Genomic DNA, 53807 nt, shown 5'->3' with positions numbered 1-53807 from the left:
CCACCCAAAAGACAAAGTCTTCCTTAAAAGGAGGACTTTTTTTGTTTTAAGAGTTTTTGTAGGTACGATTTAGGTTGAGAAGTTTACCCTGAGCGGAGTCCAACCGTTCCCGCGCGATTCTGTTACCTAGCATTATAATTAGAAGTCAGCTATTTAAATTTCTCGACTGCGCTCGAACGGACCTCCACGATTGTTTTTTAAACGCTCTATTTGATTAGTTACCAAGGTTTATAAAAAAATCCCCCTAGAAATTTAGGAGGATTTTGGTAATTGTGTATGAATCTTAAAATTACGACTTACTAGTGTCGTTTAGCTTAATTCTTTCTTCTCTATTTGCAAGTTCCCAAGCTGTTAAGAAGATAAGTTTGGTGCGTCTTTCTAACAAGTCGTATTCAATTTTGTCAGGAGTGTCAGATATTTTGTGATAATCTTCGTGAACTCCGTTAAAGTAAAATATTACTGGAATATTATTCTTAGCAAAGTTGTAGTGGTCGCTTCTGTAGTAAAAACGATTAGGATCGTTAGGTTCGTCATATTTATAGTCAAGTTCCATGTTGATATACTTCTCATTTACCTTTTCAGAAACATCTTGTAATTCTTGACTAAGTTTATTACTTCCTATTAGATAAAGATAATCAGGGTTGTCTTTTTTATCAGGGTCAATTCTTCCAATCATATCTATATTCAGATTGCTCACAGTGTTTTCTAATGGGAAAATTGGATTTTCTGAATAGTAGCGAGAGCCATAAAGTCCAATTTCTTCTCCGGTAACATGAAGGAAAACCACAGAGCGCTTAGGTCTGTACCCATCTTTTACCGCTTGTTGGAAAGCCTTAGCAATCATCATAATTGCTACAGTTCCACTTCCATCATCATCGGCACCATTAAATACATTTCCTTCTTTATCCATCCCTACGTGATCTAAGTGGGCTGAGATAACAATTACTTCTTCTGGTTTTTCTGAACCTTTTATATATGCTATAACATTTTCAGAAGCTTTTGCGTCGCCTCTTCCTTGAAAATAACTAGCAGGAACAACTTGGTAATAATTGTCTTTCTCAATAGGAGACTTTATTCCGTGTTTAACATAAAAATCGCGAATGTATTCCGAAGCCATTTTTTGCCCCTTAGAACCTGTCATTCTACCCTCCATTTCGTCGCTAGCATAAATATATAGGTGTTCTTTTAGTTCTTTAGCGGTTATTGTATTTGCGTATTTTAAGTTGTTTTCTGTAGAATCGGTTTTAGTTTGTTTCTGAGTAGCGTTACATGATAGAATTAACGAAGAAAAAACTGTCAGAAATAATAGTTTCATAGGTTGTTTTAATTTAATTTATTCGTGGGAAATAAGTTTGTAATGGTTTGGTGAAGTACCATCACCATTAGCTTTGTTATATTTAAAAGTGTGGACTTTTACTATTTCGTTTCCATCGCGATCTTGTGATTTGATTGTGATTTTCACCAAATAATTCACTCCAATTGTCCCGTCTTCAACGTCGGTTTCTGTGACTTCAATATTTTCATTATTGAATTTTGTTCCTTCAGGTAATTCTAGTTTTTCAATGGCATCTTTTTTTGCCAATTCACGAATAACAGCTTCTCTGTCACTTTCAGTAGCACAGGATACTATTATTAACGATAATAAGATAAATGCAAGTTTTTTCATCATTTTACATTTTAGGTTAATTGGTAAAGATAAAATAAGTTGTAAGTCTTAATGTAAAAGTTTTGTGAAAAAGACCATACAAAACTTTAGAAACGACTTATAGTAGTAGCATTTCTTATATTTGCAGAAATTTTGTAATTATGAAAGTAGAACAAATATATACAGGCTGCCTTTCACAAGGTGCATACTATATTGAAAGTCAGGGTGAAGTAGCAATTATCGACCCATTAAGAGAAACAAAGCCATATCTTGAGCGTGCTGAAAAAGACAACGCTAAAATCAAATATATTTTTGAAACCCATTTCCACGCCGATTTTGTTAGTGGGCATATAACGCTTTCGCAGCAAACAGGAGCGCCAATTGTATATGGCCCATTAGCCAATCCTACTTTTGAAGCAATTGTAGCAAAAGATAATGAGGTATTTAAATTAGGTGATGTAACCATAACTGCAATCCATACTCCAGGACACACTATGGAAAGCACAACGTATTTGCTGAAAGACGAAAATGGAAAAGATCACGCTATTTTTAGTGGAGATACTTTATTTTTAGGTGATGTAGGACGTCCTGATCTTGCACAGAAAGCCAATGAAGTTACTCAAGAAGACTTAGCCGGAATATTGTTTGATAGTCTTCGAAACAAAATTATGCCTTTAGCCGATGATGTTATTGTTTACCCTGCTCACGGGGCTGGTTCTGCGTGCGGGAAAAATATGATGAAAGAAACGGTTGACACTTTAGGAAATCAAAAACAAATGAACTACGCTTTACGTGCAGATATGACGCGTAAAGAGTTTATAAAAGAAGTTACCGACGGTTTAGCTCCGCCTCCTTTGTATTTCCCGATGAACGTTAAGATGAATCGCGAAGGATATTCAGACTTTAACGAAGTACTTGCTGAGGGAACGAAAGCATTAGATCCAGAAACTTTTGAAAGAGTTGCTAATGAAACAAATGCGATAGTATTGGACGTTCGTCATCAAAATGACTTTATTTCAGGTCATATTCCACGTTCTATATTTATAGGGTTAGATGGTGGATTTGCTCCTTGGGTGGGCGCTTTGCTTGCCGATGTAGAACAAAAAATACTGTTAGTAGTTGCTCCGGGTAGAGAAGAAGAAGCTGTTACACGATTATCTAGAGTTGGTTTCGATAAAACTTTAGGTTACTTAGAAGGTGGCGTAGCTGCTTGGGAAAAAGCAGGTAAGGAAATCGACACCTTAACGTCAGTTTCAGCGGAAACTTTAAAAGAAAAAATGCAATCTAATGTTCCTATTGTGGATGTTCGTAATGATGGTGAATATAATACGGCTCATATTCCACAAGCCCAACATGCCCCTCTTGGTTTCTTAAACGAATATTTAGATGGTTTGCCAGAAAATGAACCTTTTTACTTGCACTGTGCAGGCGGATATCGTTCAGTAATTGCAGCCTCTATTTTAAAAAGTCGAGGAATTCATAATGTAGTGGATGTTGCCGGAGGATTTAAAGCTATTAAAGAAGCTGGAATTCCAGTGGAAGCTTAATACAATACTATTAAGAATTAAATAGAAAACCCCTAATCGTTTTTGACTCGGGGTTTTCTATTTATTTAAGCATCATCCTAATGGTCGGCAATATCTTCAAGCGTTCTCACTTTCTTTAGTGTACCGTAAATTTCGGTAGCCTGTTTTTGAACTACTTCAGCAATTTTAGGTGGAAAATTTTCGTGCTTTAGTTTGTCTTCGTATTCATCCCAACTCGCTTTTTCACCTCTTATACATTCTTCTAAGATTGCTTCATCGTCGTGCCCTGTAAATGCACTTTTAACATCTATCCAAGTTCGGTGAAGATCTCCGGCAAAACTTCCCTTTTCCTTAGGTTCTTCATTTAAATTGATAATTTCATTAGTAAGCTCGGTTGCAAAACGACTTCTTTGAACGGCTTGCTGTTTTAAAAATGATTTTAATTGAGGCGTTTTTGCGTCAGTCATTGCTTTTGTAAACCCTTTTTCAGCATCGTAATTCTTTTCTAAAAGCTCTTGTAAATTGTTAACCAGGTTATCGTGGTTGTCTTCTCTTGCTTTTTCATTTGTAGTTTTCATAGTTTTCTTTTTTTGGTTGATATAAAGATACTTGAAGTATTTACTTGAGTATCTTACAGTTTTCTTAATTGAGAAGTGTTTAACAATTGTTGTTAAGATTTGTGCAATTCATATTTTAAGAATATTGTTTTCACGTTTAAATATGGATTCAAGTTAATTTTCTATCTTTCAATTAAAAACTATGGACTTAAAATCAAACGAGCCTTTTTGGTTAATAAAAAATGAATTCCCTCAGAGTTATCCATCACTTCGGGAATCTACTTCTTCAGAAGTTCTAATAGTTGGAGCAGGGATAACAGGAGCACTAGTTGCCTATAAACTTTTAGAAGAAGGTAAGAAAGTGGTCATGGTGGACAAACGTGATATTTGTAACGGAAGTACAGCTGCTAGTACTTCGATGTTGCAATATGAAATCGATGAACCGCTACATAAATTAATCGACCTTGTGGGTGTCACCATTGCGGTATCAAGCTATCAAAATTGTGAAAAATCTATTTCGGACCTCGAACTAATTGCAAAAAAAATTAAAAGTAAATGTGGGTTTACGAAAAAGAAGAGCGTCTATTTTACTTCCACTAAAAAGGATGTTACTTTTCTTAAAGAAGAGTTTGAAGCCCGTCAACAACACGGTTTTAAGGTGAAGTGGCTTTCCAAAGAAGATTTACGTGAAATAGAATTAAATGCTTATGCTGCCATCGAGTCAGAATCGGGCGCGGTGATGGATGTTTATCGATTTGCCCACGATTTGTTGAAGTATTGTACCAAAAAAGGGTTGCAAATTTATGATAAAACAGCGTTGAATAATGTGAAATTTAAAGATGAAAAGGTGATTGCTACTGTAAATCATGATTTTACTATTGAAGTAGATGACATAGTTCACTGTACAGGTTATGAAAGTGTAGAAACTGTAAAGGAGGAAATAGTTGAATTAAAAAGCACTTATGCTCTAGCGTCTGAAGCATTTAAAACCGTTCCAAAAGCATTTAAAGATAGAATTTATTGGAATACCGATGAACCCTATTTATACTTCAGAAGCACTGATGACGGACGAATAGTAATGGGTGGTGGTGACCGAGACTTTAAGAATGCAGCGAAACGGGATGCATTGCTTTCAAAAAAAGAAAAAGCCTTAACTAAAAGTTTTAAAAAGTGTTTTCCTGAAATTCCATTTATTGCAGATTATACTTGGGCAGGAACTTTTGGAGAAACAAAAGATGGTTTGCCTTATTTTGGAAAAACAGATTCTAATAAAAACGAACATTATGTATTAGGATTTGGTGGCAATGGAATAACATTTAGTGTAATGGGAATGGACGCTGTGATTAACTCTATCAACAAAACCCCGCATCCTTATTTAGAATATTACAAGTTCGATAGGTGATATTTGTTGATGCTAATAACTTTTTATTGTTATTCATTAAATTGTATTTTGTAGCCCCTAACCAAAGCGAGTATGAAATCACTTTTAACAATAGCAATTAAAGCAGCCTTAGTTGCAGGTGCTGAAATTTTAAAAATTTACGAAACCGATTTTAATGTTGAAACTAAAGATGACGCGTCTCCTTTAACTCAGGCAGATAAAAATGCAAATACTGCTATAATGAAGTATCTGTTTACTACTGATATTCCAATTATAAGCGAAGAAAACCGTCAGTTAGATTATGAAGAACGAAAAGACTGGAAACATTGTTGGATTGTAGATCCCCTAGATGGTACAAAAGAATTTATAAAACGAAATGGTGAATTCACTGTAAATATTGCATTAGTTGAAAATGGCGCTCCTATATTAGGTGTGATTTACGTTCCAGTTTCAAAAGAGCTTTATTATACTTCGGAAACAGGAAAGGAGTCAAGAAAAGTAATTATTTCTTCTGAAGAGGATTCGGTTAAAGAAATTTTTGCAAAAGCAGAAGCGATAAAACCTTCGGCTATAACTTCAGAAGTAAAAATAGTTGGAAGTCGATCGCATTTAAATAAGGAAACAGAAGACTTTATTTCTGAGGTAAAAAAGAAACATAAGGTTGAAATAGTTTCTAAGGGAAGTTCATTAAAATTTTGTTTGTTAGCTGAAGGTTTGGCGCATCTATATCCGCGATATGCCCCTACTATGGAATGGGATACAGCCGCAGGACATGCAATTTGCAAAGCAGTTGGTATAAGTGTTATTGACCAAACAACTGGCAACGAAATGATTTATAACAAGCCTAATTTATTGAACAACTATTTTGTTGCAGAAGTTTGATGAAGGATCCTTCTAGAAAACGACATATTGCAAAAGCCTTAACCTGGAGAATAGTGGGGTCTGTAGATACCGTGTTTCTATCATGGTTAATCACAGGAAACCCTATGACGGGGTTAAAAATAGGATTCGCCGAGGTAATAACGAAAATGGTACTGTATTACTTACACGAACGAGTTTGGTTTAGTATCAATCTTTCAAAAAGTGGATTGGTTCGCGAAAACAAAATGCGGCATTTAGCAAAAACTATTACTTGGCGAATGGTGGGAACAGCAGATACTATGGTTTTAGCTTGGCTGTTAACCGGTAACCCTTTAACTGGAGTTAAAATAGGTCTAGCTGAACTTTTAACAAAAATGATTTTATACTATATTCACGAACGAATTTGGTATAGAATTGATTATGGTTTGATTGATAGGGTGGAGATGTGAGACTTTAGACGTGAGATGTGAGACGTGAGATAATTATGAATTCAGAATGCAGAATTATGAATTATGAATCTTCTTTATATATAGATTAATGGCATTAGATAGGAAAAAGGGTAGAGGAGATTTTAGTTGTAAAAAAATACAGCTATTGGTTAAGTTGAAAAAAGAATAAACGAAATATCTGTTTTAATAATGAAAGAAAATATTATTCCACATAATTTTAGTGTTTCTCAAAATGAAAGGAGTGATTTAAAAGAGCAGAAGCCAATGTTGCTTTGGTTTACAGGGCTATCGGGGTCTGGAAAGTCTACCATTGCCGATGCTTTGGAGCGAGCTCTTTTTCAACGCAATATGCACACCTATCTTTTAGATGGTGATAACGTTAGAGGTGGGTTAAATAACAACTTGACATTTTCACCTGAAGATAGAACGGAAAATATCAGACGTATAGCCGAAGTAGCCAATTTAATGCTGGATGCGGGTTTGATAGTTTTGGCTTCATTTATTTCGCCTTATAGAGAGGATCGAGAAATGGTAAAACGGATTGTAGGGTATAAAAACTTTATAGAAGTATATGTAAATACTCCAATTGAGATATGTGAAAGCAGAGATGTTAAGGGTTTATACGCTAAAGCTCGAGCAGGAGAAATTAAAAACTTTACCGGTGTAGATGCACCTTATGAGCCCCCTATGGCAGCAGATATTGAAATAGATACTTCACAGATTTCGGTGGAAGATGCGGTTTCATTAATTTTGAATGAGATTGATGATAGAGCAAAGTAAAGGGGGGAAGAACAGAGAATAGAGAATATAGAAAAGAGAGCAGGGAACATAGAAAAGAGAGCAGGGAATATAGAAAATAGAGCAGAGAAAATAGAACAGAGAGTAAAGAGGTATGCCTCGGATAAATAAAATGTAAATGAGTAAATATTATTTAAATTATTTAGATGAATTAGAATCTGAAGCTATTTATATTCTTCGGGAGGTATATGCGCAGTTTCAGAATCCTGTAATACTGTTTTCTGGAGGAAAAGATTCTATTCTTGTAACCCATTTAGCAAAAAAAGCATTTTACCCTTGTAAGATACCTTTCCCTTTACTGCATATTGATACAGGACATAACTTCCCTGAAACCATTCAGTTTAGAGATAATTTAGTGAAGAATTTAGGAGTACAGTTGTTAGTAGGTTCTGTACAGGAATCTATTGATGCTGGGCGTGTTGCTGAAGAGAGAGGAAAGCACGCTACTCGTAATGCCTTGCAAATAACAACTTTATTGGATGCTATTGAAAGCAACAAAATAGATTGTGCTATTGGCGGCGGCAGACGCGATGAAGAAAAAGCTCGAGCAAAAGAACGCTTTTTTTCACACAGAGACGATTTTGGACAATGGGACCCAAAAAACCAACGCCCAGAGCTTTGGAATATTCTTAACGGAAAACATTTTGAAGGAGAGCATTTCCGTGCCTTCCCAATAAGCAATTGGACAGAAATGGATGTTTGGAATTACATCAAAAGAGAACAAATTGAAATTCCTTCTTTATATAAAGCCCATAATCGTGAAGTAGTATGGCGAAGTGATTCTTGGATTCCAGTTTCTGAATACTTAAAACTTGAGGAAAACGAAAAGATTCACACTAAGAAAGTTCGTTTTAGAACCCTTGGTGATATCACTATTACAGGTGGCATTGAATCGGATGCTGATACCTTAGATAAAATTGTTCTGGAGGTAGCAGCTATGAAACAAACTGAACGCGGCAATCGTACCGATGATAAAAGGAGCGATACAGCAATGGAGGACAGGAAAAGAGAGGGGTATTTTTAAATTAAGAATTAAGAATTCAGAATTATGGATTTACTTACTTAAAGTTTATGAGTTATGAGTTATGAGTTAAGAGTTAAGAGTTGTGAGTTCAGAGTTATGAGTTCAGAGTTGTGAGTTATGAGTTCGGACGAAATCGTGATACAGGAGGTTGAGTGGTAGTTTCAATTTCATGAGACAAAAGTTTAGCTTCTTTCAACTTGGTTTTTAAATCTTGCTTATGAGTAATGAAGGGTTTTGGGAGAAGAACACTATTAGATAATATTCAATATAATATAAACTGTGATAAGCATTTATAATGGAAATAGATAAGAATCAGTTATTGAGATTCACGACTGCGGGGAGTGTAGATGATGGGAAGAGTACTTTAATAGGAAGGCTACTGTACGATAGCAAAGCTATTTTTGAAGATCAGTTGGAATCGGTAGAAAATACAAGCCGTAAAAAAGGACACGAAGGAATTGATCTTGCGTTGTTTACAGATGGTTTACGCGATGAGCGTGAGCAGGGGATTACTATAGATGTTGCTTACAGATATTTTACAACTCCCAAGCGTAAGTTTATCATTGCCGATACTCCAGGGCACATACAATACACCCGAAATATGGTTACGGGAGCTTCTACAGCAAATGCTGCATTAATTTTAATTGATGCGCGACACGGGGTAATAGAACAAACTAAACGTCACGCATTTATAGCTTCCCTTCTACAAATTCCTCATATTATTGTTTGTATCAATAAAATGGATTTAGTGGACTATTCCGAGGAGGTTTATGAGAATATTGTTAGCCAGTTTGAAGGTTTTTCTTCGAAACTTATTGTTAAGGACATTCAATTTCTTCCTATAAGTGCATTAAATGGTGATAATGTAGTAAATCGTTCGACAAATATGGATTGGTATCAAGGCCCACCTTTATTACATGCCTTAGAAACTATGCATATTGGGAGTGATATCAATAAAATTGACGCTCGTTTTCCGGTGCAAACGGTTTTACGTCCGCAACGAGAAGGTTTTATAGATTATAGAGGATATGCAGGTAGAGTTGCTAGTGGAATTTTTAGAAAGGGAGATGAAGTAGTTGTTATGCCATCTGGGTTTAGTTCGAAAATTAAAAGCATCGATACTATGGAAGGCGCTATGGATGAGGTATTTGCACCTATGAGTGTTTCTATTACTCTAGAAGATGATATAGATATTAGTCGTGGTGATATGATTGTAAAGCAAAACAACCAACCTAAAGCCTTACAGGAATTTGACGCGATGCTGTGTTGGTTTAATACTTCTGCAGCCAAACCTAGGGCGAAATACACTATAGTTCATACCTCAAACGAACAAAAGGCAATGATAAAAGATGTGATTTATAAAATAGATGTCAACACCTATGCTCGTCAAGAGGAGGATAATACCTTGAATATGAATGATATTGCCCGAATTACCATTCGCACTACACGCCCTTTAATGGTAGACGAATACCGCGACAACCGAATTACAGGAAGTTTTATCTTAATAGAAGATTCCACACATGAGACGGTAGCAGCAGGGATGATTGTCTAAATATTTCCGGTAATTAACCCAAATATTAAATTAGAAACAATTTAGTGTTAATAAGATTAGCATTCAATAAAAATTATCTTACTTTTGCCACTTATTAATTTGAATTTTTATAAAATAAAATTGTAATACTTTTAAACTAATCAACATGAAGTTAGTGAATATCAAGTTTCTTTCAATTGCCGCATTCTTATTGATTGGCATAACAGCAACAGCACAAAAAGGTGATAGACAATACAACAATTGGTCTATAGAAGCCCAAACAGGATATCACGTTCCTTTAGCTCCAAATAAATTTGTAGAATTAGGAGATTATGACGGGGCGTTTAAGCAATTTCAAGCTGGTGTGCGTTATATGATAACTGAGAAATATGGCGTTAGAGCACATTATTCATTCTTAAACTTTGAAAACCCAGAAGTACAAGGTGGTGGGGTGAAATACAATAGAGTTGCCATTGAAGGGGTTGCTAATGTTTGGAAGGTAGCCAATGTTGAAGGTGAATTCAAAGAAAATATTGGTCTTTTATTTCACTTAGGTGCTGGTGTGACTTTTGCTAACCCGAGTACTGTTACCGGAACAGATCACATAGGAAATATTATTGTTGGTTTTACACCTCAATTTAGAATAACAGATAACATTGCCTTGTTTGCAGATTTTTCTTATATGGCTAATATAAAGCAGCATTACTCTTATGGAGGGGAGCTTTTCGACCTTGGTTATAAACACGAAACAGGTGGTTTAGTTAATTTAAGTGTAGGAGTAAGTGTAAGCTTTGGTAATAGAGAAGAGCACGCAGACTGGTATTATGACAATTAATTCTCTCATTAAATAATTTAACTGGCATTGGCCATTATTTAGTATGATTTAAAATGGTCTTTTTTGAAACTCAAAAAGGACCATTTTTTTATGGTATGGTTTGAATGTTTTTTAATTAGTTTCATACGTATTTGCCTTATTTTCAATGTTAAATTTTTAATATGAATATTTTATTTAACATATTTCTACCCCAACTATGGTAAAATTGCTTTACATAACTAATGGTATTCATGGTTCTGGGGGGTTGGAGCGTGTGTTGTCTATAAAGGCTTCATATTTGGCTGAACACTATAATTACGATATAACAATACTTTCTTTAAATGATTTAAAGGAACCTTTTTATCAATTCTCACCAAAAATAAAATTCGTTAGTATTGACGTATCAGGGAATCCATTGGCTTACTTTTTGAAATACAAACGAGGGATAAGAGACATTATTAAATCTTTTAAACCTGATATAATTTCTGTTTGCGACGATGGATTAAAGGGTTTTATATTACCGCAAATATTGAAAAGTAAACCTCCAATTATATATGAAAGGCACGCATCTGTCTCTCTAAACTTTAATACGGCAAATAAAGGTTTTTTTCAAAAGTTAAAAAATAAGTTTACATACTTTTTAATGCGTTGGGCTGCCACTAAATTTGATAAGTTTGTGGTGTTGACAAATGGAAATTTAAAGGAGTGGAAAGATGGAAATTTAGAAGTAATTCCTAATCCACTTTCATTTTATCCTAAAGAACTGCTTCAAAAAACCAAATTACCTAAAACAATACTTGCGGTTGGGAGTCATAGTTATAATAAAGGGTATGATTTATTACTTCAAAGTTGGAAAAAAGTGAATGAGCAATTTCCCGATTGGAAACTTATGATTTATGGTAAAAAAAACCCCGAATGTAAATTGGTGGAATTATCTAATCAATTGCGGATATCGTCTAGTGTAACTTTTAATGACCCAATACCCAATATAGAAGAGGCCTATGCTAAAGCAGCTATGTTGGTTCTTCCTTCGAGGTCGGAGGGGTTTGGTATGGTGTTGATTGAGGCGATGGCCTATGGATTGCCTTGTATTTCATACGACTGTCCTCATGGCCCAGGGGATATCATTACCAATGGCGAGGATGGATACTTAATTGAAAATGGAAATGTTGATGAATTTGCAAATAGGATTATTGGCCTAATTCAAAATCCTGAAAATTTATTGCAAATAGGGGTAAAGGCTCGTAGAAACGTAAAGCGTTACTTACCTGAGCATATTGTGGACCAGTGGGATAAACTTTTTAAAACGCTTTTAGTATGAAAATTGTTTATTTAATAGATCAGTTTCATAAACATGGAGGTATTGAAAAAATGCTTTCATTAAAGATAAATCATTTTATAGAAAATTACGAATACAATGTAACGCTTATTACTACTCAACATGTAGAAGGACAACCATTTGTTTATCGATTAAGTGAAAAATTAACACATATAAATTTAGGCGTGAATTATCTTAAAGGAAAAAGTTATTTTCACCCTTTAAATTTACTAAAAGCTTTAAAACACTTCTTCAAGTTGAAAAAACAAATCCGTGTTTTAGAACCGGATGTTGTTATATCTGCGGGGTTTTCTCCCGAACAATATTTTTTACCATTAATTGTAAAAAAAGCACCTATAATTAAAGAGTTTCACTTTTCTGGGGTCATCTTAAAACGGAAGCGAAATAAAATATTAAATACTCTAAATAACTTTCTCTTTAAACAATTCAATAAGTATGATGCTGTAGTTGTTTTAAATGAGGATGAAAAAAAGTATTATAACTTTAAAAATCTAGTGGTAATTCCCAACTTCATAAAGTTGAAGGAAGGTTTAACCACATTCCGTCGAGATAATACTATAATCGGCGCTGGTCGAATTTCGGGAGTTAAACAATTTAATCATCTTATAGAGGCATGGAGTTTAATTGCAGATAAATTTCCTGATTGGCAAGTAAAAATTTTTGGAGACGGCGATGTACAATTATCTAAAGAATTAACTGAACAGATTCGTAAAGATAATATTCCGCGTATAAAATTAATGGGGGCAACCACTCAACTTACAGCGGAAATGCAAAAAGCTTCTATATTTGCTATGACCTCGGCAAACGAATGTTTTCCCATGGTTTTGTTGGAAGCACAAAGCGTAGGTTTACCTATAATTAGTTACGATTGCCCCAATGGTCCTAGAAATATTATACAAAACAATCGTAATGGAATATTGATAAAGGATCAATGTATAAATGAATTTGCTGATAAGCTTACTCTACTGATAGAGAATCCCGAAGTTAGGAGGGATTTTGGGCATCGGGCTAAAAACAGTGTTTATAAATACTCAGCTAACGCAGTTATGGGTGAATGGAATAATTTAATTAAAAGTGTTATATGATTGAATTAATTCCTTTAGAAATTTATATACATACTTATTACTTATTAATGCTATTCGTGGTTGTTCTTACTTTTGTTAATACACAAAGTTTACCAATGCACAGTAAGAGTAATTTGAGTTTTATAAATAATATAGGATGGATTTATTTTGTATTTCTTTGGTTGTATATGGGACTGCGTCCCATAAGTGGTGCATACTTTGGTGACATGAAAACATATAGTAAAATTTTTTATAAATATGCGCTTGGTGCCCCAATTATGAGTAGTAAAGACATCGCATTTCATGTTTTTACAAAATTATCTTCTCAGATTATGTCTGTACATACCTACTTTTTAGTATGTGCAGGTTTATACATATTTCCTTTAGTTGTTGTATGTAGAAAATGGTTTGGAAATTATTGGTATTACGGTTTTCTATTTTTAGTGACAGCATTTTCATTTTGGGCGTATGGCACCAATGGAATTCGAAATGGAATTGCAGGGTCATTATTTCTTTTGGCAATCTCAAGAGAAAAAAGGATATCACAAATATTGCTTATACTTTTAGCTATATCTTTTCATAAATCAATTATTATACCTACCGCTGCCTTTGTTTTAGCTAATTTTTATAATAACCCTAAAAAAATGATTTATTTGTGGTTGCTGTGCATACCATTATCTTTGGTAGGAGGCGGATTTTTTGAAAGTTTTTTTGGCAATTTGGGGTTTGATGATGAACGTATGAGTTACCTTACAGAGGAAAACAAACATGGTGACAACTTTTCAAGTACAGGGTTTCGTTGGGATTTCTTATTGTATTCATTTACTGCTGTATTTGCGGGATGGTATTACATTGTTAAACGTAAATTTAAAGACAAAATTTATTTTTGGCTTTTTAACACCTACGTTTTAACAAATGCTTTTTGGGTTTTAGTGATCCGAGCAAACTTTTCCAATCGTTTTGCATATTTATCATGGTTTATGATGAGTTTAGTAATTATTTATCCGCTTTTAAAACAATATATTATCGCTAAACAACATAAAAAGTTAGGATTAATATTATTAGCTTATTTCTCATTCACTTTATTTATGAATCTCTTATTATTATTATGAAAACGCTCACAGTATTTACACCAACTTATAATAGAGCTCATTTGTTATCGAGGTTGTATAAAAGTTTATGCAATCAAACCAATAAAGACTTCGTATGGTTAGTTATAGACGATGGCTCTATAGATAATACATCCAAAATAGTTTCAGAATGGCTATTAGAAGGTAAGATAGAAATTGAATACCGTTACAAGGAAAATGGTGGAATGCATACAGGACATAATTTAGCTTATAAATTGATAAAGACAGAATTAAATGTGTGTATCGATTCTGACGACTATATGCCTGATAAGGCTGTTGAGAAAATATTGGATAAATGGAATGCTTGCAAAATTAAAAAAATAGCCGGAATTGTAGGTTTAGACGCTACGGAAGATGGAGAAATAATTGGTTCAAAATTACCAGAAATAGCTAAGGGAAATTTTATTGATATTTATGAAAAATATAAATGTAGTGGGGATAAAAAAGTGGTCTTAAAATCGGATATAGTAAAACAATTTCCTCCTTATCCCGAATATAAAAATGAGAAATTAGTGCCTTTAGGATGTTTATATAATTTAATAGGTTCCAAATACGATTTTATTTATGAGAATGAGGTTTATTGTATTGTGGAATATCAAGATGAAGGATCTTCACATTCGATTTTTAAACAATATAAGCAATCTCCAAGAGGTTTTGCTTATGCCAGAAAGTTAAATAATAAATTTTCAAAAAGTGTATCAATTCGCCTTAAGAATGCAATTCATATAGGGTCATCAGCAATATTTTCTAAAGATCTGAGAATATTATCTGAGAAGAATAGAACATTTTTAAATGTGATGGTCTTTCCTTTAAGTATTATATTAAATATTTACGTCCGTTATAAAATTAGCAATAAGTAAAATGAAAATATTACATTATATTAATAATTTAGGGTCTGGTGGTGCAGAGAAATTATTAACCGATATTCTTCCCTACTTCAAACAAGAAGGGAACGAGGTTTACCTAATTATCTCGAATGCGGAAAAAAATTTTGAGAAATATGAAAAAATCCTTTCAGATTCTGAAATTAAATTTATCAGCTTAGATAGATCATTTTACAATCCTTTTCAAATATTCAAATTAATAATATTTATAAAAAAGTACAAAATCGACATTGTACATGCTCATTTATTTCCAACACAGTATTGGTTGGCTATTGCATCATACTTTATTCCAAAATCGGTAATTTTAATAAAGACAGAACATAATGCAAATAATAAGAGAAGAAGCATTAGTTTTTTACGGTTTATAGAAAAACATATTTATTCGAGGTATACCAATATTATAGCAATCACAAATAAGGTTAAAGAAAATCTTGAAAATTGGATAGGTACAAATTTTCCAATTATTGTGGTAAAAAATGGCGTAAACTTAAGCCAAATTAAAGCTGAAATTGATAAAGGAACTACCTATCAATTAAATTATAATTTGTTCAATTTGTTAATGGTTGGAAGTTTAGATGGTTATCAAAAAGATCAAATTTCTTTAATCGACTCCCTAGCTAATTTACCAGATGAAGTACACTTATTTCTAGTTGGTACAGGGAAAGCTGAAGCTGATATTAAAAAGCATGTAATTGACTCAGGGTTTTCGAATAAGGTTACTTTTCTTGGGTTAAGGAAAGATGTTTATGCACTGATGAATTCAGTAGATTTAAATATACTTTCGAGTAACCACGAGGGGTTATCTGGAGTAACTTTAGAATCAATGGCATCCGGTAAACCATTCATTGGATCTGACGTAGCTGGAATTAAAGAAATAGTGCCATCCCCAATATTTCTATTTCCACCAAAAAATCCAAAAGCTTTAGCAAAAAAAATATTGGAAATTAAAAATGATGAAGTACTTAAAAATAAAATGGTAAAAAATTCTTTAGAGCATGTAAAATCATTTGATACTTCATTAATGGTTGAAAATTACTTAAAAATTTATAAGGATTCTTTTTCACTAAATAAAAACACCTAAACAAATTTTTATATTAGAATGCCATATCCCAAACTCATCCGCATCACAACTGTTCCAATTTCCCTTGAAAAACTTCTTGAAGGACAGTTGGAGTTTATGCAAGATTATTTTGAGGTTACAGCTATTTCAGCAGATAAAGAAAAACTCTATGCATTAGGTGAGAAAAACAACTACCATACCTATTATATAGAAATGACGCGAAAGATCACCCCTTGGCAAGATTTAAAAGCGGTGGTTAAACTGTATAAATACTTAAAAAAAGAATCGCCTGCAATTGTGCATACACATACTCCTAAAGCAGGTATCGTAGGAATGCTCGCAGCTTGGCTTGCAGGAGTGCCTAACAGATTGCATACCGTAGCTGGTCTTCCATTAATGGAAGCTGAAGGGGTAAAGCGTATAATCCTAAATTTAGTTGAGAAATTAACTTACCGCTTTGCTAGCAAGGTTTATCCAAACTCAAAAGGCTTATATGATTTTATTTTAAAGGAAAATTTTTCTAATCCCTCTAAACTTGCAATTATTGGAAATGGTAGTAGTAATGGAATAGATACAGAATATTTCAATCCGAACTTATATGCCGAAAAAGACAAAATTGATTTACGAAATCAGTTGGGGATTCCTCAGGAAAACTTTGTTTTCATATTTGTAGGACGATTGGTGAAGGATAAAGGGATTAATGAACTAGTGGAAGCGTTTACAAAACTTTTAACAAGACATGATAATCTCTCTCTTTTATTAGTTGGACCCTTAGAAAGTGATTTGGATCCGTTAAGTGCAGATACATTAAGCTTTGTTGAAAACACTCCTCAAATTATTTCAGTGGGATATCAAAATGACGTGCGTTCGTACTTTGCGATAGCTAATGCATTAACTTTCCCTAGTTACCGTGAAGGGTTTCCTAATGTAGTTATGCAGGCTGGAGCAATGGGGTTACCGAGTATCGTCTCAGATATCAATGGTTGTAATGAAATTGTAGATCAAAATGTTAATGGATTAATAGTACCTCCTAAAAGTGCAGAAGAACTATATTTGGCAATGCAACTTTTAATTTCAGATGCTGAATTATTTTCGAATTTAAAATCAGATGCCAGACGGAATATAGTTGTTAACTATAGTAGAAAAGAAATATGGGAAGCTTTGTTGAAAGAGTATAAAAACTGCTTAAACAATATATCTTAAATATTTTTATAGGCAATGAAAGCGATTGAAAATGATTCAATTAAAAATTACTAATTAATCGTCAATCCTTTTAAGTAATTTTACGCCATTAGACTTTAATAAATGTATAAGAATATATTAAAACCATTTTTCGATTTTTTAGCTGCCTTTATAGGATTGGTCGTTTTGTCTCCAATATTTATATTAGTAACTCTAGGTTTGACAATTGCAAATAATGGCAAGCCTTTCTTTTTTCAGCGCAGACCGGGTAAGAACGAGAGAATTTTTAAAATAATTAAGTTCAAAAGCATGAACGACAAAAAGGATTCTAAAGGCAATCTGTTGCCCGATTCCGAGCGCTTAACTAGAATTGGGAGCTTTGTAAGAAAAACTTCATTAGACGAAATTCCACAACTTATTAATGTGCTTAAGGGCGATATGAGTTTTATCGGGCCAAGACCGTTATTACCAGAGTACTTGCCTTTATATAATGAGACTCAACGCCATCGGCATGATGTAAAGCCTGGGATAACAGGTTGGGCGCAAGTAAATGGGAGAAACACTGTATCTTGGAAAAAAAAGTTCGAATATGATGTTTGGTATGTTAATAATCAAACTTTTTTACTTGATGTAAAAATATTTTTTATGACGATTAAGAAAGTATTTATAAAAGAAGGGATTAGTCAAGAAGGGCAAGTTACTGCCGAATCATTTAAAGGAAACTAGTATGATTCTATACGGGGCAAGTGGGCATTGTAAATCTGTTATCGATATAGCAGAATCAGTGAATCAAGAAATTCAAGTCATCTACGATGATAATCCTAAAACTGAAGCTATTTTTAATATACCTGTTAAAAAATTTTCAGATATAGACGTTGACACACAAAGTAATTGGGTGATTTCAATTGGGAATAATAACACTCGAAAAATACTTAGTTTAAATTTAAAAGTGTCATTTGGAAGGTTGTTTCATAAAACAGCAAGTATATCACAAAGGTCCTCTTTAGGTGTGGGTTCCGTTGTAATGGCGAATACAGTAATTAACGCTAATGTAACTATAGGGGAACACTGTATCATAAATAGTGGGGCTGTATTAGAACACGATTGTGTTTTAAAAAATTTCGTTCATATATCTCCAAATGCTAGTTTAGCGGGGGAAGTTGTAGTGGGGGAAGGAGCGCATATCGGTATAGGCGCTAGTGTTTTACAAGGAATAAAAATCGGAAAGTGGGCGGTAATTGGTGCAGGAGCTGTAGTTATTAGAGATGTACCTGACTTTGCAGTTGTTGTAGGCGCGCCTGCGAAAATTATCAAGTACACGGAGCACTATGAAAACTAAAAGACTTCTTGATTTAGTCTTTTCAATAATTGGTCTGCTAATTTTTGGGTTATTAATTTTACTTTTAATTATAATTGCTTCAATTGATACAAAAAGTCAAGGTATATTCTTGCAAAAGCGAATAGGTCAATTCGGAAAAACCTTTACAATTTTTAAAATACGAACCTTTTCAAAAAATGGAGATATCTCTACTTTTGGGGATTTTTTGCGAAAATATAAATTAGACGAACTTCCACAATTAATTAATATTTTACTGGGTCAAATGAGTTTTGTAGGTCCACGTCCCGATATTCCCGGTTATTATGATAAACTAGAAGGTGAGGCTAGAAAAATTCTAACCTTAAAACCTGGGCTATTTAGCTGGGCAGCCCTAAAGTATTACAGTGAAGAAAGTGTGTTAAAATCTCAAGACAATCCCCAATATTATAACGACAATATAATTTTTCCAGATAAAGTTTCGATGAACTTGGAGTATTACTATCAACGGTCAATGAAGGAGGATCTTAAAATTTTAAGGGCGTCTATAAAAAGAATAATTTCCAGTTTATTTTCTTTCTAGCATAGGAGGTAAGATGTAGGACGTAAGACGTAGGACGTAGGACGTAAGACATAGGAGGTAAGACATAGGATGTAAGACATAGGATGTAAGACATAAGACGTAAGACATAAGACGTAAGATGTAGGACGTAAGACATAGAACGTAAGAAGTAGGATGTTTGACATAGGAGGTAAGATGTAGGACGTAAGACGTAGGACACAAGACGCAAGACATAAGACATAGGACGTAGGACAGAAGACGTGAGACGAAAATTAGGGGTTTAGAATTGATTAAATGAAGTGCTCTTCAATTTGTTAGGATTTAATGTTGTAAGTATTTTATATTAATTAATTGCTTAAAACTATTCTATGAGTAGTGATGTGTTCTTGCTATATTTGGGTAAATAATTTATATCTTTGTAAACTCCCTGATTACTGTTTATTTAAACAAAAATGTAATCTAACAGAAACCTATTATGTGTGAGATGATTAACGGAAATTTTTCCACCTTCATAATAATTAGTTTTCAATTATTCTATAATTAATGAAAGATAAGATTTACCTCTCTTCACCCCACATGGGCGGTAGTGAATTGGACTTTGTAAAAGAAGCATTTCAGACAAACTGGATAGCACCTTTAGGGCCAAACGTTTCCCAATTTGAATCGTTATTGGAGCAGTATTTACAGGCGGGAAGCCATGTGGCAGCCCTTAGTTCTGGTACTTCAGCAATTCATTTAGCATTAATAATTTTAGGCGTAAGCACAGGGGACGAAGTTATATGTCAAAGTATGACCTTTTCAGCTTCAGCCAATCCAATCCTTTATCAAGGGGCAACTCCTGTATTTGTAGATAGTGAAGCGGAAACTTGGAATTTGTGTCCTGAATTATTGGAAACAGCAATAAAAGATCGTCTAGCGAAAGGAAAAAAGCCTAAAGCTATAGTGGCCGTTCATTTATATGGTATGCCATATAAAGTAACAGCCTTAAGAGCAATTGCTAATAAATATGATATTCCTATTGTTGAGGATAGTGCTGAAGCTCTAGGGAGTAGTTATAATGGGCAAAAATGCGGAACTTTTGGTGATATTTCTATTTTGTCATTTAATGGGAATAAAATAATAACCACTTCAGGTGGAGGAGCTTTAGTTTCAAAAAAACTTGCTCATAAAAACAAAGCTATATTTTTAGCAACACAAGCTAGGGATGACGCACCACATTATCAGCATTCTGAAATAGGATATAACTATAGGCTTAGCAATGTAAGCGCTGGAATAGGCTGCGGACAAATGGAGGTTCTCGATAAACACGTATCCTTACGACGGGATATGAATTTATTTTATCAAGATCTTTTTAAAGATGTAAAAGAAATAGAGGTTTTTAAAGAAACAAATGAAAAAGTTTACAGCAATCATTGGTTGAGTTGTATTACATTTACACATACCACAGCAAAATTAAATCCTGAAGCCCTACGCACGTTTTTATTAACTGAAAACATCGAGGCAAGACCTTTATGGAAACCAATGCATTTACAACCTGTATTTAAGGATGCACCTTCATATGTAAATGGGGTAGGGGAACGACTTTTTGAAACTGGTTTGTGTTTGCCTTCAGGAAGTAATTTAATTGATGCAGATAGATCAAGGATTACAGAGACGATTATTAACTATTTAAAAAATAGCGTATAATGAAAATGCCAGGAAAATTTACTTTTCTTGCCTTTAGACTTTACAGCAGGTTTAGAGACTTTATTTTAGGACAACGCTATTTACCGCGTTGGATAGTGGCATTAATAGACCTTTCTATTTGTGGCGTCTCCTTTTTGCTTACTTGGCTTATCTTAAGTGAATCCCCTGTATTTTTTAACCAATTCCTATCTATTCCTGAAAAAGCCTTATTGCTTATAGGTATACATTTTTTATGTTTTATTGTTTTTCGAACCTATTCTGGAATTATACGACATAGCACATTTGCCGATGTGTATCGTTTTGCGAAATCTACCTTGGCATTTCTATTTATTACTATGGCAGGGAACATGGTGTTTTATTATTTTAATGGCACCAAACTATTCCTTACAACTACTATATTGCTTTATGCCTTTTTTTCGTTAACTCTATTATTAGCCTTTAGAATAACTATAAAAGAAATGTATCGCTTTCTTCGCGCTGCAGCTACTGCGGGCCGTTTAAAAAAGCGCGTTATTGTATTGGGAATTGACGATAAAACAATTTCCCTATCCCATGCTATTTTATCCGATTCTGCTTCTATTTATCGACCAGTAGCTTTTTTAACTACTAAAGAAAAGCGTAAGCGTTTCAAAATATTAAATCTTCCTGTTTGTTATACCGATGATGATATTGAAACAAACTTAGAATCGACCAAATCTAAGCACAATGCAGATGGGGTGTTGTTCGTTGGAGATTTGCTTTCCGTTGAAGAACGAAACTCTATTGCCGAAGCGTGTTTTTCTGTAGGGCTTGAAGTTTATAATTTATCATTGCCAGAGCAATGGAGTGATATTTCAAAAAAACCATTAAAGATTGACCCTCTTAGAATCGAGGACCTTTTGGAGCGCAGTGTAATTGAAACAGATATAGAGCTAATATCAAAAGATCTTAAAGATAAAACGATTCTAATTACTGGAGGAGCAGGAAGTATAGGAAGTGAATTAGTTCGACAAATAGCTGAAATAAACCCTAGATTATTAGTTGTTTTAGACAATGGTGAAAGTCCTTTACACGGGATAGAAATATACTTAAAGAATAACTTTCCACATCTTAATTACAGCATCTTCCTTGCCGATGTAACTAAGAAAGGAAGAATGGAGGGTATTTTTAAAAAGTTTAAGTTTGATGTAGTGTATCACGCTGCAGCCTATAAACACGTGCCTATGATGGAGCGGCATCCTAGGGAGGCGATTAGAACAAATATAGTAGGAACGCGCACTTTAGCAGAACTATCTGTAAAGTACGAATGTGAACGTTTTGTAATGGTTTCTACAGATAAAGCAGTAAACCCGAGTAACGTGATGGGGGCGTCAAAACGGGCTGCTGAAATGTTTGTACAGTCCTTACAGCGTACTCCGGGGATAAAAACTAAATTTATCACTACGCGATTTGGAAATGTATTGGGCAGTAATGGCTCGGTAATTCCTTTTTTTAGAGAGCAAATTAAAAATGGTGGCCCAGTAACAGTAACGCATAAGGATATTATTCGTTATTTTATGACCATTAAAGAAGCTTGTCAGCTAGTTTTACAAGCGGGAACCATGGGAAAAGGAGGAGAGATATTTGTTTTTGATATGGGGAAACCTGTTAAAATATTAGATTTGGCCGAACGAATGATTAAGCTTAGTGGCTTTAAACCCTATAAAGATATTCCTATTGAGATAGTGGGATTGAGGCAAGGCGAGAAATTGTATGAGGAACTTTTAATAGACGGAGAAAATACACTTCCAACTTACCATCCAAAAATTATGGTTTGTAGTACAGTGCCTTATGATTATTCCGTTATTTGCAATGCTATTGATGAGTTAGAACTTATGGCGGATAGTGTGGGAAAAAAGAAGGATATCATTAAAAAGCTTAAAATATTAGTGCCAGAATTTGTAAGCCAAAATTCGGAATATTCAACTTTAGATAAACATATTGAATAAATTCTATTTGAATTACAATTTTAACGCTATCAATAAAAAATTATATTTGCAATAAATTATTATAAATGAAAAGAATCTCGATTAAGGTATTAGTTCCTATATTGTTGCTGTTTCTTATTGCTTCCTGTGCTTCTAGAAAAGAAATAGCGTATTTTCAAAACCTACCCGATGCGTTAGAACAACTTGATAGTGTGCAAAATAATTTTAAAATTAAACCCAATGATATTTTAAGTATTACGGTTACTGCCTATGACCCTTCAGCGGTAAAACCCTTTAATTTGGTATTAGAGTCGAGTGGGGGAGTACTGGCTCAAAATCAAGGCTATTTAACAGGGGCAGATGGTACTATTAATTTTCCCGTTTTGGGAAAAGTAAAAGCTGCAGGTCTTACAAGAGCAGAATTAAGTGAATATCTTACCAAGAGAATATCTGAGTACATTTTAGACCCTATTGTAACCATTAATATTTTAAACTTTAAAGTTAGTGTTTTAGGAGCTGTTAACAAACCAGGTACTTTTGCAGTTCAAGGAGAACGATTAACCTTGCCTGAAGCAATAAGTCTTGCCGGGGATTTACATATTCAAGGAAAAAGAGATAATGTTTTGGTATTGAGAGAGACAAATGGTAAAAAAGAATATGCCTATTTAGATTTAAGAGATGTAAAAATTATGGAAAGTGAATTTTATTACTTACAACAAAACGATCTAATTTATGTTGAGCCTAATAGTGCAGCTGTACAATCATATAATGATAATAATTATTTACGAACTATAATAAGTGTAGCTTCGTTATTAATTACCATAATTGTTGTTTTTATAAAGTAAAATATGCAAGAATTACCTCAAGATACAAATAAAGAATCAGATCAAGATAGTTCTATCCGAGATCATGTTGCCATTTACCTTAGAAAATGGCCTTGGTTCGTTGTTTCTGTATTAGTAGCATTTGTTATTGTTACTATATATCTGCGATATACACCATTAACTTATTCCACAACTACTACCATTTTGCTTAAAAATGAGAATAGCAAATCCTCCTCAGAGTTAGCTGCTTTTAACGATTTGGGATTAGTGGACAAACTCAATGTAGTTGACTTCGAAAACCTGAAGGTCGTTTTAAAATCTAAAAGTTTAAGTGAGAAAGTTGTAGATAAACTTAACCTTACCGTTTCTTACTTTGTAGAAGGAAATATTTTGGATACTGAGATATTCGATAATAAACCTTTTGATGTTAAAGTTATAAAGTCTAATAGTACCGATAAAGATTTTACAGGTACTTTTTACTTTAAACCTATTTCCACAACACAATTTACTGTTTTTAATAATGTAAGAGAAAAAATTGGGGACTATACTTTTGGAGATTCAATTGAATTGAAACGAGTGTCTTTATTCGTGACTCCAAACCTAAGAAGTGTATTAGAAAATACCGATTCTTTTGACAATTACCCTGAAATTCGTGTGAGATTTCAAAAACGGGAACAAGTGGCTAACGGCATTAGTGCAGCTATAAATGTTTCATCGATACTGGAAATGAGTAGTGTTCTGAAATTGTCTTTAATTTCAGCTATACCTGAAAAATCAAGGGCAATTTTAGATGAATTGGTGAAGCAATACAATCAAGATTCCATGGAAGATAAAAATCTCGTGGCTCAAAATACTGCAGATTTTATACAAGGGAGACTTGAAATTATTACTAATGAATTAGATAGCGTTGAAACGGGTAAGGTAGATTTTAAAGAAGAAAATAGGCTTACTAATATTGAAGCGGAAAGTCAAATATTTCTAGAAAGTGCAAGTCAAATTAATAGACAACAGATAGAGCTAGAAACTCAAATTGCATTAATTAACACTATGATGGATTATTTTAAAAATAGTTCAGAAAAGGATTTGCTACCCGCAAATTTGGGTGTTGGTGAGGAAAGTTTTGCAGGAGAAGTGGATAAATATAACCAATTAATATTAGAACGAAATCGGTTATTACAGAGCAGCACCACCAAAAATCCAATGGTCGTAGGTCTAGACCAACAAATTGAAGAACTTCGAGGAAATGTTTTAAAGAGCATGAAAAATGCTAAAAGCAATCTTCGAATTAGTTTGGGAGAGATTAATAAAGAAATGCGTAAAATTGGCTCCGAAATTTATCAAATTCCGGAAAAGGAAAAGGTTTTTAGAGGTATAAGTAGACAACAGGAAATTAAAGAAACACTCTATTTATATCTTTTACAAAAAAGAGAGGAAAATGCCATTTCCTTGGCGGTAACAGCCCCAAAAGTTAAAGTAGTCGATGCGCCATATAGTAGCATGGCCCCTGTAGCGCCTAACAAAAGGATCTTACACATGGGTGCATTGTTTTTAGGGATTTCTATTCCTTTTCTTATAATTTACTTAGGAAAATTATTTGATAATAAAATTAGAAATCGCTCCTTTATCGAAAGTAAATCTAGGCATATTCCAATAGTAGGAGAAATACCGGAATTAGGTAATAAGGAAGAAGATTTAGTTCAAGTTAACGATACTTCCATACTCGCTGAGTCTTTTAGAATAATGAGTACTAATTTAAAGTACTTAATGTTGAATAAAACAAATAAAGAAGATAAAGGAAATACCATTTTTGTAACCTCTACTATTAAAGGTGAAGGTAAAACCTTTGTTTCTTCAAATCTTGCGGTTACTTTAGCATATGGTGGAGCTAAAGTGGTATTAGTAGGGGCAGATATTCGAAACCCGCAAATTCAACGTTATATAGATGGGGATTACAATAAGTCAGGTGTCGTGGAGTATTTGGTTTATCCGGATACAACAGTCGATGACTATTTGCAACCTGCAGGAAAAAATAAAAACTTATCTTTATTAATGTCTGGAGTAATACCTCCAAACCCTGCTGAGTTATGGATGCAAGAAAGGGCAGGTGAATTATTTAATGAATTGGCCGCAAGATTTGATTATGTAGTGGTAGATACTGCTCCAGCAATGTTGGTTGCGGATACCATTTTAATTAATAAGTACGCAGACGTAACTCTTTATACCCTAAGAGCGGGGTATACCGAAAAAAACCTAATTAATTTTCCAATTGAGAATAAAAATAATGGTAAGCTCAATAATATTTCCTTTGTTTTAAATAACGTTTCTGAAGCTAATTTTGGTTATGGTAACAAATATGGATATACTTATGGTCAAACTAAGAAGACATTCTTCCAAAAGATGTTTGGGAATTAATCCAACACCATAATGTCAACTATAGAAATTTCCGAAATAGGCCTAGGCTTGTTTCGGATTTTTTATGGATAGATGTTTTTAAAAACAAGTTATAAGACTTAGGACGTAGGACTTAGGACGGTATGAAGTAAGACTTGCCTTGTGATAAAGAAATACTCAGTCTGAATTCTGAATTCTGCATTTTGCATTCTGAATTATTTAGTCTGCATTCTTAATTCATAATTGTTAAATCTGCACTCTTAACTCCTAACTCATAACTCTTAACTCCTAACTCTGAACTCATAATTAATAACTAGTAAGGAAACCTCATAATTCTGAATTCCGCATTCTGCATTCTGAATTCTTAATTCTGCACTCACAACAAGTAAATCCCAAATTCATAATTCTGTATTCTTAATTCCGAATTCTGCATTTTAAACTCCTAACTCTTAACTCCTAACTCCTAACTCTTAACTCATAACTCATAACTCATAATTCATAACTCCCATTCTACTTAATCCTCATTTTAGAGATAAAAATTTGTTATATTTTTCACAATAATTTAAAGAATTGATGTGATAATTTTGAAATGCTGATTATAGCAGTTAGCTTTGTTTTTGATATAACCATAAAATTTTTAAACCATGAAAAAGTTGTTATTAGTTTTTGCTGCTGCATTAGTTATGAGTTGCGGGGATAATAAAAAGGAAGAAAAAACTGAGATGAAAATCGGAACTCAAAAATCAGTAGAGAAAGAAGTTACTGAAGATATTAATGCAGATCCTAATTTAGCTGTTATTACTATAGAAGGGAACGACCAAATGAAATTTAACAAGAGTGAGATTCGCGTTAAAGCAGGTCAAAAAGTAAAACTTACCCTTAAGCACGTAGGTAAAATGTCTGAAGAGGTTATGGGACATAACTGGGCGTTACTTACTGCAGACGCCGATATGGCTACAGTGGGACAAGCTGCAGCCTTAGCAAAGGAAACTGACTATATCCCTGCAGATATGAAAGATAAGTTTATCGCCCATACCGAAATGATTGGTGGAGGAGAAACAACTACTATAGAGTTTGACGCTCCTGCTGCAGGTACCTATACCTTCCTATGTACCTTCCCAGGACATTACGCGCTCATGCAAGGGAAGTTTATCGTTGAATAAACTATTGTTTCTATAATTATTAAAAAAGCTGCATTTTAAATGTGGCTTTTTTTTTGGGACAGATTTGAGATTCTAGATTTTAGATGTGGGACGTAGGATATAGGACATAAGACGTAGGACAGTAGGCCATAGGACGTAAGACATAGGGCGTAAGAGCCAAGAATCTAGAATTTAGACTTTTCACAAATAATTACAATTAACACCCATCATCCTTCAACTGCTCTAAACTCTCAATTTATAACTTTTAAAACCTAACTCAGAACTCCAAATTCATAACTCACAACTCATAACTCCGTACTCTTAACTCTACACTCCTAACTAGCAAGGTAACCTCAAAATTCTGAATTCCGCACTCTGCATTCATAATTATTAAATCTGCATTCTTAATTCATAATTATTAACTCTACACTCCTAACTCCGCAATCATAACTCTGAACTCATAACTAATAAAGTAACTTCATAATACTGCATTCTGAATTCCGCATTCTGCATTCTGCAATCATAATTATTAACTCTACACTCATAACTCATAACTCCTAACTCCTAACTCATAACTCATAACTCATAACTAATAAATTACTCATCATCCCCATAAACCAAGTTTATAAAATCTTCCTCGTCGATATCACCAAAATATTCTTTTAGGTTCACATCTTTAAGGATTTCAGTGATGTTTTCTTTTTCGTAACGGGTTTCTTGTAATAGGTTTTCTAGGGTTTCTACGGGTTCTTTTCCAAAGAAATCGCCATAAACTTTAAATTCCTTAATTAGCCCTTTATCGACAAAAATTCGCAAATCTATTTCTCCGATAGCAAAGCGTTTGTTGCGCTGAATGTTGAATTTTGGAGATTTACCATAATTCCAATCCCAAGTGTCATATTTTTCTTCTTTCAATTGGTGTACAGCTTTCCATTCGTCTGCTGTGAGACGGTAGGTTTCAAAAGGCTCACTTTCTTCGTAAAGTCCTTCAAGAAGTAACGTTCTAAATGTTTCTATGGTGAGTGGTTCTCTTAAAAACTCTGAAATATTAGCAACGCGACTTCTAACAGACTTATGACCTTTAGACTGGATTTTACTCATTTTTACATTAAGGGCGTTTACAACTTCTCCTAAATCTGTATCAAAAAGTAGCGTACCGTGGCTCACCATTCTTTTCCCTGTAGAAAACTGGGCAGTGCCAGATATCTTTTTCTCGTCTATTAATATATCATTTCGCCCTTTCAATTCAGCATTAAGCCCTAAGTTATTTAAAACCTTAATTACAGGTGCTGTAAATTTTTTAAAGTTGTTTAAACTTTTTACGTCGTGATTGGTGATAAAACTAAAGTTAAGATTCCCAAAGTCGTGATAAACTGCGCCACCACCAGAAACTCTTCTCACAACATGAATATTATTCTGCTCAACATATTCGTGGTTAATCTCTTCTAGAGTATTTTGATTTCTACCTATTATAATAGAAGGCTCGTTTACATAAAACAATAAATAATCGTTCTCTACACTAAAATTTCGTAAAATATACTCTTCTAAAGCTAAGTTTAGATGTGGATTGGTTACATCCTCATTTTCTATAAAAATCATAGTTCTTTGTTTGCGTTTTAGATTTGTAAAGATAAGATTTATCGGTGGTTTATTATCTTAAGAGGTTTGAAAAATCAATATTCTACTTAAAGACAATGGGTGCTAAGAGGTAAAGTATTTTAAGTGTTTAACTACTTTCAATTCAAGTGAATTGTAATTTGTAATTTTGACTTTGAAAATTTGTTTCGGAATAATCAATAGAAATGTATTACTATAAGTTTAATTAAAACCTTATATTAGATGTATTTATCTTATATTTGCCAATAGCAAAACCGACTTTCTCCCCAATAATTCTTGTTAATTTATTAATAAGCAAATACCACTATGGATAAAGTTGTAATATATGGTGCTGGCCGACATGCAGAATTGACCGCCTATGAGATGAAACGAAATAATCTTCACGAAGTTGTTGCGTTCACTGTTAGGAATAAGTACTTAAATAAAACAGAGTTAAATGGACTTCCAATAGTTTCATACGAGGATATTTCACGGATTTACCCACCTAGTGAATTTAAAATGTTTATTGCTATTGGGCCGCAACAAATAAACCGTGCAAGGGAAGAAATTTTCCGAGATGCCAAGGAAAAGGGGTATCAATTTGTAAACTGTATTTGGCCAATACTAGACTTTCCGGAAGACCTTATTATTGGAGAAAACGTATATATAGGTCAGGATTGTGCGATTTCGAATTTTGTTGAAATTGATGATAATGTAACTCTAATAACTTCTAAGATTGGACACCATTGTAAAATAAAGGCTAATAGTTTTATTTCGGCAAGTATATTAGCGGGTAATGTGCAAGTTGAAAAAAATGTTTTTATCGGTTTAGGTTCTATAATAGGCCCCAATATTACCTTGGGAGAACATACAGTTGTTGGAATGGGATGTACAATTTCTAAAAGTACAGATCCAGAATCTGTTTACTTAAATAAGGCCACCGAAAGGCAGAGTTATAATTCCTCTAAATTAAAACTTCTGTAACCCTTAAGTCCGAAAAAGTCCTTTACTTAATAGTATTTGGGCAACCAAACTGAAATCTACCTATTTATTAAAATCTAAAAATATTATGAAACAAGTATGGATCCATATGGGTTACCCGAAATGTTTTTCCACTAGTCTTCAAAAAGCATTCTTTGAGAAGCATCCGGAAATTACATATGGAGGTATAGGTGTGGGAGACCATCTTAGCTTTGCTAATAGCGGATTAGAGTTTGTTTTTCAGAGCTTATTGCAGCATGCTAATAAACCGTATTTCGAGCGCAATTTTATAGAAGCTAAGAAGATAGTTGATGAATTTGTTAACAGTGCGAGCAATACGACTGTTTTTTCATTAGAAACCTTGGTTTTTCCATTTTCTTCTTTAGACTTTGAGACAATTACAGAGCGAATCAAATTATTATTTGAAGGCTATGACATTCATATTTTATTGGTGATTCGAGAGCAATTTGATTTTTTAAAATCATTATATGGGGAATTTCTTAGAATGGGTTATCCAGAGACTTTTTCCAATTTTATTCAGTGGGTTTGGGCCTACCGAGATCGAAATTTTTGGGAACTTCTAAACTACCCTCAAGTTTATGATTTTCTAAAACAAAGTTTTGGCGATGAAAACATTCATTTACAGTTTTTTGAAAATTGGAAAAGTAATCCTGAAATTGAAATTAATGCGAGCGTTTCACAGCTTTTGGGGATTTCAAATAAGAATTTACCAATTTGGAATGATAATCCATCTTTAAAGAAAGAAGAACAGGCAAATTTATTATATGTCAATCAGGAATTTCGCAGGGGGATGGGGGAACATGTGCTATTTCCCTATTTAAATCATCTTAATAGAACTAGTTTAGTACGCTTGGAATCTGGCTATAGCAATGAAGAAGTATATGAAAATATATTAACGAAACGTTTGGCTTTAAGTAAGATGAGCCGTATACCGCAACAACCATTTGAGGATTTTTATAAGCTCCGTGCTCCGTCAGACGATATTTTAAAAAGAATGAAACAGGAATGGAAAATAACCAATAAGCAATTAATGGATGAATTAGAAACTGTCCCTAAGACTTATCTCTCATAATATAAATTAAATGAAATTTAATTATTTGAATGGACTTCTTTAAAGATGCAGTTGTAATTAAATTGATTAAGGAAAAGATTCTAATAAAACTATAAGCAAAATATAAATGAAGAAAATTGGAATTATGCAACCCTATTTTTTACCTTATATAGGGTATTTTCAATTGATGGAAATGGTGGATGAATTTGTGATTTACGATAACATAGAGTTTTCTAAAGCCAGTTGGATTCGTCGAAATCGAATGCTTCAAAATGGAAAAGAAGCCTATTTTACATTGCCAATTAAGAAAGATTCCGATTTTTTAGATGTAGATCAGCGTTATTTAGCCAAAAATTTCGATAAAGAGGCAGGTAAATTATTGAGGCGTATAGAAGCTAATTATTTAAAAGCTCCTTATTTTAAGGATTTTTTTCCAGTAGTTCAGGAAATAATATTTTGTAAAGAACGCAATCTATTTGACTATATTCTTAATAGTGTATATTGTATAAAAGATTACTTAAAAATTGAAACCCCTATTAAAGTATTTTCAAAATTGGGGAAGGATGTCCACTTATTAAGGGCACAGGATAAGGTTATAGGAGTTTGTAAAGCATTACGTGCAACTCACTATATAAATTCCTTTGGTGGGAAGCACTTATACGACTCAGAAAGTTTTGAAAAAGAAAATTTGCAATTACTCTTTTTTAGAACTAGTCACATAGAATATTCGCAATTTGATAACGATTTTATACCCTTTCTATCAATCATGGATGTTTGTATGTTTAATAATGTTGCTCAGGTTCAAGAGTATCTCAGTCACTTTGAAATTATAAATTCACCATGAAATTAAAATATGCTATTAATAAGGCTACCATACATCAGATTAAGGATCACTTAATTAGAGTGGATGAAGATTTCGCTATTCCACTACGAACCTATGTAGATATAAATCATTATGCTAAAAAATTGGCGGATAGAGCGATCTGTGTTGAGATTTTTGCAGAAGAAAAACTCGTCGGACTTTTGGCGATTTATTATAATGTAGAAGAAAAATTTATTTTTGGTTCCAATTTCAGTATTGATAAAGAATATCGCGGGAAAGGATTAGAGCTATTTAAAGTGTTGTTGAACACTGTTAGTAGGTCTCAAAATCTAAATGATATGAGTGTAGAAATGCAACAAGTTAGTAATCAGTTTATAGGAGCCTTGTCAGAAGTGGCAAAGGCAGAAGAACCTATTATAAAATCTATCCACACAGAAGTGCATCATTCCAATAGAAGATTGATCTTGTATTACAAAAGATTAGGGTTTAAGGAAGTTGAAACTAGCAATGAATCAATCTATTTGATTAGAGAAATATGAACAATCCTTTAGCTTCCATATTGTGTATAACTTATAATCATGAGAAGTTCATTCGTTTATGTCTTGAAAGCTTGGTGAGTCAAGAATGTGATTTCGATTTTGAGATTTTGATTCACGACGATGCCTCTACCGATGGTACGCAAGCAATTATTAAGGAGTTTCAACAGAAATATCCAGATATTGTAAAACCAATTTTACAAACTGAAAATCAATGGTCAAAAAAAGCAAGTGGTATTAATTTGAGATTTAACTATCCAAGGGCTAAAGGTAAGTATATAGCACTTTGTGAGGGAGACGATTATTGGATTGGTAATGATAAACTTCAAAAGCAAGTAGCTTTTTTAGAAAACAATCCTGATTTTTCTATGGTCTGTAGTGCCTTTAATTTAATTAAGGAGGAAGAGGTTATACCGATTGTTAAAGAGGGGATAGTTTCTGCAGAAAAAGAAGTTGATAATGGGTTTTGTTTTGATCTAGGAGATCTAATGAAACACTGGTTTGTAAGACCGTCAACAGCTCTTATTAGAAACTTGACCGACAAAGCCAAAGTTTTAGAACAATATGAATCCCCTTTTGATATTCATCTCTTTTATCATATCCTAAAAGGAAATAAAGGGTATTATAGTAAAGAAATACTAGTTGTCTATAATAGACATCAAGGAGGAGTGTTTAGCGGCAGAACTCATCAAGAACTATTGTTAGTATATTACCATATTCTTAAGGAGATTTATAGAAAGGATCAAAATAAATTTATCAAAATTCAATTTTTAAAAGTTAGTTTTAGTATAATCAACCTCAGAATTTCTGGTTTGTTTTCTTCTCGAAAAATAAAGACACCTGAACTTAAAGATAAAATTGTGGGGACTAAAGAGGTATATGAGGAAATTAAAGATCTCATTAAAACAAAACAAGAAAGAAGAGAACTATATAAAACCTTAATTCCTTACCAAATAAAACTTTTAAAGAAAAGAACTCAAATTTTAATTCAACGTTTTAAAAGTTTGTAATTTAATTTAATATTAACGAAGAATAGTATTGTATGCCACCTCAGGAAATTAAATCTTTTTTGCAAAATTATAAACCAGAAGAATTTGCCCATGAAGTTAATCATACACCTTTGGTTTCTGTTTTAGTACAAACCTATCAGCACATTAAATACATCAAAGATTGTCTTGATGGAATTCTAATGCAAAAAACAAACTTTTATTTTGAGATCCTAATAGGTGAAGATGAATCTACCGATGGAACTAGAGAAGTTTGTATAGAATATGCACAAAAGTATCCTGAAAAAATTAAATTATTTCTACACAACTCTAAAAGCAACCCTAGTAAGATAGGCCTACATCCCTTTCAAATAAATGCGTTTTATAACTTATTTACCGCGCGTGGTAAATATATTGCTACTTGTGAAGGAGATGATTATTGGACAGATCCTTTAAAGCTTCAAAAGCAAGTTACGGCTTTAGAAAAAAATCAAGATTTAATTTTAGTTACTGGCGGTTATATTTCGAAGAGCCCTTTTGGTGAAGTAGAGCATTTGTACTCGCCAATCAACCCTTCAACCCAAATTCAAGATAATTCATATAGATTTAATTTTTCTGATTTAGTAAGAAAATGGCAAACTAAAACTCTCACTACTGTATTTAGAAATAAACCACAAATTTTTGAAAAATTATTACAATATAAATCTACACGAGATGTACATTTAATGTATCATTTATTAATGGAAGGTGATGGGATGTACATACAAGAAATCTTAGGAGTACAAAATAAACATTTAGGAGGCATTTTCGCGCCTAAATCTAGTACAGAACAGCTTTATATTCAATACGAAGTGTATAAAGAACTATATTTCGCGAATAAAAATGAAGTGCTTCGACAGAAATTTGTGGATACCCTGTTCAAATATCAAATTTTAAAATATGAAAAACCTGAAGCCCTAAAAGAATTTAGTCCTAAACCGATTATACGGGATGCGGTTAAGAGCCTTCGAAGAAAAAATGAATACGTGTTGTTTTTAAAGCTTTTAATACCACGCAAAATAAAACAACCTTTTAAAATAACAATGTAAAGGTTTATATTAACTAAAATCGACCTCATAAATACTTCAAATGAATAGTTTAAATTATTGAAATAGACCAAGAAAAAGTAGGTTTCGGTAAAGCTTTCGTTTAAATAAGTAATTATATGTGGAATTTTAATGTATTTACATCATATCTATGGGTAAAGTTCCTAGAATTTTTAAAGAATATTTCTCTGATTTTATCTTTTTCTATTCGAAATTGAAAAGTAAATTTTTGATTATTCTAACCTTGAGTATTTCTATTAGTTTACTAGATGCTTTAGGATTGTCAATGTTTTTACCCATCTTACAAGCACTCAATCAAGAAGGAGGAGTAGATATATCTGCAATGGGAAATTTAGCCTTTATTGTTGAAGGTATTAAAAACATTGGTATAGATCTTAGTATAGCTAAGATTATCTTGGTAATGTTAATCTTTTTTATTCTCAAGGGGGTTGTAAAATACTTTGGGAGTATTTATTTTATAAAAATTCAACAGGAGTTTATTAGGAACCTTAGAATACAACTGTTGAGAGGATTAAATCAGATTAGTTTTAAACAGTTCATGATATCCGATTCTGGTCGTATTCAAAATACCTTAAGCGGAGAGGTAGATCGAGTTTCAGAAGCATTTAGTACATATTTTGGAACTATTCGAAATGCTTTAATGGCACTTGTCTACCTTGGCTTTGCTTTTTTAATTAATCCAGGATTTGCTCTCTTGGTTATTTTGTTTGGAGTTATTTCTCATTTTTTATTCAAATTAGTTTATAGCCGTACTAGAAGTGCTTCTAGAGGACTAACGAATCAAAATCACCATTTTCAAGGGCAAGTAATTCAGTATGTTTCACATTTTAAATATTTAAGGTCAACAGGAATGATAGGTAGGTTTGCTCAAAAATTGGAGGATACTATTTATTCAATTGAGTCCTCAAGAAAACGTATTAGCGTATTGTCTAGTATTGGGAGTGCGGTGGTAGAGCCAATTGTAATAATTGTATTAGTGTTTTTAATGTGGGTACAGTTTTATTTTTTTGATGGTAATTTAAACACTACATTGGTGAGTTTGCTGTTCTTCTTTAGAGCACTAAACTCTTTAATAGGCTTACAAGCAATGTGGAATACTTTTTTAAAAGTGTCAGGGTCTATAGAAAATATTCAAGATTTTAATGATTCTATGAATAAAAATAGATTTAAAGATGGAACTCTTGCTTTTAGTGAATTTGGAGATAATATTTCGATTAAAGACCTTTACTTTGCTTACGAAACTAAACCAATTTTAAAAAATATAAATCTTCATATCTCAAAAAATGAAAGTGTTGCATTTGTTGGCGAAAGTGGTAGTGGAAAAACAACCCTTATTAGCATACTTACTGGGCTGTTACACCCAAGTAATGGTAGTCTTACCATCGATGGAACTCCATTAATTAATTTTCAATCCAATTCCTATCAAAAACGTATAGGTTATGTAAGTCAAGATCCAGTAATTTTTGATGATAATCTTTATAATAACGTCACTTTATGGGCACCTAAAACACCTGAAAACCTTCTTAGGTTTAAGAACAGTGTACAAAAAGCATCTTTAGAAGATTTTGTGACTGAATTGGATGATAGAGAGAATACTATATTAGGAAATAACGGAATCAATTTGAGCGGAGGTCAAAAACAAAGAGTTTCAATTGCGAGAGAACTTTACAAAGATATTGACTTATTAATTTTAGACGAAGCCACTTCAGCCTTAGACTCTGAAACTGAAAAGGCAATTCAAAAAAGCATAGAAGCACTTCAAGGAAAATATACTATTCTTATTGTAGCGCATAGATTATCAACAATAAAAAACGTTGATAAGATCGTCTTGATGGAGAAAGGGGAAATTATAGATATAGATAATTTTAATAATTTAATTAAAAAACAAGAACGGTTTGCCAGAATGGTAAACTTACAGGAGTTATAAATCAAAATTTGAACTAACTCTCATAGATTAATCCGAGTTTCTTTTATGAAAACCAATCTTGCTTCCGTTATCATTCCTACTTTTAATAGGTCCGAACTTATCTGTAGTACTTTAGATAGTGTTTGGGCTCAAACTTATAGGCCCATAGAAGTTGTGATAGTAGATGATGGTTCAACAGATAATACAAAGCAAATTATTAACGATTGGGTCATACAACACACAGATAAGGCCTTTAAGGTTGTATATATTTATCAAAAAAATTCGGGAGCACCAAGCGCTCGAAATAATGGAATTAAGAATGCATCAGGTAGATACTTACAATTTTTAGATTCTGATGATTATTTAATGCCTGAAAAACTAGAGTTACAAATACAAAAAATGCAAATAGAAAAAACAGGAATTTGCATATGTGATTATTTTCATACCAATGAACATGGAGAAAACACATTGTTTGTTTCCAATGATAGAAATATTGAGCAAATTATAACTCAACATCGCTTTTTATCTACATCTATAGGAGTAATAGATTTAAGTTTTTTTAAACCTGGGTTTTTAAAATGGAATCCTAAGATAAAGAAAGCACAAGACATAGATTTTTACCTCAAAATATTTTTAATTATAGATGACTTTTCATACGTAAACAAGGCTTTGTTTAAATGGATACGGCATACGGGACCAGGAATTTCCAATTCTACTTCCTTTACTCCTATAGAATATCTTATTAACTTAACTTCTATGTTAAAATTTCATTTCGTAAATAGACAATCTATTCAGGATTACAAAAAACCATATATTAACCGTTTATATAAAAAAGCTATTATTGCTATTTGTTCTAAAACAATTATTTATAAATTGTTTAAAAGTTATTAATATCTTTCAAAAGATTGAGAACTATTTAATTCATTTATACACTTAAAACAATTGGATGTAGGAGAAACTATTTATGTATGTAAAAATTCCAATAAGAGATTATTTCTTTAAACAAATTAATATTGAAAAAAAATACACTAAAAATATTATCGCTAAAGTTTAAAAGCAATTTGGCAAAAGCACTGATAAGAATTTTGCCGAAATTTCAAAATGTACTAATTACAGATAGTTTGAATGCTGAATCTAATGCAATTGCAATGGCGAATTATATTGCTGAAAATTATGATACGTCAGTTTTTTATGTAATAAAAAGATCGTTTAGAGAGTCAATTAAACCATTACTTAACTCTAAGATCAAGTTAATTGAAATTAATACTGTAAAATACCGATTAACATATTTAACAAGCAAATATGTTATTAGCACTCATGGATATTTAGATTCACCGAACAACCAAGTACACATAAACCTTTGGCATGGAGTAGGACATAAAAAGATTATGACAGCAAGAGGTGGTCGCAAGGGTATTAAAGCTGATATTACCGTTGCAACATCAGCTTTTACTCAAAAAATGTTTTCAGAATTTTTTAAAGTACCATTAGATAGCGTTACGGTTTCAGGATATCCTAGAAATGATATTATGATTAAAGCCGAAACAAATAGAGGTAATATTATTAAACAAATAAAACCTGATTTAAGATCTTATGATAAAATTATTCTTTGGATGCCTACTTATAGAAGAATGCCTCCTGGGATAAATTTGAACTTAGGTGTAAACGGACTAAAATTAGACAATCTATACAACTGTAAAGGTTTCGATTCGGTTAAATTTAATATTATATTAAAGCAACACAATGCAATTTGTCTAATAAAACCACATTATTTATATGATGCATTAGATAAAAGCGAATTAAATGGTCTGAACAATATATTAGTGATTAATGACCAGTGGGTTTTAAAGCAAAAAATGACTTTATACGACTTACTATGTTGTATTGATATATTAATTACAGATTTTTCTTCGGTAATGACGGACTTTTCTTTATTGGATAAACCAATTATATGCTTTTGTACAGATTTGAAACAAGTTATTGATAATGAAGAGTTGTATTTTGAAGATATTGAAAATTGGTTACCTTCAAAATTACACCAAAATAAAGAAGAGTTTTATATTTTCTTAGAACAGCTTTTAGCTAGTGGAGTTGATGCTTATATCCAAAAAAGGAGAAAAATGCGGGATTTATATTTTTTACACCAGGATGATGGTAGTACCGAACGCCTGGCCAATCATGTCTTTAAATTAAATAGAACATAAATAATTTAATTGTACAATCTAAAATTTAGAACAATCGTTAAGGCGTTGTGGATACAATTTTTTTTAAAGATTTAAATTAAATGAATTTTAAAAAATTTAAAGAGAGATATGAATTATTTCCAGTAGAAATAATTTCGAATCAGGTTTCTCAATATCCTAAGGTAACGGTTTTAGTGCTTACTTATCAGCACGTAACTTACATAGAAGACTGTTTGAAAGGAATTTTAAATCAGAAAACAAACTTCATTTATGAACTTATAATTGGAGAAGATGATTCAACCGATGGTACTCGAGAAATTTGTAAGAAATATGCAAAACTGTACCCCTCTAAAATTCGTTTGTTTTTACATAGTAGAAGTAATAATATCAAATTATATAGTAAACCATCTCCATTATTTAATTTATTTTATGGTACTTTCTCCAGTAGAGGCCAATATCTTGCAATATGTGAAGGAGATGATTATTGGACGGATCCTTTAAAATTACAAAAGCAAGTAGATTTCTTAGAGTCAAATTCAGATTGTGCCCTGTGTTATCACCCCACTGAATGTATCGACGAAAATGACACAACTTATAATCATATTAAAAAGCCACCTAATGCTGAATTTGTTCAAAAATTCAGTTTAAAAGAGTATATTCATGGCAAGGGTTTAGGGATTTGGACAGTTTCTCTAATGGTAAAATCAGATTGTCTAAAAGAGTTACCCGAGTGGCTGTTTAAAGCACCCCTTACCGATTTAGCTATGAAGTTATATTATGCTTATAATGGAAATATTGGTTATCTTCCTGATATAATGGCGGTGTATAGGAGGAGAACCAAAGGCTCGTGGAGTGAACTATCCAAAACTTACGAATGGCAAATTTATCATCTTGAAAGCAGAGTCAAGACTTATAAACTTTTTAATAAGTTTTCGGGATTTAAATATAATAATGAGATTAAATTAGCTAATAACTGGTGGAAACAAAGTTGTTTAAAAGAAGCCTATCATTACGCGAGCAGAAATGAAAAGGTAAAATTAATATATAATAATATTGGTTTTTTTTTAAACTTAAAGCATAAAGGGAACTTTAGTCGTTTATTGAGACTTATTTTTGGAGATCACCTTATATCATATTATAAAAAAGGGACCTAAAATACGCTTCCGATTTTTAAACTAATAATATTGAAATCAACTTTATAATAATTAATCAATGACAAAAAATGTTGCAGTTATTCTTGCCGGAGGTAAAGGTTCCCGTATGCAAATGAATTTTCCTAAGCAATTTTTAAAAGTAGCTGGTAAAACTATTTTAGAGCATACCGTTCAAGCTTTTCAAAATAACATAAACATTGATGAAATTGTTATAGTAAGTAATTCTATTTATATATCTCAAGTAGAAAGTTTTGTTCTACTTAACAATTGGACTAAAGTTAAAAAGATTCTCACCGGTGGAGAAGAACGATATGAATCTAGTTTGAGTGCTATTAAAGCATACGAAGGCACTCCAAATGTTAATTTAATCTTCCACGACTCTGTGCGTCCTTTGGTGAGTGATTTTATAATTGACAATGTAATTCAAGCATTAAAAAAATATTCAGCTGTAAACACCGCAATTCCCTCTGCCGACACTATTATTCAACTCAAAACTGAACATAACATTATTAAGAGTATCCCGGAAAGAAAGTATTTAAGAAGAGGGCAGACTCCTCAGGCTTTTAAGTACGATATCATTAAAAAAGCTTATGATTTAGCTCTTAAAGACCCTAATTTTAAAACGACTGATGATTGTGGCGTTGTTTTAAAATACTTACCAGAAGTTGAGATATATGTCGTGCCTGGAGAAGAAAATAACTTCAAACTAACCTATAAGGAAGATAGTTTTTTATTAGACAAATTATTTCAATTAAAAACAACCAATTTTTATACAAACCCAGATTTATCAGAAATAAAAGACAAAGTGATAGTTGTTTTTGGTGGTGGATCAGGAATTGGAGAAGAAATAGTAAGTATTGCTAAAGAATTGGGGGCTAAAGTTTATCCTTTCTCTCGTAGTTTAAACAATACCGAAATTTCAAATCCAGTCCATGTTGCAGAGGCCCTACAAATGGTGGTAACAAGAGAAAGTAAAATAGATTTTGTAATTAATACTGCCGCAGTATTAACTAAGGAGGCATTAGTACACATGGAAGCTGAAAAAATTGATGAAGCACTAAATACAAATTTAAAAGGAGTTATATGTATTGCTCGTGAGAGCCATTTTTTTCTTAAAAACTCTAATGGACATTTATTAAATTTTACATCAAGTTCTTATACACGTGGAAGATCATTTTATAGTGTGTATTCAGCAACTAAAGCTGCAGTTGTTAATTTCACTCAAGCCTTGGCAGAGGAATGGAGTCCTGATAATATTCAAGTAAATTGTATAAACCCTGAACGTACTAATACGCCAATGCGTGTATCAAATTTCGGTCACGAACCTTTAGATAGTTTATTAAGCGCAAATGAAGTTGCGAAAATATCGTTAGGAGTACTGCTTAGTAAGCTAAATGGACAAGTTGTTGATATAAAAAAAAAGAGTTAATGAGTGGTTGAGTCTAATATTGCAGGATATACCTGTGAGTTATGTTAAAGTGAATTATTAAAAATACTTATTTTAAATGGTTTTATTACAAGATTTACAGTATAAAAGGTAGAGCTCAGGATTATTCTAATTTATAATACTTGCCTTATATTAAAGTATCATTCAGATTCTTCTTAGTTGTCATTATTTATCAAACAAATTATTTTTTTTTCACTGTTTACAATAACCTTAAAATTTACGATTTAACACTTAATTTAAAACTATATTCGCAGCATTAGAGAAATATATTACAATGGATAAAATATTTGTAACCAAACCATTTCTAGCTCCTCGAAAGGAATACGACGCATATGTATCTAAAATATGGGATAATCAATGGTTAACCAATATGGGACCTTTGGCTGTGGAACTTGAAAATAAGTTGTGCGAACATTTAAAGGTTGAGAACTTATTATATGTTTCTAACGGAACCATAGCCCTACATATGGCTATTAAAGCATTAGACTTAAAGGGCGAAATTATCACGACACCTTTTTCCTTTGTCGCTACAACAAATAGTATTGTATGGGAGGGGTGTACTCCTGTATTTGTAGATATTAATGCAGATAATCTAAATATAAACCCAGCGAAAATTGAGGAGGCTATAACCGATAAAACAACAACTATATTGTCAACCCATATTTTCGGAAATCCGTGTGATGTTGAAGCCATTCAAAAAATTGCAGATAAGCATAATCTGAAGGTTATTTATGATGCCGCTCATGCCTTTGGTGTAAAACTAAATGGTAAATCCATTTTTGAATTTGGTGATATATCAACATGTAGTTTGCATGCCACTAAGTTTTATCACACCGGAGAGGGTGGCTTAGTTATCGCTAAAGATAAAGAGGTGCACAAAAAACTTGGCTATATACGCAATCACGGGCTGCATGAAAAAGAAGGGTTTGCATCTATAGGTACTAATGCCAAAAACTCGGAATTCCACGCGGCCTTGGGTTTGGTTAACCTTAATTACGTTGGTGAAATTTTAGAAAAACGACAACAGATTGCGGCCATTTATAAGTTAAAACTTCAAGACAATGTGAAGTTTCAAACATGGAACACTGATGCGAGTAATAACTACTGTTATTTTCCCGTAATATTTAAGACAGAACAGGAACTATTACGTGTTAAAGAGCACTTAGAACAAAATAATATTTTTACCAGACGCTATTTTTATCCCTCCTTAGCGTCTTCATTGCCTTACTTGCCTACAATTCATTTGCCTATATCTGAAGATATATCAAAAAGATGCCTATGTCTTCCGATTTATTTCGATCTTTCTTTAAAAGATACTGTTAGAATATGTGATCTGATATTAGCTACTATTTAAAATTGATATTTTTTGGTTTGCACGATAGATAGCTCAAAACAATTAAAACATTCTCAAATGAATACCTTTATTTAATTGGTTTTGGCATTATTTATGTTCTTATTTTTAAACTTAATTACAAGTTGAGATAGATTTGGTATGTATGTTAAAAAAACTTGATACAAACACTAATTATTTAGCTTTAAGAAACAACATTTTATCTCACCAAAATTCACTTTAATCTTTTAAGCTTAACTATCTTTGCAGACGCAAAATTAAATAGGTTAGTCTTTAATTTATTAAGTTATTGCTTTAAAAGTATTATTATTTTATACTGCTTAGATATAATTGATAAACTATGAGTCAATTAAAAAAAGGGGCTTTACTTTCCTATGGAACTATATTTCTAACGAACGTAATTGGGATTGTTTTAACTCCGTTTATTGTTAGAGGTTTAGGTGATTCAGAATATGGGTTATATACTTTAATTGGAGCTTTTATTGGGACCATGGCGGTATTAGATCTTGGTCTAAACAATACAATAGTACGATACGTTGCTAAGTATCGTGCAGAAGAGGATGAAGAGGGCGAGGCTAATTTTCTCGCGACAACAATGTATATCTATGGTGTTATCACCTTTATTCTTTTAGCAATTGGTATTGGAATTTATTTTAATCTTGAAAATATTTTTGGAGATTCTTTGAGTTTGGTGGAGTTAGATAAGGCCAAAGTCATGTTTATGATACTTTTATTCAATATTGCCGTTACTATTCCAGGAAACGCATTTGAAGCTATATGTAACGGTTATGAACATTTCGTATACCCTAAGAAAATGCGAATGATTCGATACGTAATCAGGTCTGCTGCAGTTGTAGGATTGCTGTATTTTAAAGGAGGTGCGATAGGATTAGTTGTCATAGATACTTTAATGAATTTAACCATAATAGGTTCAAATGTTTATTATGTGATCAAAAAATTAAAAGTTCAATTTAAACTGTCTTCATTTAATAAAAAACTTGTAAAGGAAATATTTACTTATTCCTTTTGGATCTTTTTAATGGGCTTGGTTTATCAATTTCAATGGCGTACAGGGCAGTTTATTCTTGGTGTAAAGACAGATACAGTTACTGTGGCTATCTTTGCAATAGGTGTGCTTCTAGGTACTTATTATGCAACATTTGCGACTACGATTACAAATTTGTTAATACCTAAAGCAATGAAGTTAGTTGTTTCAAATGCATCAGGATTAGAAATAACAGAAATGGCAATTAAAATTGGAAGAGTGTTATTGATTTTACTTTACCTTTTATTAGGTGGGTTTGTGGTTTTTGGAAAAGAGTTTGTCGTGCTTTGGGTTGGTGAAACATATGTGAATTCATGGGTTATTGCCGTTTTAATAATGGTTACTTTGACTAATAGTTTGACTTTGTCATTTATGACTTCAATTTTAAAAGCAAAAAATCTTTACCGGTTTAAGAGTGTGATTTATATATTATTTGTTGCTCTCGGGCTTGGACTAGGGTATTTTCTTATTGATAGAATTCAAGAAATAGGGATGATGTTAGGGCTTTGTATAGGAGTTTTGATATCACAAATAGTATTAAATGTATATTTTGTAAGAGTTCTTGATTTTAAAATTTGGAAATTTTACAAAGATACCTTCTTAAGAGGAAGTTTGTTTTTAATGGTGTTTTTACTCTTAGGGTTTTATCTTAATACTTTTTTTCAAAATTATAATTGGCCCTCTTTTATATTGAAGACGGCTATGTTTTCAATATTTTATCTTTTTGCTAATTATTTCTTTGTATTTAATAATTACGAAAAGCAATTAACTAAAAAGGCATTGAATAAGGTTGGAGCGCTGAAAAATATAATTAAATAAATATGATTTGGATTGAATTAATGGGGCCTGCTGGTGTTGGAAAATCTTTTTGGTTCAAAAGATTGTTGCAGGAAGATTCTGGTTTAAATCCAGATGTTATTTTAGCAGAAAGGTATCTGTCTAAATCAAAGACCAAATTGTCTGATAAAGTTTTTAACTTAGTATATAGTTGCGATTTAAAAAAGGATTTTATAGTTCAAAAAGTCTGCTCTCAAGTTAAAAATAACTACCAGGATGATTTCAATGTTTCAGATTTGTTTCATATTGGGACTTTTATGGATGGTTTAAGTGTTTATGATTCTAACGCAATAAATAAATTGAGGCTTTCTAATTTTTATTATTATAAAATGAGAGAGTTTAAAACGTATGAAAGTCTATTTAAGGAAGATGATCTTTATTTGTCAGAAGATGGAATAATGCACCTTAATTTTGGTGATTTTTCTAAGGCCAATACTGAAGTAAGATTACCAGATGCGATAATCAATTTTGAGGCCTCCGATGAATTTATTTTAAAGAATAGATTGAAAAGAATTAAATTAGGAAAGGGCAATTTAATTGAAAAAATGATGACGCCAATTGAACTTGAAACTTATATAAAAAATTATAATTTAGTATATAGGGAAAAAGTAAATAGTTTGAAATCGTTAAATATCAATGTAATAGATCTTAAGGTAGAAGAAATAGATAAAAATGATAACGTGTTAAAACTTCTTAAGAGTATAAGAAGCGCAAAAAAAAGAAGATAATATTGGAAAATTCAAAATTCTATAATACAGTTATTAAAGGAGATTATTGTATTGGTTGTGGTATTTGCGCTACGGTTGAAGATTCTCCTATAGTAATGGAATTAGATAGTTATGGGAAAATTGTGCCTAAAATTAAAGATAGTTTTATTAATGAAAAGGTCGAAGCCGAAATCGAAGCAATTTGTCCATTCTCTAATGAAGGACCAAATGAAGATGAATTGGGCCAAGAGCTATTTGGTAAAACAAACAACTACGTAGATAAGTTAGGTTATATAGATTCAACTTTTGCAGGTTATGTTATAGAAAATAATTACAGAGAAAGTGGAAGTTCTGGAGGTTTTGGATCTTGGATCGTAAATTATTTGTTACAAGAAAGGCTTGTTGATGCGGTAGTGCATATTGGATCGAGAAAACCAACAGAAGGAGATTCTAGAGTTTTTGAATACAAAGTCTCAAGAACTTTAGAGGAAGTTATGGATGGGGCTAAATCCAAATATTACCCAATTGAAATGAGTGGTATTGTTAAACATATAGCAGAAAATCCTGGTAATTATGTTTTAGTAGGAATACCTTGTTTTATAAAGTCTATAAGGCTTTTAGCAAGAAAGAATGCTGTAATTAATGAAAGAATTAAATTTACAGTAGGTTTGGTTTGTGGTCATTTGAAAAGTAAAGGTTTTGCAGAAATGCTTGGGTGGCAAGTAGGCATTAGTCCAGATCGCTTAACAGATATAGATTTTAGGACGAAACTAGATGGTTATGGAGCCAATCAATATGGAATAACTGCAACTGAAGAATTAAATAATAAGAAGATATCAAAAACTTCCGGCCCTGTTAATGAGATGTATGGAACTAATTGGGGCTTAGGGTTTTTTAAATATAAGGCTTGTGATTATTGTGATGATGTGACAGCGGAAACTGCAGATATAACTATCGGTGATGCATGGCTGCCACAATATGTTTCAGATTACCAAGGTACAAATATCATTATTGTAAGAAATCCAAAATTTCTTACCATTCTACAAACCGCTCAAGAAATAGAGTTAATACATATCGAGTCATTAACGGCAGATGATACAATATTGTCACAGAGTTCAGGTTTATTCCATAGGAGAGAAGGGTTGGAGTATCGTTTGTTTAAAAAAGATCGTAAGGGAGATTGGAGGCCTAAAAAAAGAGTAGAACCACGTCGAGTATTGCCTAAAAAAATTGAAAAAGTCCAAGATTTGAGAATGCTATTAGCAGAAAAAAGTCATATTGCTTTTTTAAATGCAAAAGAACAGGGCGATTTTAAGGTCTTCACGGAGCAGATGGGGCCTTTAGTTAATAGCTACTATAAATTATATAAAAAGTCTTTTCTTACAAGAGTAAAGCAAAAGGTAGGTAGAATTTTAAAAAATGGTTTAAATGGCTAAACAGAATAAAATAGGAATATTTACACTTCCTTTGAATAATTATAATTATGGTGGTATTCTTCAGGCTTATGCCTTACAGAAATATTTAGAATCTTTAAATTGTGAAGTTGAGCATATTAATAGACAGTACAATATTGAGCCATTAGTTAAGTTTAAGTCGTTTATATATAATATGCTAAACTACAGTGCATATAGAACCACTAAAACTAAGCATAAAAATTTTGATATTTTTATTGAAAAGTATCTTAAAACAAGTCGAAATTTATATTCTTCTAATGACGTTTTAGCTTACTTAAAATCTGAAAAATTTAATGTGCTTTTAACAGGAAGCGATCAGGTATGGAGAAGAGATTATGCTTCAAATATATATAAAGATTTATACCTTGATTACGATTATAAAGCTAAGAAATTATCATATGCCGCATCTTTTGGAAAGGATGGCCTTGTTGAATTAGACGATGAAAACGAAATTCATAAATTTTTAATGAAATTCACAGCCATTTCTGTAAGGGAGAATTCAGCTGTAGAATTAATAGAGAAGCTTGGAATAAAGGATGTAATGCAACATGTAGATCCTACCATGTTATTGAATAAAACCGATTACTTAGAGTTAGTTGAAAAAAGTGGTGTACAACATTCAAATAAACAAGAACCATATGTTTTGAGTTATATTTTAGATAGCTCGAAAACAAAAGATATCATTCTTAAGGATTTAGCTCATTCAAAGAAATTAAAAGTAATCCAAAATGGAAAAGGTGCAAGTGAAAATTTAGAAAGCTATATAAGTATAGAGGAGTGGATAAGTCGTTTCTCAAATGCTGAATTAATTATAACAGATTCATTTCACGGCTGTGTGTTTTCTATTTTGTTTAACATACCATTTGTTGCATTAGGAAACCAAGAACGAGGATTGAGTAGGTTTGACTCATTATTAGAACTATTCGATATAAAGGACAGATTAGTGTTAGGTGAAAATATTCAAGATATCAAAGCTATAGCATCTCAACCCATGAATTTTGAAAAGGTAAATGAGAAATTAACAGTAGAACGCCAACGAGCAAAGGATTATTTCACTCAAGCTTTATTTTAAAATTATAGAATGAGTCTAGTTTCTATTGTTATACCGATTTATAATGCGGAAGAATTTCTAGAGAAATGCTTGAATTCTATTTTAGAGCAAAGTTTTAGAGAGTGGGAACTCATTCTTATTAATGACGGTTCTACAGATCGTAGCTTAGAAATTTGCAAAGCCTACCAAGCTAAGGATACAAGATTTCAAGTTTTTTCACAGCCTAACGCTGGTCCTTCGGCAGCGAGAAACCTAGGTGTCGAAAAATCTAAAACGGAGTATATAGCCTTTGTAGATGCAGACGATTGGTTAGATGAAAACTATTTAAAATTTTTAATAGAGCCATTGTTAAGTGATTCCAAAATAGATATGGTTATATGCGATTATATCGAGCTTTCAAAATATAATCCAAATGGGAATTACCTTCACCATTTGCCAGAAAACTTGAGAAATAGAAAAATTTCTTCTTTCGACTATGCCAATTTCCTTTTTACTGGTGTGAATGGGGTTTTGTGGGGGAAAATATTTAAAAATTCCATAATTAGAAACAATAATTTAAAGCTAGATAGCCGTATTAGACTATCTGAAGACTTAATCTTTATATTAGAGTATTTAATCTATACGAATTATATTTTTTCTATAAGTGATAATTTATATTTCTATAATCGTTTACAGGAAAATAATCTATCTGGCTTGTTAAAAATGAGTCATATAAATGATTTAAAATTGACCAACGAGGCGTTTATGAAATTGGCACCATCTCTAAATATTAATACAGAGAATATCATCAAGATGCGAACAGCTGAACTGTTAAAAAAACTATCCTATGACACAGTACTATCAAAAGGAATATGGAGTTCATCAAAAAAAGAATTGAAACAAATAAGTATATTAACTAATAGATTCAATGATTTGCCGATAGGAAATAAAAAAGATGAAATTCATGTATTTTTACTTCGAAATAAACAATTCCTATTAGATAGAGTTTTTGTAAATGCGTTTGAGAGTCTTAACCTCGCTAGGCTAATGATTAAAAAAAACATATTAAAATGACAAAATATTTAAGTCAAAAATTGACTTTCTTTTCTTTTTGGCTTATCGTGGTGGTTGTTCTATTGCATTCCGTTTCAATGGATACTAACTCCTCAGAATTAACTTTCTTTAAGTACCTGGAATATTTGTTGTCCCTGCAGTTAGCTCAAATAGCGGTGCCTTGTTTTTTTATGATTTCTGGTTATCTATTTTTTATTAAATTAAAAAAAGATGAGGTATGGACATTAAACGATTATGGTTTAAAGTTAAAAAAAAGAGTAAATACGCTTTTAGTTCCTTATATATTATGGTGCTTTATTTGGTTTGGAATAATTTATCTATTACAAACATTACCTGTTACAAAAACCTTTTTTAATCAGCCTTTATATTCACTATCTACGAAAGAGTTTATTTACAATCTTATTGTATATCCATTAAATTACCCATTCTGGTTTTTAAGAGAATTAATGCTTTATGTTATAATTACTCCTATTATTTATATTTTAATTCGAAAATTTAATCTGCTTATTTTTTTCTTATTAATTGGATTCTCAGTTATAAATGAAAGTCTATTTACGTTGGGAGGTATCAAAGTTTTTCATGTTTATCCATTGCTGTTTTACACTATTGTCTGTTATTTGAGCATAAGACAAATAAATATTGAAAAACGATTGAAAGTGCAAATAGTACTTATAGCCTTAGTGTTATGGTTAATCTTGAATAACATTATTATTTATTTTGATTATTATCAACCTCATAAGTTTTTACCGGCACAATTAACATTTATTACAAATCTATTAGGTTGTATGGCTATGTGGTTTGGTTATGATTTTTTAAGCAAATATTTAAACAACCATTACAACTTTTATAAATACAGTTTCTTTATTTTCGCATTTCATGGAATACCTATAGTTTTTCTCAAAAAAATAATTGAGAAATTAGATGTAGATAGTGCCTTGTATAATTTTATACTGTATCTGTTCACTTTTATTTTCATATCAATATTATCCATAATAGTTGGTGTACTCGTGGAAAAGGTAGTCCCAAGAACTTATAATGTTCTAACAGGGAAGAGATAGTTTTATTTATAAAAGAATATTAGAGGTTATGGGGATAAAACAATTCCGGTACGACATTGGATTTTTAAGAGCAATAGCGGTCATTAGCGTTTTGTTTTTTCATTTTAAAGTTCCTTTTTTCGATGGAGGTTTTTTAGGGGTAGATATATTTTTTGTGATTTCGGGTTATTTAATGACCCGAATAGTATTAAATGGTTTTACACGGAATAATTTTTCGCTAAAAGAATTTTATCTCAAACGAGTTAAAAGAATCTTTCCCGTTTTAATAGTTGTAGGGTTTGTCATACTATTAGTTTCTATTTTACTCTTTCTAAACAAAGATGCTGCTCAGAATGCTAAAAATGTGGTGTTCAGCAGTATGTTTATCTCCAATATTTATTATTGGTTGTACAACGGTTATTTTGATTCTGCCTCTCAAGGGAATATATTTTTACACAGTTGGTCACTTTCGGTAGAATGGCAGTTTTATTTAGTCTATCCATTACTCCTGTTAGTCGTTAAACGATTTTATTTAAATAATAGAAAGGCTTTTAATATCGGATTTTTAGGGTTTACATTAATTTCCTTAGTGCTGTGTTTATGGGTAACACAATTCGATAATTCTTTTGCATTTTATATGTTTCCAACAAGAGCTTGGGAAATGACCATAGGAGGGATCGCATTTTTATATGCTACGCCTTTAGAAAATAAATTTGAATATAATCTGCGTCGGGCAATTGTAATAATAGGGTATTTAACGCTGCTTGTTTCAATAGTTCTTATTGACTCATCAGATCTTTGGCCATCTTACTATACGATTATTCCTGCGGTAGCAACATTTCTTATTATTGCCTTTAATATTGATTTTAAGTTCTTGCACTCTAGAGGAGTGCAGTTTTTTGGTGACATATCTTATTCTTTATACTTATGACATTGGCCAGTGTTTATTTTATTTCAATATTTTGGTTTGCTTAACGATTTTAGTGTTATTTATATGACGCTGATCTCGGTATTCCTTTCAGTGCTGTCATATTACTGTATAGAAAAGAATGACTGGTTTTCTTCAGCGAAATTCGTTTCAGTTAGTTTGCCCTTAATTATAGTTTTTGGTACAATTACATTCTTATATCCTAACAATCCATTTAACAAAAGCCTTTCTTTATATGATGATGAATCCTATGCCATAGGAAACTATGCTGATGAATACAATAATAAAATACGAGAAGCGCAGTTCAATTCGTCTAATTGTTTTATTACCATAGGAAATAATATGGAAGACTATAATTGGTCAGGGTGCCTTCAGTTAAGTGATACAAAGAAAAACATACTGCTAATAGGTGACAGTCATGCTGCTCAATTTTCCCAATCCCTTCAAGAGCAAATAGGAGATTTATTAAATATAATGGAGCTCAATGCGGGTATCGTATTTCCTTTTAAAAATCCAAAAGGCCAACCAGAAAGTGTAAAATTGATTAATAGATTTTACAATGAGTTTTTACCAGACCATATTGATGAATTAGATGTTGTTATTCTAAGTTTACATTGGCCTATGTACCGCAACCCTCAAATAGGTTATTCAAAGAAAGAACTTTTAAAGTCATATACTGAATTTTTAAACTATTTTAAAAATAAAGGCGTTTCGGTTCTAGTTATTGGCCAACAGGAAAGTTATACGATTGCATTTTCAAAAATTATTATGTTACAAAAAACATTAGCAAAAGATAATGTAAATCCATTTATAAATAAGTATATAGACGCAGAGACAAATAGGGATATGGAGTGGTTAAAAGAAAATACACCTAATTCACAATATATTGATATTTACGATTTAGAGGAGGTCGTAAAATTAAATGACGAAGGCGTACCGTACATGGTTGATAAAATCACTATAGTAAGATGGGAACGGATCAAGTTGTAAAATCTACCATTATACCAAAATTAATAAAGGAATTATTTTAAATGGGAATCTCTATTCAAAAATCCAATCAACTAAAATCTATTGCTATTTTAATGATGCTGTGTTTGCATCTATTTAACAGAGATTATGATGGTTTATTTCGCCCCCTTATTTTTATAGGTAGTCAACCTTTAAGTTATTATATTTCCTTATTCTCAGATGCTTGTGTGCCTATATTTGCTTTTGTGTCTGGTTATGGTTTGTATTATAGTTATTTAAATAATAAGAACCTATATTTTAAAAAAAATGTTGAAAGGACAAAAAAGCTTTATTTAAGGTATTGGATAATTCTTTTGCTATTTGCGGTATTATTGGGTTGGATTATGGGTACAGATGGCTATCCAGGGAGTTTGCAAAAATTCGCCTTAAACTTTACAGGATTAAAAGGCAGTTATAATGGAGCTTGGTGGTTTTTTACCATTTATATACTGTTTGTTTTTACTTCAAAGTTTTGGTTTAAATTGTTGGATAAAGTTAATCCATATCTTTATTTAGGATTACTATTCGTTATTTATATTGTGGCGTTTTACTTTCGAGTGTATAATTCTAATATCTTTGAGAATCCTATTCTTCACTGGACACATACCCAAACTGCCTTATACTTTTGTACGCTTTTCCAATTTATGCTAGGGAGTTTTGCCTTGAAATATCAATGGCATAAAAAAGTTTCAGATGTTTTTAAAAAAATTAAATGGCCAAATCTAGTTGCTATTTTAGGAATACTATTGTTAATAGTATTTCATGGGATCATCCCAAATTTCATTGTTGCACCTTTTACGGCTTTAGGGTTTATCTTTCTCTTTCTTCAAATGAAACTCGCTAATACACTCGAAAAAGGCTTAGATTTCTTTACTCCCCATGCCACTAACTTATGGTTAATACATATGTTCTTTTACATAATATATTTTAAAGATATTATTTACGCCCCACAATATCCTCTAATAATTTTCACATGGTTGGTTTTATGGTGTTTAGTAGCTTCGGTTATTGTTAATTTTATTTACAATAGAACATATTCACTAATAAAATAAATCGCTTTTTTAAATAGCCAGTAAAATTTATAATTCAGTAACATTGTTTTAATTTACAACATTGCATCTATTTTTAATTTCCTTCAGTCTAGACTCTAGACTCTAGACTGTGATCCCCCTTAGTGGTGTTTCCGTTTAAACCAAAAAAAAGACCACCGTCACGGCAGTCTTTTTTAAAATATAAGTATCTAAATGATTACTTTATCTCAAGTAATTCTAGTTCGAAAGTTAGATCTTGTCCTGCAAGCGGGTGGTTTGCATCAACGATAATAAAATCGTCTTTTACGTCGGCAACGCGAAGTTGACGCTCAGATCCATCAGGGTTTTTAGAAACTAATCCCATACCAACTTCTGGCTTTATTTCTTGCGGTAAGTTTTCATTAGGTATTTTTTGGAAAAGCTCTTTTTGAACATCCCCGTAAGCTTCCTCTTTTGGGATGGTGATGGTTTTCTTCTCATTCACTTTCATATCCACCAACCCCTTTTCAAAACCAGGGATTAAACGGCCTTCCCCAAGCTTAACCTCTAAAGGCTCACGCTGTAGCGAACTATCAAACACCTGTCCGTTGTTTAATTTTCCTGTGTAATGAAGTTTTACGGTTTCATTTCCTTGTACTTGACTCATAAATTTGTTTTTACAATTATTTCAATAAGTGAACAAAACTATAGGTTTGAATTGCCAATTCCACAGAAAATTACCTATAATTCAAAGTTTTAGGTAAATTTTAGGAAAAAGATAAAGAGAAGAGAACAGAGAGAAGAGAAAAAAAGAGGCAAGATTTAGGAACCAAGATTTTGTTTCAAGTATTTATACTGGTTTTTTAGAAATTTATAATTGTCAATTGCTTCCTATATTAATCGCCCTTCACCAAATACCTCAAATTCTATACTAAACTCATAACTCTGAACTCTTAACTCAAAACTCAAAACTCATAACTCTGAACTCACAACTCTGAACTCACAACTCATAACTCATAACTTTACACCATAACTGTATAGTTTTTTTATATAATTTTTAAAGTCGTTAATTCATAATTCCGAATTGACAATTGTGAATATCTATTCTATTTTTATAAAGTCAGTGGTGTTATAATTGATATTTTTGGGCTTTTAAAAAAAATATTATGAGCGTAACTTGGTATGAATGTAAGGTGAAATACAAAAAAACACACGAAACAGGAGAGCAAAAAGTAACAACGGATACTTATCTGCTTGATGCAGTTTCTTATACAGAAGCAGAAGCTAGAATTACCGAAGAGATGAAAACATTTACTGAGGAAGATTTTAGAATAATGAATATAAAAGTAGCCAACTTTTCAGAAGTTCATCCCTTTGAAAATTCTGACCGCTGGTTTAAGTCTAAGGTTTCTTTAGTAGCACTTG

Annotated in this window: 49 protein-coding genes (1 of these 49 only partly in view); 44 read left to right on the top strand and 5 right to left on the bottom strand. The window is 32.2% G+C overall.

Annotated elements, in window-relative coordinates; translation table 11 throughout:
• Positions 1-289 precede the first annotated feature (289 nt).
• Both K8344_RS11265 and K8344_RS11260 read right to left on the bottom strand, forming a co-directional pair.
• Positions 290-1315: a M28 family metallopeptidase gene (locus tag K8344_RS11265; protein WP_237608787.1), complete on the bottom strand. Its 1026-nt coding sequence runs from the start codon at positions 1313-1315 to the stop codon at positions 290-292.
• Positions 1316-1333: 18 nt separating this feature from the next.
• Positions 1334-1669, bottom strand: a complete 336-nt coding sequence (locus K8344_RS11260) for a hypothetical protein (protein WP_237608786.1) — start codon at positions 1667-1669, stop codon at positions 1334-1336.
• A 137-nt stretch (positions 1670-1806) separates the two neighbouring features.
• Here K8344_RS11260 and K8344_RS11255 point away from each other — a divergent pair, with 137 nt between their 5' ends.
• Positions 1807-3192, top strand: a complete 1386-nt coding sequence (locus K8344_RS11255; RefSeq protein WP_237608785.1) for an MBL fold metallo-hydrolase — start codon at positions 1807-1809, stop codon at positions 3190-3192.
• Between the two features lie 77 nt (positions 3193-3269).
• Here the strand turns inward: K8344_RS11255 and K8344_RS11250 are convergent, their stop codons facing one another.
• A complete protein-coding gene (locus tag K8344_RS11250; RefSeq protein ID WP_139855635.1) occupies positions 3270-3749 on the bottom strand; it encodes a ferritin-like domain-containing protein in 480 nt (159 codons plus the stop codon).
• 181 nt (positions 3750-3930) lie between these two features.
• Between K8344_RS11250 and K8344_RS11245 the strand changes: the two genes are divergently transcribed.
• The 21 genes from K8344_RS11245 to azu all read left to right on the top strand — a co-directional run bounded on the left by K8344_RS11245 (position 3931) and on the right by azu (position 27132).
• Positions 3931-5130: an NAD(P)/FAD-dependent oxidoreductase gene (locus K8344_RS11245; protein ID WP_237608784.1), complete on the top strand. Its 1200-nt coding sequence runs from the start codon at positions 3931-3933 to the stop codon at positions 5128-5130.
• Positions 5131-5202: 72 nt separating this feature from the next.
• On the top strand, positions 5203-5991 hold the full coding sequence (cysQ, locus tag K8344_RS11240) for a 3'(2'),5'-bisphosphate nucleotidase CysQ (RefSeq protein ID WP_237608783.1): 789 nt from the start codon (positions 5203-5205) through the stop codon (positions 5989-5991).
• Positions 5991-6419: a DUF2061 domain-containing protein gene (locus K8344_RS11235; protein WP_237608782.1), complete on the top strand. Its 429-nt coding sequence runs from the start codon at positions 5991-5993 to the stop codon at positions 6417-6419. The genes cysQ and K8344_RS11235 overlap by 1 nt, the downstream gene beginning before the upstream one ends.
• A gap of 189 nt (positions 6420-6608) precedes the next feature.
• The gene (gene cysC, locus K8344_RS11230; RefSeq protein ID WP_237608781.1) at positions 6609-7199 is read left to right on the top strand and encodes an adenylyl-sulfate kinase; all 591 of its coding nucleotides are present in this window, start codon (positions 6609-6611) and stop codon (positions 7197-7199) included.
• Positions 7200-7335: 136 nt separating this feature from the next.
• The gene (cysD, locus tag K8344_RS11225) at positions 7336-8241 is read left to right on the top strand and encodes a sulfate adenylyltransferase subunit CysD (RefSeq protein ID WP_237608780.1); all 906 of its coding nucleotides are present in this window, start codon (positions 7336-7338) and stop codon (positions 8239-8241) included.
• A gap of 295 nt (positions 8242-8536) precedes the next feature.
• A complete protein-coding gene (locus tag K8344_RS11220; RefSeq protein ID WP_237608779.1) occupies positions 8537-9793 on the top strand; it encodes a sulfate adenylyltransferase subunit 1 in 1257 nt (418 codons plus the stop codon).
• A 145-nt stretch (positions 9794-9938) separates the two neighbouring features.
• The gene (locus K8344_RS11215) at positions 9939-10607 is read left to right on the top strand and encodes a hypothetical protein (RefSeq protein WP_237608778.1); all 669 of its coding nucleotides are present in this window, start codon (positions 9939-9941) and stop codon (positions 10605-10607) included.
• 196 nt (positions 10608-10803) lie between these two features.
• On the top strand, positions 10804-11907 hold the full coding sequence (locus tag K8344_RS11210) for a glycosyltransferase family 4 protein (RefSeq protein ID WP_237608777.1): 1104 nt from the start codon (positions 10804-10806) through the stop codon (positions 11905-11907).
• A complete protein-coding gene (locus K8344_RS11205) occupies positions 11904-13010 on the top strand; it encodes a glycosyltransferase family 4 protein (protein WP_237608776.1) in 1107 nt (368 codons plus the stop codon). The genes K8344_RS11210 and K8344_RS11205 overlap by 4 nt, the downstream gene beginning before the upstream one ends.
• A complete protein-coding gene (locus tag K8344_RS11200; RefSeq protein ID WP_237608775.1) occupies positions 13007-14101 on the top strand; it encodes an EpsG family protein in 1095 nt (364 codons plus the stop codon). The genes K8344_RS11205 and K8344_RS11200 overlap by 4 nt, the downstream gene beginning before the upstream one ends.
• Positions 14098-14979, top strand: coding sequence for a glycosyltransferase family 2 protein (locus tag K8344_RS11195; RefSeq protein WP_237608774.1), 882 nt, complete (start codon positions 14098-14100; stop codon positions 14977-14979). The genes K8344_RS11200 and K8344_RS11195 overlap by 4 nt, the downstream gene beginning before the upstream one ends.
• Before the next feature lies 1 nt (position 14980).
• A complete protein-coding gene (locus K8344_RS11190) occupies positions 14981-16084 on the top strand; it encodes a glycosyltransferase (protein WP_237608773.1) in 1104 nt (367 codons plus the stop codon).
• Between the two features lie 18 nt (positions 16085-16102).
• A complete protein-coding gene (locus tag K8344_RS11185) occupies positions 16103-17266 on the top strand; it encodes a glycosyltransferase family 4 protein (RefSeq protein WP_237608772.1) in 1164 nt (387 codons plus the stop codon).
• A gap of 102 nt (positions 17267-17368) precedes the next feature.
• Entirely contained in the window at positions 17369-17971 is a 603-nt protein-coding gene (locus tag K8344_RS11180; protein WP_237608771.1) for a sugar transferase, read from the top strand.
• 1 nt (position 17972) lies between these two features.
• Complete coding sequence (locus K8344_RS11175) at positions 17973-18584, top strand: acetyltransferase (protein WP_237608770.1); 612 nt, start codon at positions 17973-17975, stop codon at positions 18582-18584.
• Positions 18574-19143, top strand: a complete 570-nt coding sequence (locus K8344_RS11170) for a sugar transferase (RefSeq protein WP_237608769.1) — start codon at positions 18574-18576, stop codon at positions 19141-19143. Before K8344_RS11175 ends, K8344_RS11170 begins: the two co-directional genes overlap by 11 nt.
• A 522-nt stretch (positions 19144-19665) precedes the next feature.
• Positions 19666-20808 (top strand): DegT/DnrJ/EryC1/StrS family aminotransferase, encoded by a 1143-nt coding sequence (locus K8344_RS11165; RefSeq protein ID WP_237608768.1) that lies wholly within the window; start codon positions 19666-19668, stop codon positions 20806-20808.
• On the top strand, positions 20808-22775 hold the full coding sequence (locus K8344_RS11160; protein WP_237608767.1) for a polysaccharide biosynthesis protein: 1968 nt from the start codon (positions 20808-20810) through the stop codon (positions 22773-22775). The genes K8344_RS11165 and K8344_RS11160 overlap by 1 nt, the downstream gene beginning before the upstream one ends.
• 65 nt (positions 22776-22840) lie before the next feature.
• Positions 22841-23599, top strand: coding sequence for a polysaccharide biosynthesis/export family protein (locus K8344_RS11155; RefSeq protein WP_237608766.1), 759 nt, complete (start codon positions 22841-22843; stop codon positions 23597-23599).
• Between the two features lie 3 nt (positions 23600-23602).
• On the top strand, positions 23603-25990 hold the full coding sequence (locus K8344_RS11150; RefSeq protein WP_237608765.1) for a GumC family protein: 2388 nt from the start codon (positions 23603-23605) through the stop codon (positions 25988-25990).
• A 623-nt stretch (positions 25991-26613) separates the two neighbouring features.
• On the top strand, positions 26614-27132 hold the full coding sequence (azu, locus tag K8344_RS11145) for an azurin (RefSeq protein WP_237608764.1): 519 nt from the start codon (positions 26614-26616) through the stop codon (positions 27130-27132).
• 576 nt (positions 27133-27708) lie between these two features.
• Here the strand turns inward: azu and K8344_RS11140 are convergent.
• On the bottom strand, positions 27709-28710 hold the full coding sequence (locus K8344_RS11140) for a lipoate--protein ligase (RefSeq protein WP_237608763.1): 1002 nt from the start codon (positions 28708-28710) through the stop codon (positions 27709-27711).
• Positions 28711-29034: 324 nt separating this feature from the next.
• Between K8344_RS11140 and K8344_RS11135 the strand changes: the two genes are divergently transcribed.
• The 21 genes from K8344_RS11135 to K8344_RS11035 all read left to right on the top strand — a co-directional run bounded on the left by K8344_RS11135 (position 29035) and on the right by K8344_RS11035 (position 52424).
• Positions 29035-29691 (top strand): DapH/DapD/GlmU-related protein, encoded by a 657-nt coding sequence (locus tag K8344_RS11135; protein WP_237608762.1) that lies wholly within the window; start codon positions 29035-29037, stop codon positions 29689-29691.
• An 85-nt stretch (positions 29692-29776) separates the two neighbouring features.
• Positions 29777-30781: a hypothetical protein gene (locus K8344_RS11130; RefSeq protein WP_237608761.1), complete on the top strand. Its 1005-nt coding sequence runs from the start codon at positions 29777-29779 to the stop codon at positions 30779-30781.
• A gap of 106 nt (positions 30782-30887) precedes the next feature.
• Complete coding sequence (locus tag K8344_RS11125) at positions 30888-31604, top strand: WbqC family protein (RefSeq protein WP_237608760.1); 717 nt, start codon at positions 30888-30890, stop codon at positions 31602-31604.
• Positions 31601-32122 carry a hypothetical protein gene (locus K8344_RS11120; RefSeq protein WP_237608759.1) on the top strand — a complete coding sequence of 174 codons (522 nt, stop codon included), beginning with the start codon at positions 31601-31603 and terminating at the stop codon, positions 32120-32122. Before K8344_RS11125 ends, K8344_RS11120 begins: the two co-directional genes overlap by 4 nt.
• Positions 32119-33129: a glycosyltransferase gene (locus tag K8344_RS11115; RefSeq protein WP_237608758.1), complete on the top strand. Its 1011-nt coding sequence runs from the start codon at positions 32119-32121 to the stop codon at positions 33127-33129. The genes K8344_RS11120 and K8344_RS11115 overlap by 4 nt, the downstream gene beginning before the upstream one ends.
• A 59-nt stretch (positions 33130-33188) precedes the next feature.
• Entirely contained in the window at positions 33189-34193 is a 1005-nt protein-coding gene (locus K8344_RS11110) for a glycosyltransferase family 2 protein (RefSeq protein ID WP_237608757.1), read from the top strand.
• 226 nt (positions 34194-34419) lie between these two features.
• Complete coding sequence (locus K8344_RS11105; RefSeq protein ID WP_237608756.1) at positions 34420-36138, top strand: ABC transporter ATP-binding protein; 1719 nt, start codon at positions 34420-34422, stop codon at positions 36136-36138.
• Between the two features lie 45 nt (positions 36139-36183).
• Positions 36184-37008, top strand: coding sequence for a glycosyltransferase family 2 protein (locus K8344_RS11100; RefSeq protein WP_237608755.1), 825 nt, complete (start codon positions 36184-36186; stop codon positions 37006-37008).
• A gap of 122 nt (positions 37009-37130) precedes the next feature.
• Positions 37131-38321: a CDP-glycerol glycerophosphotransferase family protein gene (locus K8344_RS11095; protein WP_237608754.1), complete on the top strand. Its 1191-nt coding sequence runs from the start codon at positions 37131-37133 to the stop codon at positions 38319-38321.
• Between the two features lie 80 nt (positions 38322-38401).
• The gene (locus tag K8344_RS11090; RefSeq protein WP_237608753.1) at positions 38402-39454 is read left to right on the top strand and encodes a glycosyltransferase family 2 protein; all 1053 of its coding nucleotides are present in this window, start codon (positions 38402-38404) and stop codon (positions 39452-39454) included.
• A 58-nt stretch (positions 39455-39512) separates the two neighbouring features.
• The gene (locus K8344_RS11085; protein ID WP_237608752.1) at positions 39513-40883 is read left to right on the top strand and encodes a bifunctional cytidylyltransferase/SDR family oxidoreductase; all 1371 of its coding nucleotides are present in this window, start codon (positions 39513-39515) and stop codon (positions 40881-40883) included.
• A 292-nt stretch (positions 40884-41175) separates the two neighbouring features.
• Positions 41176-42255, top strand: a complete 1080-nt coding sequence (locus K8344_RS11080; RefSeq protein ID WP_237608751.1) for a DegT/DnrJ/EryC1/StrS family aminotransferase — start codon at positions 41176-41178, stop codon at positions 42253-42255.
• 337 nt (positions 42256-42592) lie between these two features.
• Positions 42593-44116: an oligosaccharide flippase family protein gene (locus tag K8344_RS11075; RefSeq protein ID WP_237608750.1), complete on the top strand. Its 1524-nt coding sequence runs from the start codon at positions 42593-42595 to the stop codon at positions 44114-44116.
• A 2-nt stretch (positions 44117-44118) separates the two neighbouring features.
• Positions 44119-44862, top strand: coding sequence for a hypothetical protein (locus K8344_RS11070; protein ID WP_237608749.1), 744 nt, complete (start codon positions 44119-44121; stop codon positions 44860-44862).
• Positions 44863-44864: 2 nt separating this feature from the next.
• Positions 44865-46277, top strand: coding sequence for a Coenzyme F420 hydrogenase/dehydrogenase, beta subunit C-terminal domain (locus tag K8344_RS11065; protein ID WP_237608748.1), 1413 nt, complete (start codon positions 44865-44867; stop codon positions 46275-46277).
• The gene (locus K8344_RS11060) at positions 46270-47367 is read left to right on the top strand and encodes a polysaccharide pyruvyl transferase family protein (RefSeq protein WP_237608747.1); all 1098 of its coding nucleotides are present in this window, start codon (positions 46270-46272) and stop codon (positions 47365-47367) included. Before K8344_RS11065 ends, K8344_RS11060 begins: the two co-directional genes overlap by 8 nt.
• Positions 47368-47376: 9 nt before the next feature.
• Positions 47377-48399 carry a glycosyltransferase family 2 protein gene (locus K8344_RS11055; RefSeq protein WP_237608746.1) on the top strand — a complete coding sequence of 341 codons (1023 nt, stop codon included), beginning with the start codon at positions 47377-47379 and terminating at the stop codon, positions 48397-48399.
• Positions 48396-49457, top strand: coding sequence for an acyltransferase family protein (locus tag K8344_RS11050; protein WP_237608745.1), 1062 nt, complete (start codon positions 48396-48398; stop codon positions 49455-49457). Before K8344_RS11055 ends, K8344_RS11050 begins: the two co-directional genes overlap by 4 nt.
• 28 nt (positions 49458-49485) lie before the next feature.
• Complete coding sequence (locus tag K8344_RS11045) at positions 49486-50367, top strand: acyltransferase family protein (protein ID WP_237608744.1); 882 nt, start codon at positions 49486-49488, stop codon at positions 50365-50367.
• Positions 50368-50430: 63 nt separating this feature from the next.
• Positions 50431-51354, top strand: a complete 924-nt coding sequence (locus K8344_RS11040; RefSeq protein WP_237608743.1) for an SGNH hydrolase domain-containing protein — start codon at positions 50431-50433, stop codon at positions 51352-51354.
• A gap of 41 nt (positions 51355-51395) precedes the next feature.
• The gene (locus tag K8344_RS11035) at positions 51396-52424 is read left to right on the top strand and encodes an acyltransferase family protein (protein ID WP_237608742.1); all 1029 of its coding nucleotides are present in this window, start codon (positions 51396-51398) and stop codon (positions 52422-52424) included.
• 196 nt (positions 52425-52620) lie between these two features.
• On the opposite strand, the gene K8344_RS11030 is transcribed toward K8344_RS11035, so the two are convergent.
• Complete coding sequence (locus tag K8344_RS11030) at positions 52621-53049, bottom strand: FKBP-type peptidyl-prolyl cis-trans isomerase (protein ID WP_139856295.1); 429 nt, start codon at positions 53047-53049, stop codon at positions 52621-52623.
• Positions 53050-53548: 499 nt separating this feature from the next.
• On the opposite strand from K8344_RS11030, the gene K8344_RS11025 reads away from it, so the two are divergent.
• Positions 53549-53807: the 5' portion of a DUF4494 domain-containing protein gene (locus tag K8344_RS11025; protein WP_237608741.1), read on the top strand. Its footprint extends 239 nt past the window's final position; 259 of the gene's 498 nt are visible here — the first part of the coding sequence; the start codon lies at positions 53549-53551; its stop codon lies beyond the right edge, outside the window.

Origin of the sequence: Aequorivita xiaoshiensis (assembly GCF_022008395.1) — a bacterium.
GTDB classification, from domain to species: Bacteria; Bacteroidota; Bacteroidia; order Flavobacteriales; family Flavobacteriaceae; genus Aequorivita; species Aequorivita xiaoshiensis.
The sequence above is the reverse complement of the archived record's forward strand: the minus strand, read 5'-3'. Positions and strand labels throughout refer to the sequence as shown.

Excerpts from the sequence above, each read along its gene's own strand:
- K8344_RS11255 (WP_237608785.1), top strand. The coding sequence starts at position 1,807 with ATGAAAGTAGAACAAATATATACAGGCTGCCTTTCACAAGGTGCATAC.
- K8344_RS11180 (WP_237608771.1), top strand. The coding sequence starts at position 17,369 with ATGTATAAGAATATATTAAAACCATTTTTCGATTTTTTAGCTGCCTTT.
- K8344_RS11100 (WP_237608755.1), top strand. The coding sequence starts at position 36,184 with ATGAAAACCAATCTTGCTTCCGTTATCATTCCTACTTTTAATAGGTCC.
- K8344_RS11075 (WP_237608750.1), top strand. The coding sequence starts at position 42,593 with ATGAGTCAATTAAAAAAAGGGGCTTTACTTTCCTATGGAACTATATTT.
- K8344_RS11200 (WP_237608775.1), top strand. The coding sequence starts at position 13,007 with ATGATTGAATTAATTCCTTTAGAAATTTATATACATACTTATTACTTA.
- K8344_RS11205 (WP_237608776.1), top strand. The coding sequence starts at position 11,904 with ATGAAAATTGTTTATTTAATAGATCAGTTTCATAAACATGGAGGTATT.
- K8344_RS11050 (WP_237608745.1), top strand. The coding sequence starts at position 48,396 with ATGACAAAATATTTAAGTCAAAAATTGACTTTCTTTTCTTTTTGGCTT.
- K8344_RS11085 (WP_237608752.1), top strand. The coding sequence starts at position 39,513 with ATGACAAAAAATGTTGCAGTTATTCTTGCCGGAGGTAAAGGTTCCCGT.
- K8344_RS11135 (WP_237608762.1), top strand. The coding sequence starts at position 29,035 with ATGGATAAAGTTGTAATATATGGTGCTGGCCGACATGCAGAATTGACC.
- K8344_RS11165 (WP_237608768.1), top strand. The coding sequence starts at position 19,666 with ATGAAAGATAAGATTTACCTCTCTTCACCCCACATGGGCGGTAGTGAA.
- K8344_RS11150 (WP_237608765.1), top strand. The coding sequence starts at position 23,603 with ATGCAAGAATTACCTCAAGATACAAATAAAGAATCAGATCAAGATAGT.
- K8344_RS11090 (WP_237608753.1), top strand. The coding sequence starts at position 38,402 with ATGAATTTTAAAAAATTTAAAGAGAGATATGAATTATTTCCAGTAGAA.
- K8344_RS11035 (WP_237608742.1), top strand. The coding sequence starts at position 51,396 with ATGGGAATCTCTATTCAAAAATCCAATCAACTAAAATCTATTGCTATT.
- cysQ (WP_237608783.1), top strand. The coding sequence starts at position 5,203 with ATGAAATCACTTTTAACAATAGCAATTAAAGCAGCCTTAGTTGCAGGT.
- K8344_RS11235 (WP_237608782.1), top strand. The coding sequence starts at position 5,991 with ATGAAGGATCCTTCTAGAAAACGACATATTGCAAAAGCCTTAACCTGG.
- K8344_RS11155 (WP_237608766.1), top strand. The coding sequence starts at position 22,841 with ATGAAAAGAATCTCGATTAAGGTATTAGTTCCTATATTGTTGCTGTTT.
- azu (WP_237608764.1), top strand. The coding sequence starts at position 26,614 with ATGAAAAAGTTGTTATTAGTTTTTGCTGCTGCATTAGTTATGAGTTGC.
- K8344_RS11195 (WP_237608774.1), top strand. The coding sequence starts at position 14,098 with ATGAAAACGCTCACAGTATTTACACCAACTTATAATAGAGCTCATTTG.
- K8344_RS11160 (WP_237608767.1), top strand. The coding sequence starts at position 20,808 with ATGAAAATGCCAGGAAAATTTACTTTTCTTGCCTTTAGACTTTACAGC.
- K8344_RS11040 (WP_237608743.1), top strand. The coding sequence starts at position 50,431 with ATGACGCTGATCTCGGTATTCCTTTCAGTGCTGTCATATTACTGTATA.
- cysC (WP_237608781.1), top strand. The coding sequence starts at position 6,609 with ATGAAAGAAAATATTATTCCACATAATTTTAGTGTTTCTCAAAATGAA.
- K8344_RS11080 (WP_237608751.1), top strand. The coding sequence starts at position 41,176 with ATGGATAAAATATTTGTAACCAAACCATTTCTAGCTCCTCGAAAGGAA.
- K8344_RS11170 (WP_237608769.1), top strand. The coding sequence starts at position 18,574 with ATGAAAACTAAAAGACTTCTTGATTTAGTCTTTTCAATAATTGGTCTG.
- K8344_RS11070 (WP_237608749.1), top strand. The coding sequence starts at position 44,119 with ATGATTTGGATTGAATTAATGGGGCCTGCTGGTGTTGGAAAATCTTTT.
- K8344_RS11175 (WP_237608770.1), top strand. The coding sequence starts at position 17,973 with ATGATTCTATACGGGGCAAGTGGGCATTGTAAATCTGTTATCGATATA.
- K8344_RS11045 (WP_237608744.1), top strand. The coding sequence starts at position 49,486 with ATGGGGATAAAACAATTCCGGTACGACATTGGATTTTTAAGAGCAATA.
- K8344_RS11215 (WP_237608778.1), top strand. The coding sequence starts at position 9,939 with ATGAAGTTAGTGAATATCAAGTTTCTTTCAATTGCCGCATTCTTATTG.
- K8344_RS11260 (WP_237608786.1), bottom strand. The coding sequence starts at position 1,669 with ATGATGAAAAAACTTGCATTTATCTTATTATCGTTAATAATAGTATCC.
- K8344_RS11220 (WP_237608779.1), top strand. The coding sequence starts at position 8,537 with ATGGAAATAGATAAGAATCAGTTATTGAGATTCACGACTGCGGGGAGT.
- cysD (WP_237608780.1), top strand. The coding sequence starts at position 7,336 with ATGAGTAAATATTATTTAAATTATTTAGATGAATTAGAATCTGAAGCT.
- K8344_RS11210 (WP_237608777.1), top strand. The coding sequence starts at position 10,804 with ATGGTAAAATTGCTTTACATAACTAATGGTATTCATGGTTCTGGGGGG.
- K8344_RS11055 (WP_237608746.1), top strand. The coding sequence starts at position 47,377 with ATGAGTCTAGTTTCTATTGTTATACCGATTTATAATGCGGAAGAATTT.
- K8344_RS11140 (WP_237608763.1), bottom strand. The coding sequence starts at position 28,710 with ATGATTTTTATAGAAAATGAGGATGTAACCAATCCACATCTAAACTTA.
- K8344_RS11060 (WP_237608747.1), top strand. The coding sequence starts at position 46,270 with ATGGCTAAACAGAATAAAATAGGAATATTTACACTTCCTTTGAATAAT.
- K8344_RS11250 (WP_139855635.1), bottom strand. The coding sequence starts at position 3,749 with ATGAAAACTACAAATGAAAAAGCAAGAGAAGACAACCACGATAACCTG.
- K8344_RS11245 (WP_237608784.1), top strand. The coding sequence starts at position 3,931 with ATGGACTTAAAATCAAACGAGCCTTTTTGGTTAATAAAAAATGAATTC.
- K8344_RS11125 (WP_237608760.1), top strand. The coding sequence starts at position 30,888 with ATGAAGAAAATTGGAATTATGCAACCCTATTTTTTACCTTATATAGGG.
- K8344_RS11265 (WP_237608787.1), bottom strand. The coding sequence starts at position 1,315 with ATGAAACTATTATTTCTGACAGTTTTTTCTTCGTTAATTCTATCATGT.
- K8344_RS11130 (WP_237608761.1), top strand. The coding sequence starts at position 29,777 with ATGAAACAAGTATGGATCCATATGGGTTACCCGAAATGTTTTTCCACT.
- K8344_RS11115 (WP_237608758.1), top strand. The coding sequence starts at position 32,119 with ATGAACAATCCTTTAGCTTCCATATTGTGTATAACTTATAATCATGAG.
- K8344_RS11185 (WP_237608772.1), top strand. The coding sequence starts at position 16,103 with ATGCCATATCCCAAACTCATCCGCATCACAACTGTTCCAATTTCCCTT.
- K8344_RS11030 (WP_139856295.1), bottom strand. The coding sequence starts at position 53,049 with ATGAGTCAAGTACAAGGAAATGAAACCGTAAAACTTCATTACACAGGA.
- K8344_RS11190 (WP_237608773.1), top strand. The coding sequence starts at position 14,981 with ATGAAAATATTACATTATATTAATAATTTAGGGTCTGGTGGTGCAGAG.
- K8344_RS11120 (WP_237608759.1), top strand. The coding sequence starts at position 31,601 with ATGAAATTAAAATATGCTATTAATAAGGCTACCATACATCAGATTAAG.